Consider the following 57,671-nt stretch of genomic DNA (forward strand, 5'->3'; position numbering starts at 1 on the left):
TTAGTGTCTACTGCTGTCGATGTGTAGGTTTCACCGATTGGCTTAAGAGAAGAACGTACAAGCTCACCAGTTTCAGGAAGCTTACGTACTGGAGATGCCAGTGAGTAAACAACCATATCGATCTGACCTAGATCTTCTTTAATTAGGTCGATAACTTTCTGCTTCGCTTCGTTAGAGAACGCATCGCCGTTAATGCTCTTAGAGTACAAGCCTTCTTCTTTCGCTAGCTTGTCGAATGCAGCAGAGTTGTAGAAACCTGCTGTACCAGGTTTTCTTTCTGTCCCTGGTTTTTCGAAAAATACGCCGATTGTTGCTGCACCACCACCGAACGCCGCAGCGATACGAGAAGAAAGGCCGTAACCGCTAGAAGAACCAACCACAAGTACACGTTTTGGTGCGTTTGCGATTGGACCCTGAGCTTTGGTGTAAGCGATTTGTTCTTTTACGTTAGCTTCACAACCAACTGGGTGTGTAGTAGTACAAATAAATCCACGAATTCTTGGTTTGATGATCATATTCAGTTCCTCAAAAAATCCCTAGTAGGATAAGAGTTTCACACCCAGTTCGCATCCTATTTCTGTCAATTTCTCTGATTTTTCTAAGTGGTTGGAGCACTTTCATTCTCAATGAACACAAAAAAAGCGCCCTAGAAACTAGAGCGCTTAAACCTTTCTATATCTAATTAAGCGACGCTGTTTAGCTTCGGCTTATCGACTTCGTCCGTTCTTACTTCAGAGAAATCGTGACTGAAGTGGTCAACCTGAATCGCTTTGTAGCGTAGAGCATCAGCCGCAAGAATCTTATCTACCTCTTGCTCTGTTAGCACGTTAGCCTCAATCGCTTGCTGTAGGCGCTCTTGAAGAAGACCTTTTCTAGCAATCTTGCCCTCTTTCACGCCAATGAACAGCTTCTTCTCGAGGTCGCGGATGTCATACATCGCCAAGAACGCGTTTTCCATCAAACCGATCTTGTCATTTGGAGCATCACCGATGTAACAAAGATGCGTCAAACGATCACGGTGTGCACCTGGTACCATCATGCTCTTCGCTAGATTTAGCGTTAAATTGTCAGACGGTTTTTCGAAGTGATTGCCTAGTGGGAACAACAACCCTTTAAGCGTTACACCAGCCCAGCGCGATGGGAAGTTCTTATAAGCTTCGTTTAACGACTTAGCCGCGTTATGGAAACAGTGTTGAACAGCGTAATGTACGTAATCTAGGTCTGATGCCTGACGACCATCGTCTTCGTACTTCTTAAGTGCTGCTGACGCCATAAACAGATACGCTAAACCATCACCCAATCGTGCTGAGATCATCTCTTTACGCTTCAGATCACCGCCCAGAGTTAGCATTGCAAAGTCTGCACTTACCGCAAGCGCTTTACTCAAACGCGTAAGGTCTTTGTAGTAGACTTTTGTCGGGCCGCTCATATGCGCTCCAACAAATTTAGAACCTGTTAGCGCTGCAGTGAACGCGCCTAGCGTGTTCTTCGTCGCATGACCAATGTGCTTAAATAGAAGCTTGTCAAAATCAGCCGCACCTTGTTTTGCATCAGGGTTTGCTGCCGCTTCCATCTCTTGTAGCACGTAAGGGTGACAACGCGTTGCACCTTGACCGAAGATCATGAGGTTACGTGTTAGGATGTTTGCACCCTCAACAGTAATCGCCACTGGAATGCCTAAATAGCTTGAGGCTAAGTAGTTCATCGGACCATCTTGAATCGCACGACCAGCATGCACATCCATCGAATCGTTGAGAATCGTACGTGCCATTTCAGTCATGTGGTACTTGGCAATCGCCGTCACGATCCCTGGTTTTTCGCCCATGTCTAGCGATGTTGTCGTCAATGTGCGCGTAGCTTCTAGTAGATACGTCAGACCACCGATTCGCCCCATTGCCTCAGCAACGCCTTCGAATTTACCAATCGACATGCCAAACTGCTTACGAACATAAGCGTATGCGCCAGTGGTTCTTGTTGTTAGGTGACCGATCGCTGTGCCGAGAGCCGGAAGTGAAATACCACGACCCGCAGATAGACACTCAACCAGCATACGCCAGCCGCGTCCTGCGTATTCCTGACCACCAATCAGCCAGTCCATAGGGATGAACACATCTTTACCGCGCGTTGGACCATTCATGAATGCAAGGTGAAGTGGATCGTGTCGTTCACCAATCTCTACGCCTTTATGGTCGGCAGGAATCAGTGCACAGGTAATACCAATATCTTCTTTGTCACCCAGAAGTTGGTCTGGATCGTGAAGTTTAAATGCTAGACCTAGAACCGTTGCTACCGGAGCGAGTGTGATATAACGCTTGTTCCAGTTAAGGCGAATACCCAGCACTTCTTTGCCTTCATGCTCACCGTAACAAACGATACCTTTATCTGGGATACCACCAGCATCAGAGCCCGCTTCTGGCCCCGTCAGTGCGAAACATGGGATGTCAGTACCATCGGCAAGTCTTGGTAACCAGTAATCTTTCTGCTCTTTCGTACCATAGTGAGAAAGAAGCTCACCTGGGCCAAGAGAGTTAGGTACCATTACCGATACTGCTGCACTAATACTGCGTGTCGCAATCTTGGTCACAATCGTAGAGTTAGCAAGTGGTGAAAACTCACGACCACCGAACTCTTTAGAGATGATTAGCGAGAAGAAACGCTCTTTGCGTAGATAGTCCCAAACCTCTTTTGGTAGGTCACGATCTTCTTTGACGATCTTGTTGTCATCAAGCATTGCAAGCAAGGTTTCTAGCTCATTATCCATGAACGACTGCTCTTCAGCGGTCAGAACGGGTTTAGGATACTGATGCAGCGTCTTGAAGTTCGGCTTACCCGAGAACAGCTCACCATCCCACCAAACACTACCCGCCTCCATCGCTTCACGCTCAGTGGCGGACAACGGCGGTAGAACCTTTTTGAACAGTTTAAACGCTGGGTCGCTGATCCATTTTCTTCGTAGAGAGCTCATGATACCTATCCTTTTGTTCAGGTGTATTTTTATTATTGGTTTCGTATTTTGTTTTGATTAAAAGCGTTACTCTGCAGCGACACCCGCTGCAAGGTAAGGAATGATTTGGTCAATAATTGCTTCGGCGCTGATCTCTTTCTCAAACGAGCTCAACGCGATTTCAGACAATGCCTGACTAGAAGCCATAGTGAATACGCAAGTACCTAGTGTTAGGTGTAAGCGCCAGAACAACGTCTCTGCATCTAACTTAGGGTTTGCTCGCATCACTGACTGAGTAAACATTGCTAATGCTTCGGTGTAACGCGTCGTGATGAACCAGCGTAAGTGACCTTGTACGTCGGTATACCCTCTTCCAACCAATGACATAAAGCGGCTTGCACCGTTTGGCTTTAGGTTATTAAGTTCTAGGAGTGGTCCTTTCAGTGACTGGAAGACATCAACCATGTTGTAGTCATCTCGGTCGTTCAACTCGTACAGCGCTTTTTCAACCGCCGGCATAAATGCTTCTAGGTAGCGGTTCAACACCGCTCGTACTAGCGTCTTCTTGTCACCGAAGTGATAGTTTACCGACGCCAAATTAACGTTTGCTTTACTAGTAATGGTGCGCAACGAGGTGTCATTGAAGCCATGCTCAGCGAACAATACCTCGGCTACATCTAGAATCTTGTCCTTCGTGGTTACTCTCGTCGTCATTTCAATCACCCGTATCAAACATATGTTTGAATATACTCCCGCAACACAGGGATAACAAGCGATTAACATCAAACTTTTTAACTACTGGTCGGACAAGATTCACAATTCATTGTTTTAAAAGAAATAAATAATTTTATGAAAAATTCTTCATTCTGATGTGAACTATTTGGTTTTAGGTGGGTCTATTAAAGTGTAATCAGCAAAGAATGAGTTTTCTCTATGCCACTGTTTTATCTATGTTGACTACATGCTGCTTTTTTCTTATTAACTCCTATTTGTATCCGCCCAAACCCCTTGTTGGTTTGGGCTTTTTTTTGCCTGTAGAACACCGCAAACGTAAAAAACCCAGCCGTAGCTGGGTTTTTTCTTAGTCACTGCAATGCCTGAGTGTTTAATATTGTATTTTTGGCTCAGGAGCTGCTTCCTTTGGAAGGGAGAAGTTCAATAGGATATAACCTAGAACTGCTGCTGTAGTTGAGCCCATCAGGATGCCTAGCCTTGCGTAAGTATCAAACTCGGCACTCACACCTGTAAAGGCAAGTGACGCAATAAAGATAGACATAGTAAAACCAATACCACACAGCACTGACACTGCAAAAATCTGTTTGAAGTCCACACCCTCAGGCAACTTAGCAACACCCATTTTCACTGCAGCCCAGCTGAATGTGAAGATACCCAGAGGCTTACCAATAAGAAGACCCGCTGCGATGCCAAGTGGCAGCATAGAGGTCAGTCCTGACATTGATACACCTTCAAGCGAGATACCTGCATTTGCGAATGCAAAGATAGGTAGAATACCAAATGCCACATATGGGTGAAGCGCGTGTTCTAGGTGTTTAAGCGGCGAATGCTCACCGGGCTTACCATTGAGTGGGATAGCAAAGCCCAGCACTACACCTGCCAGCGTCGCGTGAACACCCGATGCCAGTACACTTACCCAGAGCACAGCACCAACAGCTAGGTACACAGGGATACTAGTGACCTTCTTAGCGTTAAGTACAAACAATATGGCCGTCATTATGAAACCAAGTGTCAAAGCGATAGTTGATAGGTCGCTGCTGTAGAACAGTGCGATAATCACAATAACACCCAAGTCATCGATGATAGCAAGAGCAAGTAGGAATACTTTAAGTGCAACAGGTACACGCTTACCGAGCAGTGCCATGATACCGAGTGCGAACGCGATATCAGTAGCAGCAGGAATCGCCCAACCACTCATCGCTTCCGCGTCACCCGCGTTGAAAAGAACATAGATAAGAGCCGGAGCAACCATACCACCGACTGCTGCAATTGCTGGGAAGATAGCCGTTTCTTTGGATTTCAACGCGCCTTCAAGCAACTCTCGCTTCACTTCCAATCCGATCAAGAAAAAGAAGATTGCCATCAAACCATCGTTGATCCAGTGTGAAATAGACAGACCGAAAACGTAGGTATGAAGCACGCCTTGATACAATTCATTCAGTGGAGAGTTGGCGATAAACATCGCAATTGCCGCAGCAATAACGAGGATGATGCCCCCTGCCGATTCCATCTTAAAAAAGTTACGAATGACGTCATTCATAATGTAAAGCCCTTAATATTTATTCACATTGTTTGAATGTTAAAAATTGTATATCTAGTTAAATTCCATAAAAAATCGATTCTACAGATGTTAATTGTAGAAATATCCGAATAATACTCTTGTAAGATTCGAGATATGTATACCATTTTGGCAACATTAGTAAAAGTATAGAGCATAGATTGCGCTGATGAATGAATGGCTTAGCCCAGACTAATCAATGTCAATATCATTCTAGCAAGGGAAGCTTTAAGGAGAGAGTAACAAAGCATTACATATGTAACTGAATAACAGGCAAGAAAAAAGCGGCTTAGTAGCCGCTTAGTTGCATGAATCCTTGAGCCTTGTGAGAGCCGTTAGCCATTGCTGCCCCTTGCCACTGGGGGACAACGAAGTTGACCCAGTTATCTCGTTTACGAGCCTTCACAACAAGGTCAATGCCTTGACTCGGAATACGTAAGCTCCAACTCAAGGGAACACGAACTCCTGATTCGAATTCTGTATAACCAAGTGCTTTGAGAGCGATGTCCTCTGTAGAAATATTGGTAACATTGCCTTTTCTATCCACTATCGCAGCACTGGTATAGGGCATATTATCTTTATAGCGATAACGACTTACCATCAGCGCCTTAGCGTCATCTAGCCACAGAATAAAGTTGTCTTCGCCGACATAATTGGCACCAACTAACTCACTGCCCCACTCCTTGCTCAGCCAGGCTCGACCCTTGACTTTTAGCAATCGACCGTCAGCAAGCGACAAACTTCCCAAAGTTCGCACAAATGGCGTTTCAATGACATAAGAGGCGCGCGGAAGGAGATCGTGTTTAATCTGATAGCCCTTATCACCCAGAACCGCGTAGTTACCAACCGCAGTCAGTTGAAGGTTAATGGCAAACTCTTCTGTCGCGACTTTAAGGTTGCCCGGCAGTGGCTCACTCGATAGTGAGCGCCATGACCAATCGTCAATCCATACTCGGAATGGACGGCTAAGCCCACCAGCTTGGCCAATGCCACCGCGTGCTATGCGTTGGTCGGTAAACATACCCAAATGGCTATTGAGTACGACGTTAGAAATATAGATCTGAGGATCTTGCCAACCAGTCGCAACGCGATCATCACTCGCATAACGGAAGAAACGAAGACGTAACCAATAGATTTGACCCGCCTCATCTTCTAGCTGAGCAACGACTTGCCACCATTCATGTTGAAACTCGGGATGGAAACGAAAATCTCTCGGTAGTACCACTTCCCTATCAGGGAGTACTGGCTCAAATACTTTCTTACCTGGGGAGCCGAAGATAGCATTTATCTGGCTTGTCTTCGTCACCTTGATTCGGTTGTTCTCTGGCTTAGCAAGCCATATCACCGTGCCAGCGACAACGACAATCAACAAACAGACGAAGATAAGTTTCTGCATTCGACTCATTTATAGCGCATCCCTTAACGAATGAATCGGACTGTTTCGAATGAGCTTAAGAACAGGTAATGCACCTGCAACCACCAGCGCGGCCAAAGACCACAAACACGTCCCCAAGTACTGCCAAGGCACGATCTGTAGCTGAAGTGACCATCCAAAAGATTGCTTAATCACAATATCGACAATCAACTGAGCAAGTGCAATACCCAACGGCATGGCAATGGCCGCTGAAATCAAACCAAACACCAAAAGTTGCAAGCCGCCAATTAGGACTAGTTCTTTTCCGGAGACACCAAGACACCGCAAAAGCGAGGTATGCTTTTGACGTGTTATCTCGCCAGCGATAGTTGCAAAGAAGATACCGAACACCGCGATAACTAGGGTGATGTTCCCCAGTGTATCGGCAATAGCAAAGGTTCGATCAAACGTCGTCATTGCTTTGTTGTGAATCGACGTATTATCGTAAATACGTTCGCTACTTAGGCGGAACGTAGACTGCAATCTTTGCTCGACAAACAGAGACTGGGATTTATCGTTAAGAACTGCCCCCAATGCAACATCACCGCTACCAGCAAGATTCGCTAACCAGCGATTTTGAGACAACAGCACTTGGTCATAGGGATTACCATAGTCGTAATACACGCCGACAACATGCCAGTTTTTGCCCAGCGGTGCTCCTAGATTGACATAATCGCCCGGTCTTAAGTCACGCTTCAATGCCATCGACTCACTGATCATCACACTGCGTGAATGATGTAAATGATACCAATAGTTAGGGACAGCAATTTTCACTGTCAGCGCATCCATCTCACCATTGGAATCACCAGTACTCACGACTTGCATCAGTCCTGATTCTGTTGGTATCTCTTCTTCCCAGCGCCACCAGACTCGCTCTACCTCTGGCTGAGCTTCCAGCCAACGGCTCATGCGAACCGCACTGTTATTCGTTGGATAGACGTAGATATCCGCAGCCAATCTTTGAGTCAGCCATCGGTCGGTCGTGTCTCTAAAGCTACCCACCATAGTTTCAACGCCCATATTCGCCGCCATAGCCAGCATGAACGCCATATTGGCAACACCACGATAGCTCATACTCGCCGCTGCATCAGCAAAGAACCAACGAAGTTTCACCCAGCGCAATGAATATGAGAACAGGGTGAATATCTTCCAGGTGATAAATGGGGTGATTAGGGCTACGCTGAGCAGCATTAATACAATGATGGCATAACCGGAGTTTTGCGACTTAGGCGCTTGGTAGATCGCGATCGCAGCAACGCACAACCCACACGCGACAAATGCTTGCCAGGTGAACTCTGCGCCGGTAAAGCGCATTAAGGAAAGGCGCGCAGACAATCGAATCGGCTGCGTCTTAAGCAAGCGGATTAATGGCCAGCCACAAGAAATAATTGCACCCGACAGTGCGAGGACTAAGCTGTAGAGGCTCCACTCCCAACTCCAATCGATCGTCAAACCAATATTCGCGTCATAAAGATCGCTCAAGCTCTGTGAAACCGCAGGGATCAATTGATTAGCAAGTACTAGACCAAATACGTTTCCGCATAGCCAGCTTAAAAAGACCAGGACAGCGAGCTCTAAACACAGCGCCTGTGTCAACTGCCAGCCAGAGACACCCACTTGTCTTAGGTTACCTACCAATGGCTGTCTTTGTGCAAGCGAAAGTGACATTGCTTGATAGAAAATAAAGAGGCCCACTACAAACGACAGCATACTCATTGCTGACAAGTTGGTATGGAACGCAGCTGTCAGTGACTCTAACTCTGACTGCGAGCTACGCGACAGTGTCATCCCATTAGGAATCAACTTTCTTAGCTTCTCCAATTGAGCTGGGCTCATATCGCCACAAGCAATCACAGAGAGACCAGAGGATCGCTTGATCGCGCGAACCAAAGACATGTCAGCAACCACCTGCATCCCTTTGATGCCAGCTTTCTGATCAACCTTCACTGGTCCTAAGACAAGTCCACTATCAAGCGTAATAGAGTCGCCATCTTTCCAACCCTTGTGCTCGGCAAGATCTTGGCTAACAAGGATGGTGGTCGGTACTTTAATCAGGTCTTGCGAAGCGATGTCACCAATAGTGACTCTATGCTTTAGTTGCAGCAGCGAGATAGGATCAGCACCAACAAGGTTGAGTTCTATACCATCATTGGTTGTCACTTTTTGGATATCAAACGGGACGCACTGCTTAAAGCCTTCACGTCGAAGTTGAATATAGAAACCTTGCGGGATCTTAGTTTCCGCATGTTTAGGACGAATGCGATAAGGTACCGGATTAGCAAACAAACGTTCGCCGCTGGCATAGGCTTGTTTGGCGTGGTGATTGATGGCCGTAACGCCCACCAAGAGTGAAACCCCTAGGGTTAAACCAAGCCAGACTAGAAGAATTTGAAGAGGATGGCGACGGTAGTGCCCAAGTAGTGCCTTAACTACGGGCCATAACATGCAATTGCCCCCCTTGAAGGCGAATCGATCCATCCATATGAGACGCCACCTTCTCACTGTGTGTGACGACCAACAGGGTACACTCTAGATGACGAGTCAGTGAGGTAAGAAGGCGCATGACCGCTTCAGCGTTGCGCTCATCGAGGCTTCCAGTTGGCTCATCCGCTAAGAGTATTTTAGGCTCCATATACAACGCACGAGCAATCGCAGCACGCTGCTGCTGTCCACCCGAAATCTCTTCAGGGTAACGACCAAGCAAAGCCATCAAGTCGAGCGCAGACAAAATTTGACGCCATAGACCACGGTCTTCAGGCAAGCCTTTGATCTGACGACAAAAGCGAATGTTATCGGCGATGTTCAAAGTAGGCAACAGGTTAAACTGCTGGAAAATATGGCCAATATTGTTGCGGCGATAAGCCGTACGTTGGCTTTCCTTGGCTTCGTGCATGGCAAAATCTGGGTACCAAATTTCACCGGAATCAACCTTATCAATGCCCGCAATCAAGTTCAGCAAAGTACTTTTGCCAGAGCCACTTTCGCCCATTAATGCCAACTGTTCACCTTGCGACAGGGTTAACTCTGCACTTTGCAGTACGGGATGAAACTCACCACCGTCAATGTAGCCTTTGCTAAGGTCAGACAACTTAAGCATTAATACTCTTTAAACAAACGAAAATTTGGACACTGAATCTACACTAAAAACGCCTCACAAGGAAGGGTAATCACGGAGATAACCTGACTATTCTGCCCCTTCACTGCCAAGGCGAAACAAGGCACCAGTTTGTTACTGTTAGACCTGTCGATTATTCGTGTTTCATTTCATTAAATAGCGATGAAATTTACACCAAGATTTTCTAAAAAGTCTGAAAATTGTGATAAGTTTTAGAGAGATAGTTTATTTGAGGGATACAAATGAAGCGCGTTTTAGTCTTAGGAGCATCCGGTTACGTCGGATCTCAATTAATCCCTATTCTATTAGACCAAGGATACCAAGTCACCGCAGCCGCACGGCAGATTGATTACCTAAAAGCGCGGGTACTGCCCCACTCTCAACTGACATTCGAATATTTGGATCTTGCCGATCGAAATGCCACCCTTTCGTTGGTGCCTCAGTTCGATATCGTCTTTTTTCTTGTCCACGGCATGGCACATGGACATGATTTTCTCGACTACGAGCTCTCTCTAGCTCAAAACTTTCGGGACGCCCTAGAGCTAAGCAACGTCCAACACGTGATTTATCTGAGTGCGATACAGCCGCAAACAGGAAACTCTGAGCACTTAGCGGCACGCAAAGCCACAGGCAAGCTACTTAGAACCAGTAAAGTCCCCATCACCGAGCTTCGTGCTGGTGTTATCATTGGTCCGGGCTCAGCCGCCTACGAAATAATGCGCGACTTTGTTTATAACCTTCCTGTTTTGATTGCGCCTAAATGGGTGGAATCGAAAGCCAATCCAATCGCGCTTGAGAATCTGAACCATTACCTCATTGAACTCGCTAAAGAGACGTCCCCGACTACTGAAATCTACGAAGTTGGCGGCCCAGATACTCTCTCCTACCGAGAGCAGTTTGCGACTATCTGCAAACAAATTGGCAAGCCACTGCGATTATGGGCTACCCCTCTTCTTACACCCAAGATTGCTTCCTATTGGCTCGGCGTCGTTACATCGGTACCATCGAGTATTGGCCGTGCACTCCTTGCAGGATTGGAGCACGATTTCATTGCAGACTCTTCAGCAATTCGACAACGTTTCCCACAGACGTTGATTTCCTACGAGCAAGCGGTCAAAACCAGTATCGAACAAGACGGTAAGTTTATTCGAAGCAATGTATGGGGATTTGAACCAGCGGCACTCAGTCGTTGGCAAGCGGGTTACGGATACTACCCTAAGAAAACAGGCGCGAGCTTCACCACGTCCAAAACCGCCGAGCAACTTTGGGATGTGGTGAAAACCATTGGCGACCCTAAAGACAGTTACTTCTTCGCAAACATTCTGTGGCGTACTCGAGAATGGCTAGATATCTTCTTCGGTGGAGGAAGACCTGTTAGGCGCTCCCCAGATGGACCTGAGCTAAAAGTGGGTGATTTTATTGACTCTTGGAAGGTCATTCGTTGCGAGCAGCCTTATTTCCTATCTCTGTTGTTTGGGATGAAAGGTCCAGGATTGGGTCGACTAGAGTTCACCATCACCGATCACGGAGATAAGAGAGAAATCAACATTAGCGCTTGGTGGCACCCTAAAGGCTTTTTGGGTCTTTTGTATTGGTTTGCCATGATGCCCGCTCACCTGTTTATCTTTAAAGGCATGGTGCGCGCGATTGTCCGCAAGGCGAAATAGAAGCTCACAATTACGCGTTATCAAAACGAAAAAAGCGTAGCCATTTAGCTACGCTTTTCTTGTTAAATCAGTCTACTATGCCTTGAAAGAGAGTGGGATCTCGGCAAGCTGCGTACCTTGATTCAATGGATATACTAGGTACTCGCCGTGGTACTTCACCTTAGACTTATAATCAGTGACTTTATGAAGCATAAAGCCCGCTTCATACGCCTTAGTAATAAACTCTGCGTGGTTACCGCGGATAAACCAACTCATCGGTTTTATGAGGTTCTCGCCTTCAAAACAATCATCACATTGGTTAGCGCATACCGCAAACGAGTTGGCGCCGTCAGTAAAGAACTGCACTTTGCTGCCATCCGTCAGCACTTCTGAAGTACATACCCCCCAACCTGCCGCTTCCATATCATCAATGAACTGCTCAATCATTTTGTCTGTAATTGGAACGATGTCGCCACCAAAAAAGCCAGCATAGTATGCAGAGATGCGCTTAAATGTCGGCTCTAGCATGGAATCATTGCCTTTAGAGCGTCCTGTTTTTTGCCATTGAACTAAGTTGGCACTGGTCGCTTTACCAAAACGTTGAGTCTTAATGGCACGAGTCACCCACCTTACAAGGAAGTGATTGTTCGTTACAGGCGAGTTAATCAGCTTACCTGAAGCGTGCTCTGCCGCTAACTCTTCTAAAGCTGAGTTCACGACCATTTGAATTTCTGAATAATATGCAGACATTATGCTTTCTTTCCCAACGTCCAATACAAGGCGGCGGATAATACCGAACAAATTGCCATTAATGCAATCATTGGCCACTCGGTGCCACCAGGTAAAAAGGCAACAATCGCCCCAACAACAGAGCCGGTACCAAATCGTAACGTACCAGCGAGTGACGATGCCGTGCCCGCCATTGTCGGGTAACCACTTAATAATAACCCCATGGCGTTACTGCCGATCGTCGACAGGGTTCCAACAAACAGCATCACAAATGGCACAATGCCCCAGATACCAAGTCCGAACACACCGCTCACCAGAAGTCCCATCCCAGCAACTAGCTGAACACCGATACCAAAACGCAGCATTCCATGCAGCCCGACTTTCTTAACCAAACGACCATTGATACTCGTCATGATAATCATAGTCACAATATTAAGGCCGAACAGATAGCCAAACTGGTCAGGTGATACGCCATAGATATCAATATAGACAAATGATCCAGCAGTTAGGAATGCGAACATCCCTGCAAATGAAAACGCGCCCGAGAAAATAAGTCCCATAGCGACCGGATTTTGACACAGGCGTAAATAGTTCTTGATGGTCGTTCGAAAACGCAGCGGTTGTCTGTTTTCTGGTGCCAGCGTTTCCGGAATTTTCCACAGCACAGCGGCGATCACCACCACCGAAAAGCCTGTCAGTACCCAAAAAATCGAGCGCCAGCCAAACCAAACAGCCAGGTGACCTCCAATCATAGGCGCGACCAAAGGTGCCAGCGTGATCACAAGCGTAACGAACGACATAGTGCGCGCGAAATCTTCTTTATCGAACATATCACGCACGACGGCCTGAATGATCACTGCCGCCGCAGCACCTGCAAAACCTTGTGCAGTTCGAACCAGAGTCAAAGACTCAATGCTGGTCGTCGTCGCACATACGGCAGACGCAACGCCAAAGAAAAACACGCCAAATAACAGGATTGGTCTTCGACCAAAACTATCAGCAAGCGGACCATGCAAAAGCTGTCCAATAGCAAACCCAGCGGTATACACAGTTAACGTGATCTGCACAGCGCCAGCAGTGACACCCATATCCTGTGCGATCGTTGGCATCGCAGGTAGGTACATGTCAATCGCCAGCGGCGTCAACGCGCCAATAGCGCCAAGCACTAAAAACAGTAACAAACCAAGTTGAGGTGTATTGGGCTGCGATGTGGTTTGAGAACTCATATCGCTCCTAACAAAACGTCGATGAGCCGCATTCCTTGCTTTTATGCTCATGTTTTACTCAACTTCCCGTTGAGTGAGAATGGTTGTGAAAAGGGCCGCGAGAATAGGAAGGTCGTCAGCGTAATACCGAACCGGTGTTAGTGCTGATTAAATTGAAGGCTCGCGACCATTGCATTCACAGGGTGAATCTAAACTTTGTAAATCAAACTATTAGTATTACTTTTTCCAGACTGAGTCAATTTCTTCTTGAGTGAGATAGCGATACTCGCCAGGCTCTAGCATATCATCCAAAACGATGTCACCAACGCTCTCTCGGTGCAAACCTTCAACCTTATTGCCAAGTGCCGCAAACATGCGCTTAACTTGGTGGTATTTGCCTTCATGAATCGTCAGCAGAACTTCTTTATCGTCGATAACCTCAAGCTGCGCCGGAAGAGTCGGTGCTTTTTCATTTCTGAGCTCAATCCCCTCTTCAAACGCTTTCTGATAATTAGGCTGAACAGGGTCTGCCAACCAGACTCGATAAGTCTTCGCACACTTGTGTTTTGGTGAGGTGATTCTGTGAGACCACTGACCGTCGTCAGTGATTAAAACCAAACCTGTTGTATCCACATCTAGTCGACCAGCAAAGTGAAGGTTTTCCATCTTCACTTCATCGAGCAACATAAAAGCGGTGTGGTTAAATCCATCTTCATGAGAACAAACAAAGCCATCTGGCTTAAATAACATAATGTAGCGAGGGCCTTGCATACGAACCTCACGATCCTGCCACTCAACACTGCTCTCTTCCGTAACCTTGAATGCACCACTCTTTTGAATCACACCATCTACGGTCACATCACCAGATTTGATGATTTTTGTGGCTTCTTTACGTGTTGCGCCTAACGCGTCACACAAAAACTTATCTAAACGCATGAATACCTCGTTTTCATTTCGTGGGGTATTATAGAGGGGTTTTTCAAAATGTAGAGTAAAACTGAGCCGTATGTACACGCTTCGACCTTATCAAGCCGACTCCGTTAAAGCCGTTATCCATTATTTCCGTAAAAATGACACGCCTGCTGTTATCGTGCTGCCAACTGGAGCCGGTAAAAGCTTGGTCATTGCCGAACTCGCGCGTCTCGCGCGTGGCAGAGTATTAGTGCTTGCTCATGTGAAAGAACTCGTTGAGCAAAACCACGCCAAATACGAAGGATACGGTCTCAAAGGCTCCATTTTCTCAGCAGGTCTCGGGCGCAAAGAAACCTCTGAACAGGTTGTCTTTGCTTCCGTACAGTCTGTGGTCCGAAACCTAGATGCATTTGCAAATCAATTTTCACTATTAGTGATTGATGAGTGTCACCGCGTACCGGAAACCAAAACCTCCAGTTACCAAAAAGTGATAAGCCACTTATGCGAGATTAACCCTGGCATTAAAATCCTAGGACTTACTGCAACGCCCTACCGACTTGGAGTGGGCTGGATCTATCAATATCACACTAAAGGCTTGGTTCGAAGCGACGAACCCCGCTTCTTTAAAGACTGTATTTTCGAGCTTCCTATTCAATACTTGCTCGACGAAGGTTTTCTAACACCCGCCAAACTGATCGATGCCCCAGTGCTGAGTTATGACTTCTCGCAGTTAAAACCCACCAGCATGGGTAAATACAAAGAGTCGGAGATGGACTTGGTTATCGAACAGTCCAAACGCGCGACCCCACAAATCGTGGAGCAAATCATCCGCTACAGTGAAGATAAACAAGGCGTGATGATTTTCGCGGCAACTGTGCGTCACGCGCAAGAAATCCTTTCTTTATTACCCGAGGATTCTAGTCAAATCGTCATCGGTGACACGCCGACACCTGAACGCGATGACATCATCAATCGATTTAAACAACGAGAGATAAAGTTTTTAGTCAACGTATCGGTACTGACCACAGGCTTTGATGCGCCGCATGTTGATTTGATCGCAATTCTTCGACCAACCGAGTCGGTCAGCCTGTATCAGCAGATTGTCGGTCGTGGTCTTCGTCTTTCTGATGGTAAAACCGAGTGTTTGGTACTTGATTATGCGGGCAACACGTATGATCTCTACCAACCCGAAGTCGGTAATCCAAAGCCAGACTCAGACTCCGAAATCATCACCATTCCCTGCCCTGCTTGCGGCTTCAACAACGACTTCTGGGGCAAACTCGATGCCAATGGCTTTTTGATTGAGCACTTTGGTCGCAAATGCCAAGGCTACTTTACCGATGAAGAGACCGGCGAGCGAGAGCACTGCGACTACCGATTTAGAGCCAAGTACTGTAATGAATGCGGGGCTGACAACGACATTGCAGCGAGAATTTGTCACGAGTGCGATGCAACTTTGGTCGATCCAGATAAAAAGCTAAAAGAGGCCCTCAATCTCAAAGATGCTCTGGTGTTCGAATGTGTTGATATGAACCTTCAAGTCCACAAAGACGACAAAGGAAAAAGTAGCCTTAGAGTCAACTATACTGGCGATAACGATGCGCAAGTCAGCGAGTTTTGGTCTTTGACTACGAAAAAGCAAAAACAAACCTTTCTATCTAAGTTCGTTCGTCCTCATTTAGCCGACAAACATAGAGAGTTTGATGCCACATCGCCGACCAAGGTGGTCAACAACCAGCACAGATTCAGATTACCAGCGTTTGTCATCGCCCGTAAAAGCGGACGTTTTTGGAAAATGCGCGATAAAGTATTTGATGATGAGTTAAACTAAAAAACCGTTCAGGTTTGATTCATATTTCACGTTTTATATTAATACCATGTTCGATAATGCTGAGATCTTGCTATGCCTAACCAAGTGAATAAAGCCCTTGCCACACTTGCTATTTTTACCTCAATAGCGACACCGCTGGTTGCTCATGCAAACTTTTTTTCTGACAACCCAAGCGGCCATGAACTCGTTCAAGATGTTGAAACGGGCGATACGCGTATTGAGTTTGAAGAAGATCAGGACGAGGTCTATGAAGCGGTTCAGCAAGGTCTTATAAAACCTTTTTCCGAGCTGTTTGCGACGGTAGAAAACGACCTTAACGGTCGAGTCATCAAGGTCGAGCTAGAAGAAGACGATGATGAGTGGATCTACGAGCTAAAGCTTTTACATGACCAGGACATCATTAAAGTCGAATACAACGCGGCAACACTGGAGATGATGGAGATCAAAGGCCATAATCTACAACGAGTTATCAAGAAATAACGTTACCAATAAAAAGAGAAAAATAATGAAAATTCTTGTTGTTGAAGATGACCCTAGGTTGGGCGAACAAATTCTAGAAACTCTTGAAAGTGCCGGCTGGGTGCCTGAACTGGCTCAAGACGGTATTGATGCCCTCTATCGTGCGACTTCTGAAGAGTGGGATGCCATCGTTCTCGATTTGGGTCTGCCAAAGATCGACGGTCTTACGGTACTAAAAGGCATTCGAGATGAAGGCATCAATACACCTGTCGTTATTCTTAGTGCACGCGACACCCTAACACAGCGTGTCGAAGGGCTTAATGCTGGTGCTGATGATTATCTAACCAAACCATTTGAAATGATTGAACTCATTGCCCGTATTCGCGCACAGCTGCGCCGCGCATCCGGTAATGCTTCACCCCTTATGCAGATTGGCGATCTCAGCTTGGACACGCGCACATCTAAAGTGATGTGGCAAGGTAGTGCGGTGAGCCTCACCGCTCTTGAATACAAGGTTGTCGCTTACTTTATGCATAATGCAGACAAAGTCATCTCGCGCACAGAGCTTGTCGAGCATATCTACAAACAAGACTTTGACCGCGACTCCAACACCATAGAGGTGTTTATCGGGCGCATCCGTAAAAAGATTGCCCCAAACGTTATCAAGACCGTTCGAGGCCTTGGGTATCAGTTGAATGCCTAACCTTTCTAAAGAAAAGCTGCGCCAAGGCGTTAAAAAGCTCAGCCTCAAGACTCGCCTACTCCTTGCTGCAACCCTCTGGTTATCAGCGATGACCATAGCGGCGGGTGTATCCATACCAGGACTAGTGCGAGATTACTTAATCAGTGATCTCGAAATCCAACTTGGGCACGCGATGGATGAAATCGCCGCCAACCTAGAGGTTAACGATGAAGGTCAACTAGTTCTAGCGACTCGCTTATCCGATCCTCGCTTCAATCAGCCATACAGTGGGCTTTACTGGCAAATCAACACAAAGAGCGACTCTTTGCGTTCTCGCTCTTTGTGGGATAAAACGCTCCAAACCAAAGGTAAAGACAAACGCCCCCACTACTTTGGTGCAAACAATGAAAAGCTCATCGCCATCAAGCGTACTTTGTTCTTACCTGATGTAAGTGACGGCGTCACGATTGTTATTGGACAAGATGAAGACCCTATCGACGATACCCTTGAATCTCTAACTGGAGAGCTATGGCTCATTCTCGGCATCATGGTGCTGGGCATACTCGCACTCATCGTTGGTCAGGTAAGCTGGTCATTACGACCGTTGGGCAAAATGCAGCGCGAGTTAAAACGGTTACGAACCGCAGAGCAGCATTCATTAGATGAGCAGTATCCAAAAGAAATTGCGCCTTTAGTAAAAGATCTTAATGCCCTACTATTCCATTACCAAGAGCTATTGGAGCGAGCCAGACACCACGCCGGTAACTTATCTCATGCCCTAAAGACGCCATTGTCTGTACTTAAAAACGAGCTTGAGAGCTTGTCTGAGGAAGACAGGGCTAAGCTACAACCTCAAATAACACAAATCCAAGCTCAGATTGACTATCACTTGGGACGTGCACGCATGGCAGGTGCAATGAACATCCTTGCGGTAAAATCGTCACCTAGCGAGCGTGTCGACGCCATTTCTCTCGCGTTTGATAAAGTCTACGCGGAGCGTGAAATTGCTCTAATCAGTGAGCTTGATACCGATCTTGGGGTCGCCGTAGAAAAAGCCGACCTAGACGAAATGCTCGGTAACCTACTCGAGAACGCTTACAAATGGAGTGATAGTCTAATACGCGTTCACTCTAACGATATTGATGAATCTGAGGTAGAACTCATTATCGAAGATGACGGACCGGGCATTCCATTAGAGCAATGCCGTGAGGTAACCAAGCGCGGTGTTCGCCTAGATGAAAGCACCCCAGGTACCGGCCTTGGTCTCAACATTGTCTCTGAAATGGCGCACAGTTATCGTGGCCAATTGGAGCTTGGAGAGAGTAAAATGGGCGGATTGCGCGCAGTTCTTAAGCTAAAGCGCGCAAAGGGCGAAAAATAGTAGAGTTATAAGCAATTTGCTATTGCCGAGCCTCACTATGAATGTTAGTATCCGCGCTCGTTTTGAGAGTATCTTTACGATCACTCAAAACGATTAAAGTTTTGACTAGGTCGCTATGTCAAAACGTATTTGTTAATTTTACTATTTTGAGAGTAAAAACTATGAAATTCGAAGCAGTAGTACGTACTGAACTAGGTAAGGGTGCGAGCCGCCGCCTACGTCACGCTGGTCAATTCCCAGCAATCGTTTACGGTGGTGAAGCAGCACCTGTATCAGTTGCTCTAAACCACGATGACATCGTAAACCAAATGGACAAGCCAGAATTCTACGAAGGCATCACTCTAGTGATCGCTGGCGAAGAAGTTAAGGTTAAGCCACAAGACGTTCAACGTCACGCGTTCAAGCCAAAAGTTGAGCACATGGACTTCATCCGCATCTAATTCCCCTACCAAGGAATTAATCGGATTTAATCCAAACCTTATGCATAGAAAGATTCTCGGCCTTACCAACCAAGAATTTTAAAAAATTCGAAACCCCGATGCTACCAACATCGGGGTTTCACCGTTTTAAAAGGGAGCAAAACTCTCTTAACCTCTGGTAAATAAAGACTTTTTACCCTTCCCTCTTCTTCGAACTCCCCTTCACGATCAGTAAAATTACAAAATAATTACAATATACAGTAGTTGAAAACCCCCGTTTCAGCCCCTACCATCAGGCTAGAAAAGTGAATAACCATTCAAAACATTGCCTAGCTGGAAAGCCATTTAGCCAACATACCAACACTCAATAAAGTGCCATTTTTCTTTAAGGGACGTCATTTGGGCTGCTTAATCCGCTTTCCGCTACTTTTTAGTCGCCACAATCTAGCATTCCGGTTACAGTATTAGTGACTATTAATGAGTAGAAGTCACCGCTTGAGTATCTCTTGTAACGTCTCTTTTAATTCAATCGAGTTTGTTGCCTCTTTAACATGGTCTAAAGTCGCTTTGTATCCAATCTTAGACTTAACCCGTACAACGAGTGGCACTAAGGCAGACTCATTACGAGATTGTGTCTCTGAGTTGACTTCTATCCCGAGAATACACTTCTCAGTTAGTACTGAAATACCTTTCTCTAAGTGATCTATCGCATCCAATAGATTGATAATCAGTAGCATTCCCCACGGGTTATAATCTAACTCTCCATGAATATGTGCTTGTTTAGATGAGTAACAATGCCCTTGTGCTTGCATAGCAGACTGAATGGCAAACTCGGGAATCGTAGGGTTTACTTTCCCTGGCATAGCACTTGAACCAGCCTGTACTGCTGGAAGCGTAATTTCCGATAAACCGCCCTCTGGACCGGAAGACATCAGACGCAGGTCTTTCGCTATCTTGAGAATAAAGCCCGCTAAGTTCTCCACCTGGCTCACACAATTAGTTTGAGCATCGAATGATTGGCTGGATTGAAACAAGTTATCGTTCTTGCGAAGCTCTATACCGGTAACGCCTGAAAGTACTGAGATACAACGCTCGGCATAAGCCGCTGAACAGTCACCACTTCGACCAATGATATTACCGCTTAAATTAACAGCCTGAAGGTCATTGCGACACGCTTTAAGGTGCATTTGATAGGTGTGTAGTGATGCTAAGTAACCGCTCCAGAATTGTTTAAACTCAATCGTGACAGCATCCTGCATACAGGTTCTGGCGAGTTTAGAACTGTCGCTGTGATTCGCTATTAAATACTCAAGCGCGTATATCAAGCGCTCGATGGTTATATCTAAGCGGTCAAGGGCTTCAATCGCAGCCAAGTGACTTGCGGTTTGCAAGCAGTCGCTCGTTGAATGATTCATGTTAATGGTATCATTCGGATGAGCGGGAGAATAAGTGCCGTAGGGCTGGGCATAATAACTGTGATTGACAATGTTCGCGACGACTTCATTGACATTCATATTAACGGAAATCCCACCACCACCGTGAAATGCGTGAACGGGGAATAGCTCCCTTTGGTAGTTTTCTAATATGGACTGACAGGTGTTTTCAACGTTCAATGAAAGTACTGGATCCATTTCTCCTATTTCCCTGTTTACACGAGCAGAAGCTAATTTGATACGTAAAACAGCGTTGATAAGTGAAGCGTAGTCGCCAAGTGTTTTTTGATTGTCTACGGGGTACAGATATAGAGCTCGCTGTGTTTGAGCACCATAAGGGAGTAACGCCGGAATTTTCACTTCACCAATATTATCGACTTCGATTCTGTATTGCATGATTTTCCTTAATTGGGCGGATAGGACCGCCCAACATATTTGATTAGCTTTCGCCGTAGTAGACCCAAATACTCTTAGTCTTTGTGTAAGAAGATAGCGAATGAATGGCCATTTCTTTACCCCAGCCACTTTGTTTAAAGCCTCCAAATGGGCTGGCAAGTCCATAGCAACCATATTTGTTTACAAACACCATACCAGCATCAATCTGATCAACCATTCGATGTGCGCGAGTCACATTGGATGTGTATATACCTGCCGCAAGTCCATATTCCGTGTTGTTAGCTATTCTAACGGCGTCTTCTTCACTTTTGAATTTGATACAAGAGAGCACTGGCCCAAAGATCTCTTCACGAGCTATACGGGCATCTTCAGGTACTTCTGAGAAAATCGTTGGTCGCACAAAGTAACCGTTATCATTCCCATTTGATGTATCTCGCGTACCACCAGCAACCAGTTTCGCTTCGGTTTTACCTATCTCAATGTAAGACATGATTTTATTGAACTGCGCTTCATTACATTGAGGCCCTTGTTCACTTTCAGGATCTAACGGATCACCACACTTAACAGCCTCTGCTTTCGCAATCAGTTTCTCGAGAACATAGTCATAAATTCCTTCTTGAATTAAGAATCGTGTTGGTTCGGAGCACTTTTCACCTTTGTGAGAGAACATAACAGTAAAGGCACGATCAATAGCTGCATCCAAGTTTTCAGTATCCTCAAAGAAGATACAAGGAGACTTACCGCCAAGCTCAAGCGTGACTGATTTCATGTTTGATTGGCCGCTATTCTCAATAATTTTGCGTCCAATTGGTGTACTGCCCGTAAAGGAAACTTTTTGCACATTATTGCTGACTGTTAGTTGATTTGAAGCCGCTCCATCAGCAATTACTAAGTTTAAAACACCGTCTGGAATATCAACGTTTTCAACAATTTTTTCTATCAAATATAAGGAGGTCAAAGGTGTAAACTCGGATGGTTTAAGAATAACCGTATTCCCCATAGCTAAGGCCGGAGCAATTTTCAACGCGGCCTGATAAAGAGGAAAGTTCCAAGGTGCGATAAGCGCACATACGCCAACCGGCTCTTTATTCGTGAAGTTAAGGTACTCAGGGTCGACAGGTGACGTTTCGCCATAAAACTTGTCAGTCCAACCTGCATAGTACTCAAAGATATCAGCACAAGTTGGGATATCATCTGCCAACGACTCTGTTAAAAGTTTCCCGTTTGGTAGCGTCTCTAGCACCGCTAAGACTTCAGTATGATCACGAATAACTTGAGCAATATCGCGAAGAACTTTAGCTCGTTCAGTCCTACTCACTTTACTCCACACACCAGATTGGTGAGCTTGTGAGGCAACAGCCGCCGCTTCTTCAACTAACTGCTCATCAGCTAAAGGGATGTTACACAACACATCTCTATTGCTAGGGTTGGTAACCATCCAATTATTCTCTAAGTTGCCGAGAACCCATTGGCCACCAATAAATTGCTTTTTATCTTTGCTTAGCCACTCTTTAGCTGTAGTGATCGCTAAATTGTATTGAGTATCCATATTTTCTCCAAACTGCGCATTTGTCATTGTGGTCAGTCCTTAAAAATTTACAGATGTCACAATTTTACAACAACTGAATAAAAGTAATTAACATATGAAATTTAATCATTAGAATTCAGAAAAATCTATAAAAGCGCGCTATTGCGGAAGTTAATGTGAAACGCAGTGACTGAGTTTGAGTTCTAGGTCGCTGTATTTGTGACTAGGAGCAAGATAATGAGACAGCTACCCTCGCTTAATGCAGTTCGAGTATTTGAAGTTGCAGGCACCCACTTGAGTTTCACCGCTGCGGCAAACATCTTAAATGTTACACAGGGGGCGGTTAGCAAACAGATAAAGCAACTTGAGGAGTATTTAGGTGTACCGCTTTTCAAACGCACATCTGCTCGAGGGCTTCTTGAGTTAACTCCGATTGGCGAGCAAGTTCTCGACACAATTTCTCGTTCTCTATCTGAGGTTGAGAAAGGATTAGAGGTCATACGAAACCCCAATCTCCAACAGCGATTAGTTGTCCTAGCCCCTCCAACATTTACCAGTCGTTGGTTGAGTGCTCACCTCGTTAACTTTGCAAAAGTATTTCCTCAGTATGACTTACAGATCTATAGCAAACGAGAACAAAGTACCCTATACGATATTGAAATCCTCTTTGATGAAGTCAGTGAGTTCTATGCAAAAGACAACTTGTTGTTTAAAGAAAAATACGTAGCAGTCTGCAATCAAGATCTTGTTACCGAGAGCATGAATATTGAGGCGCATACACATAAGATGCTCCATATTCGCCACCACGGCCATAACCTCCCAGCATGGAAAGACTGGCTTGAATCAGCAAATATCCAATTGGCAGAGGGACACCGAAAAGGGATTTCGATGAGTACTCAAGAACAGGTGATAAATACAGCTATCGCTGGGGGCGGGTTCGCGGTTGTAGATCTCAATATGGTCTATCACTCACTTAAAAAACAAGAGCTCATTCAGTTCCACCCTCTACAATGCCGCAGTCGCTATGGGTACTTCATTCATGTCCCGACTCCCAAAGTCGGTACGAGTAAAGTTGAAGCATTTGTGTCCTGGTTGAAAGAAGAGTGTCTTAGCGTGTCTTAGCTTCAATTTTTCAAATAACCCCTATTGAAGGCAAAAATATAACCAATTGTTTTTTAAGGTTTTAAATTCACCTTGCATGCGGTAATGAACTAAACTCATACAAGCCTAACTTATATTCACTCGTGTTTTGTTGGCTTTTGAATCTAAATACTCAGGTCAACAAACAAAAATTAAACATTTCGTTTACATAATGCGAGAGGTGAATATGGAATACGTACAACTAGGTAACTCTGGCCTCAAGGTGTCTCGTTTGTGCCTTGGAACGATGAACATGGGTTCTAAAGAATGGAAGCCTTGGATCTTTAATGAGAAAGAGAGCGAACCAATCATTCGTCATGCTATCGACCATGGTGTTAACTTTATCGACCTAGCAGACTTTTACTCATATGGGGCAGGTGAAGAAGTCGTTTGTAATGTTCTCAATCGCATTGGACAACGTGACAAACTGATTGTAACAACTAAAGTTGGCTACCAAATGAATGATGACATCAACGCACAAGGCCATTCTCGCCAGCATATAATGAACTCCATTGACGCATCGCTAAAGCGTATGAAGATGGACTATGTAGATATTTATATGCTTCATTTCTTTGATGTAAACACCCCTATAGAAGAAACAATGTGCGCGCTGAATGATATCGTTCGATCAGGCAAAGCTCGCTATATTGGTGTTTCAACCATGTATACATGGCAGCTCGCTAAGATCATCCAGGTATGTGATCAAAACGGTTGGGTAAAACCTATCAACATGCAACTACAATATAATTGTGCCTACCGAGAAGAAGAGAGAGAGATGATTCCATATTGCCAAGACCAAGGCATCGGAGTGTCGGTATTTAGTCCTCTTGCTCGGGGTATTCTCACTAATGATCTGCAGTCTAACCGAAACAAAACCGATTTCTTTACTGCCGAAATGTATAACGACAAGGCTTCATTAGATATTTCTACTTCTGTTGCCCGCGTAGCCCAGAGGCACAACGTAGCCCCCGCTCAGGTAGCACAAGCTTGGGTACTATCTAAACAATACGTTTCCTCGATGTTAGTTGGTGCTGATACACCTGAACAATTCAATAGCGCTCTAGCTGCGTTGGAAATGAATCTAGATCAAGATGATATATTTGAGTTAGAACGCAATTATACGCCTTGCGACATAATCAACGATTACACCGCAGGAAATCGTATACCTCGAGAGGCTCGCCTTCCCAAAGGTATTTACGCTGAATAAATGGCATATAATTCAAACTGTATTCAAATGGCACTTAACGTGCCATTTTTTGTATTTTTAATTTGAAAACCCCATCTATAACTGTCAGCTTCCTGAATGACGCCAGTCATACTTAACACTTTTTGACCCCTTCCGGATATAGTCAACAGTTAGCTCAACTATCTCCATCTACTTCTATTGCTAACCCAAGGGTTTTACAAGCCACTGGTTTTACAAAATCAACCTAACTTACTGATACCTAGAATGATATTGGCTTTTACGCACGTCAGGCAGTTAAACTTAGCTCACAGAACTAAAAGTAAACCTTTCAAAATGCAACACTCAATTAACAACGCGTTATTGATGGCTATCACTATTGGCATATAGACATTCAAGCTCAACTTAATCTAACCGATTGTTTAATCAAAGGATTCATTACCCAGCGAATTTTGTTCTTAGGTATGAGACTTTATTTCCATCAATCACCAATAACATTGTTGTAACATTAAACCCAGTTAATACGGTGGTTTATTAAGGGAAATAAAATGACAAACCAATTTGTACTTGGCTCCAATCGAAAAATAGATCCGTCACGTCGACGTGCCGCACAATTAAAACCAGATGGAAGCGTGAACGACAATGATAGAGTCGAGATAGGGCCTACTGCTCTTGCATTCCAAGAGTGGGCAGACCTAGGTCTCACTCCACCAAATCTGCATAAAATGCGAGAGTATCGATTAAAACGCATTGTAGACCAATTGCAAGCCCGTGACTTGGCAGGGGTGTTGTTATTTGATCCTTTGAATATTCGATATGCAACAGATTCGACCAACATGCAGCTTTGGATTGCACACAACCACGCTCGTGCTTGTTTTGTATCTGCAGAGGGCTACATGATTCTTTGGGATTTCCATAACTGTGACCATTTATCTGCACACCTACCGCTTGTGAAAGAAGTACGTAATGGAGCGTCATTCTTCTACTTCGAAACTGGAAATCGAACCAATGAACACGCCCATCATTTTGCAAAAGAGATTGCTGACATCGTTAAGCGTCACGGTGGTGGGAGCAATCGTATCGCTGTAGACAAGATCGAGATTGTTGGTTTGCGTGAGCTCGATAAGCAAGGCCTCGATATCTTTGATGGCCAAGAAGTGATGGAACTAGCTAGAGCAGTCAAAAACACTGATGAGATCAACGCAATGCGCTGTTCGATTGCTTCGACAGAGATTGCAATGAAAAAAATGCAAGAGGCAACTGTTCCTGGCGTCACTGAAAACGATATTTGGTCGGTGTTACATGCAGAAAACATTAAGCGCGGTGGTGAATGGATAGAGTGTCGAATCCTGTCTTCAGGACCTCGTACAAACCCATGGTTCCAAGAGTGCGGTCCTCGCGTAGTTAAAGAAGGTGAGTTGTTAGCTTTTGATACCGACCTCATTGGTCCTTATGGATTCTGTGCAGACCTATCACGCACGTGGCTAATCGGTGATGTAGAAGCTACCGAAGAACAGAGACATTTATACCGCGTAGCCTATGAACATATCCAACACAATATGGAAATACTAAAACCAGGTATGACATTCGAAGAAGTAACACGCTCTGGCCTTTTACTTCCTGAAAAATACCGACCACAACGCTATGGAGTAATGATGCACGGTGTCGGTTTATGCGATGAGTACCCTTCAATACGATATCCAGAAGATCTAGAAGGTCATGGGTATGACGGTGTATTGGAGCCAGGCATGGCACTTTGTGTTGAGGCATATGTTGGCGCTGTTGGCGGCAAAGAAGGGGTCAAATTGGAAGACCAAGTTATTATCACAGAGGATGGGTTTGAAAACCTAACGAACTACCCATTTGAAAAAGAGTTATTAAAGTAGGAGCAGCACATGACATCCGTACCTAAAAACACTCATAAATTACTTGTAAGCGCAGGAGCTGGGATAATTTTAACTCTGTGCTTTGTCTATGTATTACTTGCTCCAGAAGCAAGCACTGACATGTTCTCAAATCTGAAAAACTACATCGCGCATAAGTTTGCCTGGTTTTATATGGGCAGTGTCGCATTGTTTATCTCTATCTTAATTTTTAGTGCATGTAGCCGTGTTGGAGATTTAAGGCTCGGTAAAGATAATGAGAGACCTGAATTTTCAGGGTTTGCATGGGGTTCGATGCTCTTTAGCACAGGGATGGGCATTGGGCTTGTTTTTTTCGGCGTCGCTGAGCCTGTTATGCACTACATGACCCCTCCGATCGTGGAGGCTCAAACCGATGTCGCAGTTAGAGAGGCAATGAATATCACCTTCTTTCACTGGGGAATCAATGCATGGGCTATTTACACCATTGTAGCGCTTGTCATTTCTTACGCAGCCTATCGCAAAGGCCGTCCACTAGAAATGCGAAGTGCATTTTACCCAATCTTTGGCGAGCGAATCAACGGACCATTGGGCGTAGCCATTGATGTCTTTGCTGTGCTCGCCACAGTGGTTGGTATCGTTACCCCTTTAGGATTTGGTGTTCAGCAAATAAACACTGGCTTAAATTACGTACTTGGCGTTGAGATCAGCACAGGCAATCAAATTGTCCTGATTACAATCATTGGTGTAATGACATGTATTTCGTTAGTACTTGGCCTAAAGAAAGGGATTAAAGCGCTATCACTCATCAATATTTGTGTCGCCATTGGACTAATGACATACGTCTTCTTAGCCTCTAATACCACCTTCATCCTCAACTCAACCGTTGAAAATATTGGCAACTATTTAGCGAGCTTTGTACCACTGTCGTTTGATACTTATGCCTTTACCAACCCTGATTGGTTTTATGGTTGGACTCTCTTTTACTGGGCGTGGTGGATTGCCTTTGCTGCGCCAACTGGATTGTTCATCGCTCGAATTTCACGTGGTAGAACAATACGAGAGTTCGTAGTTGGAGTACTAGTTATTCCTGTAGGTTTTTCTTTCGCATGGCTGACAATATTTGGTAATAGTGCGTTGGATCTTATTCATAACCAAGGTATTGAGGAGCTAAGCACTGCTGTAATGACAAACTCTTCATCAGCACTGTTTAAGTTTTTTGAGTTGGTCTCTGATTGGAGTCTGCCTAGTTACCTAGCACTATTCAGCATTTTCGTATTCTTTATCACGACCTCTGATTCGGGCACGCTTGTTATCAATACTCTGACATCAAAGGACGAAGACAATGCTCCGATTTCACAACGCATTGGCTGGGTAATTGCTATTTCTGGCATCACTAGCTTGTTGTTAATGAGTGGAGGTATGACAGCTATTCAATCACTACTCGTTATTATGGGATGTCCTTTTGCCATTATGGTAACGATGATGAGTTATGGGTTTATGAAATCTGTGTATCTTGAAGTATATGCTCCGGCAACCAAAACGAGAGGAGCGGAATTGGATGAAGTGATTAGAAAAGCAGAGCAAACGGAGATTGAATATAGGAAAGCTCAAGTCATCCATGGTGGTAAGTAATCATATTGAGTTAGATTACTTAAAATCAATAATATAGACGATTCACTGACTATACAGCTCTCCTCACTTTCAAGTTCCTCCTTAGAGCTACTTTTGAGTAGGAGAGCACTCAAAAGTCCACACTTCCCTTATATATCTGCATAGAAGGTTAGACACCGGTTTAAGTGACTTTCCATAGTTATACTAATTCGTGATTTGCTAATGCATGGTTCTCCGAAAGTCGTTTCTGTCCAAGGACTTGCTGACGTCGTTCTAGGCAAACACGCCGTTGCCTCAAACCTTCTCAGAGCCTGCAAACGGAACACCTAAGCAGTACACCAATAGACCAAGTTAATCTAATCCGTACTTTGATCTCTTACACGGAATTTTTCCGTAATTCGACCCCACAACTATATGCCGATTCACATAACAGTATGATACCAGTTGAGTTTTATAGTGCATGGCAGCAACATAGACGGATTGCAAAGACGGAAAAAGCCGTCCATGCAGCGTTAACTGCTTTTGCCACAACATGTATAAAGGAAAGTATGAATAAAGCTTTACGAATAGTAACGGGAGCTCCAGGGTCTGGAAAATCAACGGTTATAGAGCATTTGCTTGAATACTCCAGTTCGTCTAATTTGGTTTTTCTTGATATTGATTTGATTGCTGATTCAGCGAGTGCATTAGCAAAAAGCAGTATTTATACTGATCCTGATACGTGGAAGCCATACGGAAAAATCTGGTTTGATCTATTAAAAGCTCTTGCACAAAATGGCAAAGTCCCTGTTTGGTTTTGTCCAAACACGCCTCAAGACTTTCAATCGCAAGATATTTCCTTCTTCTCTGAAATTGATTGGTTACTCTTAGATTGTGACGACCCGACTAGGCTGAAGCGTCTTTCAGTAAGAAACTGGAACGAAAGTAAAATAAAAGAATCCTTAGAAGATGCACAAGAACTAAGAGAGCTCAATCTATTCACAATTGATACAAGCCACTTGAAACCCGAATTGGTAGCAAATGAAATCATCAAGTGGTTAGAATGCAGTTAACAAACACTTTAAGAGCGATTCGCCAACGTGTGCCGAACTCGCTTCGCTCAAACATGGCACAAGTCTGCTCACACCTTAAGTGGGCGTTACTTTTCCATACGTGGACTAATCCGTTACATTCTAATTTAGTAATACAACTGACTCAGTTTTGTCAAAATACGAGTTACACCATCAAACTCAATAGAATGGTCTGCGATGGAGTTGAGCTTTAATATACAAAATTTAATGAGGACGTATTAAACGATACGCCCATTAAAATCTGGACGTGACTAAATGTAGCACCTAAAACCATCATCACCGCTATGATTTAAAGCTCTATCAAAAACCAGTGGTGTACTAAGCTTATCCCTATGATCTTAAGTATATGAATTAGATCGATTTTCCTCAAAATCACAGCCACTACCCGACCATTTTCAGCCTTCACACTATATATATCAATTGGTTATACCTTAGATTATTTTCTTCCTACCAACATCGGGGTTTCACCGTTTTAGAAGGGAGAAAAACTCCCTTAATTCCTTATCAACGCGCACGTTTTTCCCTGACACTTCTTTGTTGTGCCATTGTGATGAGCACCTTACTCGATTTGATGAAGACTCTCTCACTTTAAGTGCCGACCGCCATCAAGATGCAGCGTTCTCCCCGTCATATAGTGACTTGCGAGTACAAACTTGATCCCATCTATCACTTCCTCAAAACCGGCCTCTGCAGGGATTAGAGCTTTTCGCAGAGCTTTAGCTTTATACTCTTCATCGTCATGCTCATTGAATTTGAGCATGGCCGGAGAAATAGTATTAACTTTGACCTTGGGCGCCAGCATTGCAGAAAACGACAGGGTCAAGTTGTTGAGTGCGGATTTACTGGCGGCGTAAGCGATGTGTTTTTTACTGCCTTTCTCTGCAACGTAATCACTGATGTGGATTATGTCTGACGTTGTATCGCCGGACATGAGTTGGTCTTTAAGCGTTAGATTAATCAAGTACGGCACGGTTGCGTGTACTGTCATCATTTGATTGATAATGTGTGCTGCATCCTCTGCAGGGTTCTCCTTGCTCTCCGGCTTCCAATCGGATGCGTTATGTATAATGGCTCGGAGTACTTTGTACTCTTGACCTACATAGTTAAGGAAGGCCTCCAAGCTATTTTCTTGATAGAAATCTACCTGCTGGAGATCGGCGCCATTGTCACGCAGGCAATGCAGTTGCGGATAGTCACTTCGGTAGGTGCCTACCACTCGGTATCCATCGGCCAGAAGTTGCTGCGCGAGTGCAAAACCCAGTCGCTTCCCAACACCAGTGACTAGAACTGTTTCACTCATCGCAAGAACTCCGCTCTGGTTTGGGGGTTGGTTTTGAAGGTGCCACCGAGAGCGGTTGTTGTCGTTTCAGAGTTGGCATCCATGACGCCTCTGGATTTGACGCAGTAGTGCGTCGCTTTGATAGTGACAGCGACATTCTCTGTTTCTACTAGCGTCTGTATGGCGACTAGGATTTGCTGAGTGAGTCGCTCTTGGACTTGAGGGCGCTGTGCAAAGAATCGAACGATTCGGTTTATTTTAGACAACCCCAGTATTTTTGATTTGGGGATGTAAGCGACCTGCGCTAGTCCGTCAATGGTAATGAAATGATGTTCGCATGTTGACGTTAGATCAATATCCGACACATTAACCATCTCATCTACTGACATCTTGTTGTCTATGACACTAATTTTTGGAAAGTTGTCGTAGTCCAGACCCGAGAAAATCTCGTGCACGTACATCTTTGCAATGCGATGCGGCGTTTCTGCAAGACTGTCGTCGGTTAGGTCAAGTCCGAGGGTACTGACGACTTCAGTTAGGAGCCCTTTGATCCTGTTGTATTTCTGATCACTGCTCATTTCACTCGACGTCATTGGAGTTTCAAGTCCTTTGGCGATGAGAGCTTCTCTCACTCTATTTGCTTCGATACTAGGCATTAGAACTCTCCTCGGACGGTGTCGTTATCTGCTTCATAACTCAAGGTAAGCGAGACGGAATCTGCAAAACGCAACGCATGAGGTTTGTCTATCGTAACTTTCGCGTATCGCACCCACGAGTGGTCAATACAGATCCCGAGCACGTCGCTGGTGAGTTTTTCTAGTAGTAAAAATTTCCCGGATTCCACATGCTGAATGATTTTCTTGCATATGTTTTTGTAGTTGAGCGCGTTATCCACGTCATCAGCAAGGCATAGTTTGTTAGCAGGATAATGGATTTCTGCGTTTATAACGACGTCTTGCTGCTTCGTTCTCTCATCCTCATTAAAACCGATGAAGGTTCGTAGTCTGAGGTTCGTGATGGTAATGATTGCGTTGTTATTCATTGTAATTTCCACTCATCAGAAGATGATGTCGGTTACGTGCCGACTTTAGGAAAAGATCAAACAGGGCGTCAGCAACAAGGTGGTCAGATTACTATTCGAGAAATTACATGATTAGGAGAGACTGAGCTCAAAAGGTATAGCTTGTGTTTTCTGGCTCAACTGATCGAAGTTATCCCAGATCTGCTGAAATGAGATGGAAAGAGCAGGATGAAGTTCCTCCGCCGCAACATCAACCAGAGGTCGCAATACAAACGCGTACTCGGTAATTTCACCTCTTGGCAATTCAACTCCGTCGATTATGCCTACTTGCTCATCGTAGAGAAGAATATCGATGTCCAATGTACGTGAAGCGTATTCTTTAGTTACACGCTGGCGTCCATTCTCTCGTTCAATCTGTTGCAAGACCCTCGCTAATTCTGCGATAGCAACATCGCATTCGAACCGAACGACTAGATTCAAGAAATTATCCCCTTCGAACCCAACAGGCTCGCAATCGTAGAATTTAGATATGAGTAGGTTTGCAAAGCGGCTATTCAATGCCTTGAGGGATTGCGTAATGTGATATTCGCGGTTGATATTACTTCCGATACTGACATAAACAGTCGCCATATTATTTTCCCGTTTTTTTCCCGTTGGATACGTGCCAGGATTTACGTCGATCAGTGTCGTAGAAGCTGCGTGCTATTTTTTCCCCCTCGTCTTCTAACTTTATCTGTTTAAAAACCTGTTTGAGTACATAGTCAAAGCAGGCCAAAAACGAAGACGCTTCGGGCAATTGGGATTAGCAATGGAAATCATTGATGCCTTAGGGCACTTTAGATACTAAGGCTTTTCAGGTTAAGTGTGCTTGAGTTCTGATGACTAGAGAGGTTGAAAATAGCGGTGTAGATCTGATTTGGATGGAGAGACAATTGAAAAGAAGCCTCAATATTGAGGCTTCTTCGTTTTACTTGAGTAACCTATCAAGCAGCATAACTAAACATCAGAGTATAATCGTCACCATTCTTCGCTACATACTCTTTATCTTCATTACTCGCAGCTGGATGACGCTTTTCATCGCCCTTCACCAAGCTAACCCAGTGGCGTAAGCCCATTTCTTGTGTCGCGCCGAAAGTAGTACAGGTTTCGATTTGAATATCGTCAATTTCCACATACTCAAGACAACCTGTGCCTTTTTTTCGACGTGCTATGGTGATCTCTACGTGAGTACCGCTTTCGTCACGGAACAGAATGTTGTCTGGGCTGCATTCGTCACCAGTGTAAGCGACAAAGTGTTTGTTGTTACGAAGACCGCTGTGTTGTCCATTTTTGAAATAAGCTTGCACGTGGCGGTAGTTGATTTCGTAGCTTACCACGTCTTCATGTGAGCCACTTTCTAGTGGAAACAGTGTGTCTAGTAGTTGCTTGGACATCTTCTGTTTTTGTGTCATCTCACCAGCGTCGACCATTTCTACGGCAAACACGGCTTGTGCGATAAAGTTTTGTGGGTTTTGTTGCTCTGTCTTATCGAATGTTTGCATGTTCATAGCCTATTCCTTCAGCTGCTTTGAGTACTGCATTAACCAAGCCCTGTTACTTCTTTATGACCGTTTGGTTACCGCTTGATTTTTAGAATAGCGCTTTTTTACAAACAATTTCACAACAAAATTTTTACACTGTCAATTTTACAAAAATCATCAATTTTACAGGGTGAAGAAACGAAGCGGAAATGACAAAGAATGTAGATAGGACGGAGTGTTCCAAGCAAACTGGATGAAAATTGGAACACTTCCTCTGTGTATAATGGCTATGAGTTCGTTAGATTATTTCACTGATAGACGGTTAATAGCTGCTGGAATTTGACGTCTATTAACAAATACGTGGCAGCATACATAATGGCAAATGCCGTCAGACTAATGCCAATTGTCCACTTTGGGGGAATGACTCGCTTTAGCGGGCTTTTGACGTATTTTGCTTTTAGATTTATCAATGAAATGTTTTCTTGTTCACTGAGACGAGCATCTCGAATGAGTCGATAGACCGTACTGCCCACCTCAGCGAGTTTCTCCCCTCCCCGTTCTTCTCGACCAAACTTACCTTGAAAACCCAACTGAAGTAGTAAATAGAGAAATTCGATCACCTCTCGATACTTCCTCGGGTCGGCTTTGAGTCGTTCGAGTATGATAAAGAACTTATCCCCTCCAGAGGTTTCATTGTGAAACTCGGACAGTAAACTGTTTTGGCTCCAGTTACTATTAGCCCCCCACTCTTGCCTACAAACCGCTTCATCTAACGCTGCACACAAGCAATAGCGTATAACCAGAATAGACGCTCTATCTAACTCCAGTTCATTAAGTTTTCTTTCACCTTTTCGTATCTCACGAGCGACTTGTTCACGAAACGGCATAGGATCATCTAACCAAGGAATTGAAGACATGCATGACAAGCTGGCGATCAGCCAAGAGAACTGATCCACGAGCCTGTTTACGCCGATACCTGCAATCGTGAGATCTTGCACCGCAATGTTTCTGGAAAGATCTGGAGCTGGCATAACCTCCATCGGTTTGCCAGGCTCCGGCTGAAAAAGTACGACGGTTACGTCAGTGTCAGCATAACTCATAGGCGAACTGCCCATAGTTGTAGTGATAAGTTGGCAAAATCACCTGCAACATGAAGTGCGATCGCCGCTGCGTTCTTCAGGGCAGCCCACTCTTCACCCGAGCTGTCTAGCTCGAAGTAGGTGTAGCCAGCATGATAAGGAAGCGCACGCGGTACCACTGGCATTGGTTTAATTTCGATACCAGGAAGCTGCAAGTTAATGAGGTCGCGAATATTGTCGATAGAGCCAATTTTGGTTTGTGATACAAACTGAGTATGTAACACATCAAGAGGCACATCAGCTTTTACCGCCAAAATAAACGTCGTGCTCTCAACAATGCCGCGATCAGGGATTGCTGCGGTTCTGATACCATAGTTTTGGTCATTCAATGGTAGCGGTATCGCTCGCTGATCTGACATCACACTCAGTGTTAATTTGGCATTATTGATGATTCCAGAAAGGCAACTCGTTAAGTCACCATGGTTGTATTTCACGTACTCTAGTGGACGACGAGAGGCCGAGCATAACGTCGATAGCTCCCCCTCTGCTTGAAGCAAAGTCCTGTACAACTCTTCTGGGTGATAACCTTCCACACTGTCAATGTGCCAAAACAGTGGCTCATAACGATTAAGTGCTTGTAGTAACATAAAATCAGAAACGGTGGACACGCCTTGCTGATCCACAACACCTAGTCTCTCAACAATCGTTTCTGCTCTGTGTTTCAACATCGACGCAAATTCGGTAACGAACTTCTTAAGGACAGTAGATGCTTGAATATCAATACAGGTTGGGACAAAACTCTCATCTAGAATGACACTGCCGTCAGGTTTTACTTCAGAGATTTTTAGAATAGGTACCGAAGTATAAGAGCTCCGGTCTTCATGATCATACATCAAGCAAAAATTCAGTTTACCGACAGCGATGTTTGTTAGGTCTTCTGAGTCATAGCAAGCATCGGAAGCTTCCTGGGACTCAATACTAAAACGAGCACCGTCGCCTCTTTCACCAAAGAGCTCCGATCGCTCAGACGGAAGAGGACAGCATAAGTAGACGATTTTGTCTGCGATAGACGGATCCACTTCTTTAACGTCAGGTAACTCCGCCAGCAATGGAAGATCAAACGGTGTTCGGTCTTGCAGAATACCCTCTGCTTTAGTGATACCAATCTTACCCAAGGCGAGTAGCTGACTATTTACTTCTAAACGACGAACTCCCCAATGATAGTTGGCCGTATAAGAGCTCAGCATACTAGACAATTTGTTTTGAGCTCTATCAAGTTGTTGAAAATGCTGCGGCTTCATGAACATGCCATCTTGCCAGACAACCGGATTGTATAAAGACATTCATTTATCCCTTAAAAATAAGTCTGTTCAATGCCACGTGTAGTATTCGAAGAGAGCTCACTCCCTTTAAGTTTCAGTTTTAAGTAGTACTCACTCTTTTCTTCAATAACCTCAACTTTACGCCATGCTGAGCCATCGATATCACGAAAGGCGACGGAGAAACCAACCGCTCTTGTTGCTGGATCGAGTTCGAGCATTTGATGGATATTGTCGCCTGGTTGAACTTGATACTCATATCGCTTGATGTACTCATCGCCAAGGGCTGCCTTATCATTCTCAAACAATGCAAAGAAATCTAAGCTCCGAAATAGAACAGGTGAGCTTAACTCGTGAACTCGAAGGATTACCGGCGAAGGCTGACCGCCCTTTCGTAAGTTCAAGACCGGGTCAGCTTCAATAACTAACTCAATAGATGAGGTTTCGGGAGTAATTCCAGAAGACTCTTTGAACTGGTCCCACATTGAACACCCCGACATCATGAGAACAATCAGAGAAAGTAAAAAGTTACGCATGTTTCCCCTTATTGACCTTGTTATAGTTCTCTCTCAACAGCTCTTTAAGCGAACCTTCATGAATCTGACGGCTATTCTCTTGGTAGAAGTCTTGATAGCTTGACCACAACTTAGACTTTGTTGAGAACACAGCATTACTGGAATACTGTTTAGCAAATGACGCTGGATCATTGGCCTTGGTTTGTTCCATCAATAATTCACTCACCGCTTTGTTAAACAAAATACGATGATCACTCAACTCATCAAGCATCTGTTCGACGAGCTCATTAGGTGACAATAGTTCTTGTTGAGTCAGCGTTAACATCAATTCGGTCAGATTTACATCCGCAGTATCAGCGACCGTATCATCTTTAAGCGCTTCCACTTCTTTTAAGCTATTTTGAAGATGCTCCATACAGAGTCTCAATCCCGCACCAAGGTTTTTAAACGTCGACGCGTCACGCTTCATCAGGTCAGTGTCACTGACTCCTAAGCCCTGATAAAACGCAGTACAGAGATCTTGTTGTTCGCTAGTAAGTGGCTCTGGTGAGGTCGAGTTAGGCACAAAGCTTGCCGGTGTCTCGCGGTTCGAATCTGTCGCGTCTGTCTGACTTTGCGCCGTGGGAACAAACTGTTGGGTTACTTCCTCCCATTTAAGGCCATTCGTAGATGGACTCGTTCTTGAACCATAACTCTGTTCTATCGACGATTGGGGTTGTTTCACTTCGTTCTCCTTGAACGATGGATTTACCTGTTCCTCATCAAGTCGCGCATTTGGGTATTGTTCTTTGTTTTGGCCAGGCTCTTCATCACCTTGACTGGTTAAAGGTGGTTTTGAAGTTGTGTTGTCAGCCAGCCAGTCTTCTGGAATTAAGTTCGGTAAATCGACTTGAGAGTGAATACTGATACTGTCATCGGCGATCTGACGAGTGCTAACAACCTCAGGAGCTGTTCGGTCGTTTTGAAGGTTGTCATCTCGAATAAGAAAGTCATCATCGACTCGTGTAGAAAACTCAATATGGGCTACGGGATCATCACTGTCTACATCGTCATGTTTCGTTTCCATAAACAGATCTTCTATCGCACCAAGCTTATGGTCTTCTTCAACAGCGATATCATCAAGATTGGCAAGGGGGTCATTAGAGGTTCGTTCCGGTGCAATATCAACTGCGATATCTTGCGCGATCATCGTATTCTCTAGTGTTATACCAATTTCATATTGACCCAATGAAATAACGTCCCCATCGCAAATAGAAATAGGCTGACTTTTCAGTATTTTATTTCCATTGACCAAGGTACCGTTAGTACTTACATCACTAATATAAAAGGTGTCTCCATAAACTGAGATCAAGCAATGGGTACCAGAAATGAAACGATTGTGATCATTAAGGGAAAGTGTACAGCTAGGTGCACGACCTATAGAGCCACCGTTTTCAGGCATTTCGAAATGTTTAGAGCCCGTGTATTCTTCTGGGCATTTAGATATGAATAGATTCAGCTGATTTAGCTGCATTGGTAAGCCTCAAAATAAAAGTGAGATCGTAAGTTCTGCACCACCAATCCCATTGTTATATATAGGTGCTATATAGGATAACTGAGGAATAACCTGTAAATGAGCATCAGGATTGCTACCTAATTTAATTACCGCACCAAAGGTAGCCACTGCTCCAACTTCAAATTGCTCAATATCTTGCAGTTGCGAGCCATATTTAAAGCCTTCATCATCGACCTTCCAACGGTTTGTGTATTGCGAATAGCCCAAAGACAATCCAGCTCCGATATATGGGGTGAAAACACTCCACGAACTCAAAGCAAACTGTGGTACCACCCTAAACTCAAAATTTGTCGCCTCTTGATACACCCCATTATTTGGTGCCGTAAATTGGTCTTGCAGATAGTTTAATCCCAGCCACCATCGCCACCGGTTATTAGTTTCGTCTATCGGGCGAGTATGCACGAAACCATATCTCAGAGACTGTTTATCGCCACTTGAACCTTCATCATACTTGACACTCTCTACTGCAAGTACATTAACCGACGCACCATAACGCTCACCTTTTGCCATAACAAAAGGTGTAGCTAGGCACAAAGCTGAAACCAGTCCTAATTGAAATGGTCTATACATTTTTCCCTCTAGGTATATCCCTTGTGATAATGACTCGCGAAGATAGCAATTATCGTTATGTTTTCAAGGTTCAAACCCACACCAAACACAAATAAGGCATTATAACTAGCAAATAGAACAGATCGCCTAGAATAAACAACTAAACGAAAGAAAGATTACTAATATGATACAAATCAACAGACAAAACTATCAATAACAACAAATAGCAAACGTTTACAACAGCTTATTTAATTACATTAGTAAAAACAACTATATCAAACAACAAACACTCCCCTGAAAACGAGATACCACTTATCAATATAAACCTAATCACATATGCAGTTACCGAATATTATATCCTTAAATTACAATAAGTTAGACTCAAAGAAAGAGACAAACCAGTTAAATAAACTACGAAACACTATACCTGATCAAGCCTAAAGAATGGTGATCTGTGATCCTGGTTCCATTAAGGCAATATTAAGAACAAATTTAACTTTTTAATATTTAATTTCTACTTTTTAACTATAGAATCGTACAAAATTTATAATTCACCTCATTTTAATAATCATAATTATACATTTTCACCTATCAGTTGGATGTCAAATATATGCTTCATTGTGACTTTACGAGAAGGCCAATCTCTAAAGAAAACCCCTGTGGTGTTAACCCAGTTCGTTTGGACGAATTTGACGAAATAAAGCGTCAAATAAACAATTTGAATAAAGTAACAGGCAAAGTGTCATGGAAGAAAGTACTCGAACTCTCCAAAACCATACTCACTTCACACAGTAAAGACTTCCGCTGTAGCTGTTATTACACTGTTGCAGCAACTCATTTAAATGGGTTATCTGGGCTGTACGATGGGCTAAATTCAGTACTCGATCTTTGTGTTGTCTACTGGTATTCGGCGTATCCTGAGCACAGCAAATCATCCGCACGTATTAGCACGATCGAGTGGATGATCGAAAACGCGGAAAAAAGATTAAACAAACACAAACCACAACCCGAAGAGCGACAAGTTATTGAAGCAATTCACCAACTATGTTTGAAAATAGAAGAAGAACTTCGACTTCACTACGGCATCAAAGCACCGTCGTTTGGACGAATCCGTCGCCTGCTGTCGCAATGGTTAGATTCTCTCAAAGAGCTTGAGTTGAAAGAGATTGCGAGAAAAGAGTCTGTGGCTAACAAACCTGTGCTGAAGACGGTCGAACAAGCTTCTTCTACGATAAAAGTGGATGTCACACCAACTTTCACGGCCAATCAACCGGTTGCGAAAAAAGCGAGCCACTCCACGAATTCGAGTAGCTTGATCATACTGGCTATCGTGCTTGTCATCGCCGTTGCTGTCGCTGCGCATTTTTCGTTCCGTCAGTATCAATTCGAGTCCATGAAAACACGTATTGAGAACGCCTCGATTGACGAACTCGCTCGTGTAATCACTTCTAAAAAATACATCAGCATTAATAAAGATGCGTCGTTAAGAGCAACTAGCGTAGACCGCGTAGATACTCTAATGAGCGACTGGACATCAGATGCCGTTAAAGTTTCGCAAGCTGAAACGCTAGGAAGATTAACAGCAGAACTCATTGAGCTTTATCCCGACTCTTCTTCTGCGCTCATGCTCAGAGAGCGTTTTTTGCAGCAGAGCTCCAATCTTGAGTCGGAGTTTAACGCCCTATTTCGCAAATTTTCGAGTGCTCGCACTGTATTCGCCAATGTCGTGATAGACAACCCAAATAGACAGTCCAGCATGGCATATGAGTACAGCAACTCACTGTTCCCACTTTTAGGACGCATTGATTACGCTGAGAAAAATAACAATAGCGAAGAATTAGATCAATCAATCCGTTTACTTAACATATATCTCTATAAAATAAATCAGCTCAAGCTGATAGAAAAATAACACCACTAAGGCTTAAGAAGTAACAACAACTATGTTTAAACACAAACTAATAAGAAGCCCGATATTTATATCGGTATCAATAGCTATAGTTATCGCAATTATATATACATCCGTCTGTTTATTTTGGTTAGGCCTGCAAGATCACACCCTGCTATGGCTAGGTGTTGGTGTCATCGCAGCGCTACTAGGTCTGTTTCTTCTCAGCCTCTGGTTCAAGAAGAAAAACAACGTAAAGGCTCAACAACTAGAAACGGAAGAAGAAGCCCTTTCTATGGTCATTAGACCCCTGCTCTCAGAAGCAGGCAAAAAACCCATCTATCTCATTGTCGGTCCGAAAGGTTCAGGAAGAAGCCAGTTTTTGTATAGCTCAAGCGCGATCAAGCCTATGGATCGCACTCGCACAGCTAAGAACGACTTCTTTGAGTGGTACGAATCAGATAGCGCGGTTTTTATTAAACCCGACCAAAGACTCACTTTCCAAGAGATATCAAGTAGTGACGGGGCTTTATGGGATCGATTTGTCAATGAACTCATCAGACACACACCACGCAAACCTCTCGCCGGTTCTCTTCTGTTCATTGATTTCGAGTTCCTGATCGTATCAGAACAAGAGCAGAAGGAATATGCACTGAGTGCATTGTTGCAACGCCTACACTCTATTAGTGAGAAAACGTCGGCAGCACTCCCTGTTTACCTGTTTATGTCCAAGTTGGATAAACTCGATGGCTTCAAAGAATACGTACAGTTTAGCTCGTTAAAAACTCGAGTGGAGTTTTTAACGATACCGCTGAAAGAAGCGAAAGGTGCCATATCAGATTACTACCGAGATAGTTTTCAGAATCTAGTTAAAGTTCTAGAAAGTAACGCTCTCGACTCATCAGCCAACTCAGCGGATGTTGATGAGAAGCAAGCTATTCTCGCTTTTCCGAAACAATTTGAGTTGTGTCAGCAAGAAATCGGATACGTAGTCGAGCGACTATGTGAGTCCAACAGCGGCTTCTACTCACTCGATGTGCGCGAGATTTTCTTCTGCTCTAGCATCCAAGGTGGGCGAAAGTACAATCTCTTGGCAAAGAGTTGTAGTAACTATTTCAACCTGCCGATTATCGCTTCTGAGCATACTCAGCTTTCGGAAACACCTTATTTTTCTCGGCTTTTGGTCGACTCTCAGATTCTTCCTGAGCGCGATTTTGCCGGTGAGAATAAAACCTACCTTCGTGGGATCCAGAGACGAAGTCGCTTGGCTTTTGCATTTTCACTCGCCCTTGTCGTCGGAGGTGGTTACTACTTCTCTACCATGCTAGAAAAAAACTTAAATGTTATTGGTCAGCTTATGGGGGTCAACCAAGGTGACAGTGCCGTCCTAGATCCAAGTTTTGATGTCATGTTAAAGGGAGCAACTCACAGCGTAGAACCTTCTTACTCCGCATGGCTTAGCGGTACACAAGCGCTCGATGAGGAACTACTACCTCTCAATATCAGTCGCCTCGATCAGAGCACTAAGATTGCTTATGAAGCCTTACTTAAACAAGTAGAAGAAAACATCATTCCGGTCGTTGAGCAAGGTTACCGCATGCAGCTTACGCAGCATCAAAATGCGTTCAACAAGTCTTTGCCGCTACTAAAGGGCTACTTGATGCTTCAAGATCCTTCCAAGCGCGATATACAATTTCTTCGTCATCAAACGGGTCAAGTTTTAAATGCACTTAGCTCACAACCACATGTTGTCGAAGAATCCATGAGATATCTTGATGCTTACTTTAGAACTCAGTTTGCCCCAGTAGCAATCAACATGGATGTCGTACGTGCAACAAGGCGAGCACTCCTCGCCAACTCCAACGTTGACTTGGTTTATGCTGGCATTTTAAGCCAAGCACAGGCAATCGATTTAGGTTCATTAGACCTAGAGCGTGCGGTTGGCTTTGAGTTCAGCAATGTTTTTAGTGCTCCAAATGAAGAAGAGCGCTTGATCATCGACAAAGTGTATACGTCAACAGGCTTTAGTACCTTTTATCGTCCTCAAGTAGACCTGATGTCGCAACAAGTTATCAGTGATAACTGGGTGCTTGGATTGTCTAATCACGTAATACCAACAAAGAAAGAGCAAGATGCATTCAAAGAGCAAGTCCGTAAAAAGTACACAGATGATTACATCAACTACTGGCGTAATGCACTCAGTGAACTGAAAGTTCAAAGCTATAACAATGTAGGTGAGCTCACCAATGCGATTGACTTGATTTCTGGTCCCTCATCCCCGCTAACAACGGTGTTGAAACAGGTTTATACCAATACGCAGTTTTCGCCGGTAGGAGAGAAAGAAGTCACGATTCCAAACGTTAATCCTAAACTACTGGAGGCGGCCTCAGAGGCTACACAACTCGTTGAAGAGGTGGTTCAACCCGATTACTTGTTGATGAAACGGGTTGAAAATGCCTTTAAGTTACTCAATCAGCTACAGATAAACGAAACGCCAAACTCTCCAACCCCATGGGATGAAACCATTGCGGCACTAAGCAATCTTCGTACTTACATGAAGGAAATTGCTGATGCCCCAAACCCACAGCAGGCAGCTCTGTCAGCAGCACAAAATCGTATGAGTAGTACTGAAGCTGATCCCCTTATCAAGCTCAAACAGATTGCTCAAAAATCACCAGAGCCTGTGCGAAGTTGGTTGCTTGGTGTCGTTAATCAAAGTTGGTCGGTCATGATTGGTGAGTCAGCCCAAGGGATTCAAACTCAATGGTATAGCGAGGTTTTCTCTAAGTTCAAAGAACTTGGCTTAGGCAAATACCCGTTTGACTTAACTGCGACCGAAGAGATCTCAATCGAAGACTTTGAGTACCTGTTTGCTTCTGGTGGATTAATTGACACCTTTATTCAAAAGAACTTTGCACCTTTCTACGATACCAACCTTTGGATTCCGAAAGAGGTCGATGGTGAGGTCATGCCATTGTCGCCAGCACTGCTTGTTCAGTTGCGAAACTACAATGTTATTCGCGACACTTTGATAAACAAAAGTACTAACCAGGTGAGCATTCCATTTAGTGCCAAGGTGCTTGACCTTGATTCGAGTGCCATCAGAGCAAGTCTAAAGATTGCGGATACTAATATTGATTATTACCACGGGCCAAGTCGTATTCGAGAACTACAATGGCCTCCTCAGAACGGCGACTTCAATATCAGTATTACCATTCAAGACTTAACAGATGAAGGCAAACAGCATGTGTTAGCTAAGAGTGGTCAGTGGGCGATTTACCGCTTGCTTGGCGATTCTGCGCTAACCAACACTCATGACGGTAGTTTCGTGAGTGACATTAAAGTGTCTGGTAGGGATTTGAGCCTTCGAGTCACCCCACTAACACAGAAAAACCCATTTACTCTGGCAGAGCTTTACAACTTCACGCTTCCAGAGTCCATTAAAAAAACACAATAACAACACATAATAAAAAAGGCAGAACACATGATTTCAAATATCAATCTACAAGGCTTAGACAAACTAGACCGCAAAATCCTTTCAAGTCTTCTTTCAAACGGACGTGAGTCCATCGCAAATCTCTCTCGTAACATCGGTTTGTCACGTACCGCTGTTGCCGAAAGGATCAGTCGTCTAGAAAAAACCGGAATCATTAAAGGATACACCGCTCAAATTCGAGTGGAAAATGAGGGGCGTACTGCAGCGAGCTATTTACTTATCTCGTGTGAGAAAGGCAAGAAAAATGACGTCACCAATGCACTAAGGGAGATCCCAGAAGTAAGGTTGACGAGTGTGGTTGGTGGGACATTCGATATTATTGCGCTTATTGAGGCGCCTGACCTTCACTCTATTCATCACTTATGTAATGAGATTGAGTCTTTTCAAGGTATCAGCGCTTTGAATACGACAGTAGTACTCCACCAGCCGATTAATCGATAGTCTTCTATTATCGAAAGCAAGGGCCAGTTGTAGACTGGCCCTTTTCAGTTGTTTATCTAACAATTACAAACGATAAACAAATACCTGAAAGCCTCACCATAGTGACACTGTCACTATGGTGAGGCTCATGCTCTTCCGCTCTTTTTCTATTTTGGTATCCACGCAGTTCAAGGTTTTACCATTTCAGGAAGCAGAGCCGCTCTCCCATAGCGAAATGCTGGCGCGATCAATTGCTGATCTCTAAAAGATTGAGCATCACTCACCAAGTAAAATCGATATCGTCTAGGAAGTGTATTTACACCGCTCTCTTCGAGCCTTGCCGAGCCAAACAAAGATTGAGTCCCTACATGATGGCACTCTAACTCAAATCTGGAGGACAGTTGTCTTACCAGCGAATCTAAATGCTCTGTTGAGCGACAGAATATTGCGCTACCTTTCCCCCCTTGATATCTGAACACTCGATTCTGATGTTTGTCTACGTACCGCCCAAACTCACCTTTATGGTATAAAACGACAACTTTGCGCTTCGTGTTGTAACGAGCAAACAGCCAGGATTTTCTTGGTATAACACACTTGTCCGACTCTAACCGAGACTGATTTTTTAGAGAGAGCAAGCAAAGAAGCAGGTTCGCAATGGCAATCGAGATAATTAAAGGTGCTACGGTACAGGCTATAAATACAGCGCCACAGGTGAACACGCCTACAACCCAAAGAAGAATATGAAGCCAAGAGCGTGCAATAATCGGATCACGCTTTATCACCAAACCTGTATGAAACAGGTTATATTCGTATCGTTTTGCCAAAATGAGCGTTGTGTAACTCAGCAGTGATGTCAGCAAAAGATTAATAGACAGTAACCACAATGCCTCAATTGGCATCTCTATTTCAGTGGCTAGCCACAGGTGCATAGGAACAAGCACTATAAGTGGGATAAGCGCCATAACGGGACTTATAAATGGCTTCGCAAGCTCCGAGTCGCATCTCTTCCATTTATCTATCATTCCAGTGGTGCGTAGTTCCAGCTCTCTGTCATGTTGGCATTGTTCAAATTCTTCTGGGGTGATGTAAAAAGGTAAATAGGACACTTGCCCCTCCTTAAAAGCTTTCAAGTGTTTAAATTCGTTGGCTAGATGCTGCCAATAAAGCTGATTTTGGCGTCTTTTGGCTTGGGACCACCAAGCCACAGCGTTTGACCAAGCTGGTTCCCTTCCCCTTGTCCCAAACAGTTCTTGGGTAATGTATGAAGGCTCACCGTGAGTTTTAGATCCCAAGACATAGGGTCGCGAAGAATAAACCTCATGAGACCAAGTAAAATAGGATGCTGTTCACCCCCAACGGAAAACTGGCGATAGGTATGGAAATCAATGTCATCAATACACAAATTAAACTTACCATTGAGGTCTGCAATACTCTCTCCTAGATGCAGATCTCTACCCAGCATACAGTTGGAGCGATTCAATCGGTTTCGCTGACACTCATCAATGGCAACGCGGCGATAGACCCACTCCTGGACACTTACTCTAGGTAGGGAAAAGTAATGAGAAACGATTCCGGAGATGAGCTTGGGAGAACGAGTGCGAGTAGAGAGCTGATTAACGTACGAGAGAATTTTTGCTCTATCTAGCGCAGCTACATCGCAGTCGTGCATCACATCAGTGAGACCAGCTAGGTGAAGCATACGTCCAGAAAAGGCGTCACTGGCACCGCTTTGATACTGAATGTGGTATCGATATTTCTTCCACACCCGATATAGCATGCTCGTGTAGCGATTGTGGAAGAAGTCAAAGAAGTCCTTTACAGGGTTATCTTCTGGATCTCTGCCTGCCAATTTCTCAGTATACGATGAGGGTAGCGGAGAACTTGAACCATGAAGCCCCAAGAAGTTCGTCTCAATGCGTGTGTATGATTGCCCTGCTCGTTCCATGTGTTCAACAAACGAAATATCACTTTTTGGAAAGCTAAGATCAGGTGAAACACTGAACTCAATGCGTTCTTGCCGAAAATACTTGTTCTCGCCTACAGCAACAAAATCACTCCCTTCGTTCCATTGATAGTGCTTCTCCAACAAAAGTACCGCTTGAAAAAAACTAAACTCGTGAGTTTGAGTGGATAGTGCATTAATCATAGTATCGTCTGCTGGCCTAGTTGACTTTTCCAGCGATATACCTCGCCATTGGCTTGATCGAATACTTCCAATTCGGTGAACGAGTTAACGCTTGAATAGAGTCGGATGAACTCATTGAGAACGTTAGTCATTAAAAACATATCCCCCTCATTCACAAAATAGGTCGAGTTTGCAACGAGTCTAAATTGGTTACCACGCACTGAAACCCCTCGAAACACACGGTCAATGGGTCGAATCTCAGAAGAGACAATACCGTCTAATCGATGAATCGACGCTCTGTGAGCCTGCCTGTCTACTCTCGAATGAAAGTCATACGTTGATAGCAAAACTTTCAACACATCAATGTTGGCAAGTGATAAGTAGTTAAGTGACATATTGGCAATCAACTGCCATTGAAGCTCTCCATTCACCTGAGGGCTGACAGATTGCGTCGGCTTTGTAATATTCTTAAAAGTCGCATAGGTCGGTGATTTGTGCGTGTTGTAAGTGATGTCTCCTACGGAGAGTCTCTCCGCAAGGTCAGCGTTGCTGCAACGCAATTGCATCAGGACGGTTTCTGAGCCCAGATCCGCGATGTTCCCGTTGTGGGTGTGGAACGAGATATAACGCTCAAGACCACGACCGCTGATTCGTTCGCTGACCTTAGTTTTATAAAACTCTCGTTTATCTCGCTGATTGACCTGGTGTTCAAACGACTCAAACTCGCAAAGTGGTTTTCGTCTGCGCTCATCTTTACACCAGCTCTCGACGCGCTCGACAGAGTAGACCTCATAGTGCTCTTGGCTGCTACTTTGTGGACGAACCTTATACTCATTTCGACTGTGTTCTAGTCGAATTGGGTCACCATCTTTCTCAAATAAATTGACTGCAGGCGTGCAGTGCAGCTTAAGGTGCTTATCTTTTAGTACCACCTCAGGCGGCAGTGCTCGAGTGAAATGGAAAATGACGTTGACGCTGTTACGCTGTGGGATACCGCGAAGCCAATCTAGCCCATGAACGTCGAAAAACATGAACTTTTCTGGCAGCGAGAAGTATTCTTGAAGTAGCCTGTATCCCGAAAACGAGTTCTCGCCATATGGGAGCAAAGCTTCGTCTTCATCGTAGCCAACAGGCTTGATGAACTCTGGGCTTAGCTTGTGTTTATAGCCCCCGCCTACATCCAACTCAACGTAGTCCAAGTAGCGGAAGAGCCATAGAAATACGGTACGAGTAATATGCAGTTCACCATGAAGGTGCAAGCGCAGCGTATCGAGGCCGATGCGTGAAATATCAACACCATACTCCGCCGATAGCGATACATTGATTGCCGAACTTGTGCGCGTATTACTCTGTTCAATTCCACCAATAGAGATTGGATAAAGATCAACATCGTAGCAGGTCTGGAAAAGACATTGCGTTCCTTCAACTTGCTCGCTTGCCATCTCTGCGCCGCGCTTTACAACCGTTTTTTCGGATAATCCACCAACATGAGGCGTGAGCTCCGTAATGCACATAGAGGGGACTGAACGCATATAGTGTGGCCACAACAGGGTCATTAACGACTGAGTCAGCTCGGGCAGTTCGTCATCAATTTTTTCCCTGATTCTGCCAGTCAAAAATGCAAAACCTTCCAACAACCTTTCTACATCAGGGTCAAACGTTCCTTCTGATAGAAATTGGGTAAGCTTTGGGTGGTATTGGGCAAACTCACTACCGGCTTCACGCAGATAAGTGAGCTCATCTTGAAAATACTTACTACTACTCAATTGGCACCTACTAAACGTTAAATTGGCCATCTGTTCCCATGAACACATCTATCGACATGGGGACTTTCCCACCGTTATGAGATACCTCACCGCAAATGGCGAAGCTTAATTGGAGTGGGTTGTGATGATCTTCTTTGTAGTGAACCTCGACGTTGAGCATTCTTGGTTCAAATTGCTCAATCGTTGAAGAGATGTTCTTTTGAATATGACGCACCAAGTTCGTATTGTTTGCGAGAACGTCATTAAAATCCGGCAGACCATAATCATTATCAATCATGGCGTTACCAGAGTGTGTGTTGAGTAAATCAGCTAAATGAAGGTGGATAGACTCAATCAAATGTTTGTGCGACACCACCTTTTCATAGCTGTTCTTCGGCTCTCCTAGCTCAATTCGCTCTAGTAACCGATATCCTTTTTCCATAGGTAAATCCAAGAAAAAAGCAGCCAATTTGCACTGGCTGCTTGGTCTTATCGATATTGAGTTATTGGTCTAGTTTGCCAACCAGAGATAAGTCAAAGCTTGCACCCATGTATTTGAAGTGAGGGCGTACAGACATTGCGACTTTATACCAACCTGGATCGCCTTCAACATCTGACACTTCTACTTTGGCTGCTCGAAGTGGACGGCGACCTCGAACTTCCGCAGGTGGGTTCTCTTGGTCAGAAACATACTGTCGGATCCACTTGTTAAGCTCAATCTCTAGGTCAGAGCGCTCTTTCCATGAGCCGATTTGCTCACGTTGCAGCACTTTAATGTAGTGTGCTAAACGGTTGATAATGAACATATAAGGCAGCTGAGTACCCAACTTATAGTTCATTTCTGCTTGCTTACCTTCTGGTGTATTGGCAAACACTTTTGGTTTTTGAACCGAGTTTGCAGAGAAGAAAGCTGCATTATCAGAACCTTTGCGCATGGTTAGTGCGATAAAGCCTTCCTCTGCAAGTTCGTACTCACGGCGATCTGAAACCAAGATTTCTGTCGGTATCTTGGTTTCGATTTGACCCATTGATTCAAAGTTGTAAACAGGTAAATCAAATACAGCACCGCCACTTTGTGGACCGATGATGTTCGGGCACCAACGATACTTAGCAAATGATTCGCTAATTTTCGATGCCATCGCATAGGCCGAATTACCCCATAGGTAATTGCTGTGGCTATCTGTCACCTGCTCATCGTAGTCGAACGCCTTAATTGGATTGTCTTCAACCGAATATGGAGTACGAAGCATAAAGCGAGACGTACATAGACCTACATAACGTGCATCTTCATGCTCTCTGAAACCACGCCATTTGGTGTACTGAGGACCTTCAAACACTGATTTAAGATCTTTAAGGTTCGGAAGCTCTTCATATGAGTCCACACCAAAGAACTTAGCCGAGGCTGAAGTAATAAACGGTGCATGTGACATTGCACCTACGTTACCCATGTATTCCATCAGCTTGATGTCTGGAGATGATGCTGACAGTTGGAAGTCACAGATCACGGCCCCAACTGGTTTACCACCAAATTGACCGTACTCGCGAGTATAGATCTGTTTATAAAGCCCTGATTTTACAACCTCAGGTGCGTCTTCGAAATCATCAAGAACCTCGTCTTTCTTCGCTGAGATCAGTTCGATTTGAATGTTTTCACGGAAGTCCGTGTGATCCACCAAATACTTAAGACCACGCCATGTAGACTCAATCGCTTGAACTTCCTCGTTATGAAGAATGGCATCAACCTGTTTAGAAAGCTTTTGGTCAATTTCAGAGATCATTAGGTCAACTAAAGATTGATCAACCTTCTCAGTCGTGGAGCTACTAAGTAGTTCACCAATGAACGCCTCTACGCCACGTTTAGCAACATCAAAGCCTTCATCGCTAGGCTTTAAGCGTGTTTCGTTTAGAATGCTATCAAGAAGTGACCCTGACTCTGCGAGAGCCGCTTCTTGTTCTGGAGCTTGTGCTTCTGCCGACATGTCGTTCCTTACTCTTCTTTCGCTTCTTGGTCTTCACCAATGCTTAGTTCATCCAGTAGTTTCTTTCTCGCGTCTTCGTCTTGGAGTACCGCGGCAATCTTTTTACGGAAAGCGGGTACATTGCCAAGTGGCCCCTTCAGAGCAACAAGAGCTTCGCGTAGCTCGAGCAGACTATTTAGCTCTGGGACACTTTTGGCGATCGACTCAGGAGAAAAGTCTTTCATATCCTTGAACGTTAGATCGACACCAATCTGAGCACCTTCTTCATCTGTAAGACGGTTTTCGACGCTGACCTTTACATTCGGAGCGTAGCCATCCAATACTTCGTTAAAATTGTCTTTATCGATGTTGATTGGTGTACGTTCCTCGATCGGTGTTTCATCTGCACGTGCAGTGAAGTCACCCACCACCATCATGCTCAGCGGCAACTCTACGTCTTCTTGCGCATCGCCTGTCGCTGGAACATAACGGATATTAATTCGCTCTTTAGGAGCCACCGAGCCATCACGTGACATATTTAGTTCCTTATTTAACTCTTGTAACTAGTCGTACATTGCTTGCCACTCTTCATATTCAACTGGCAATAGTTCCTTGTTCTCATAAAGCGCTTGCAGCGTTTTGCGAATCAAGGTTTCAAGTTGCATAGATAAGTGGGGTTCCCAGCTGGCAAGATTGAATACCTTTTGTATTTCCCAACCTCGCTTCAGGTATGGCAAACACAGTGGAAACAGACCGACAGACTGGTAAGCTGCTATTAATTGCAAATGCAGAACAAACTGCCCTCTTCCTGAGCTATCCAGCTCCAGTTTTCGAGCAAGTTCCGCGGCGTGTTCCCCCAGATTATCTAGGGTAATATCCTCCGTTTGCAGTGAGTCCTCTTGAGTAACGAATACGGTTCGCACTGTACTGTCGTCATTAGAAGGCAAACCATCTTTGGCTGAGAGCCATTGACGAGTTTCTTCGTCTGCAAATGGAATAGAATTCTTAAATTCGAGTGTTTCAAGTCCATCAAACGCATGAATAAATTGTCTGACCTCATGCTTTACGGCATGCGCTGCATCAGCAAAACCTAAATTATTCAACATGGAGTAAACGTAGAAATGCCCGGTAAGCCAGAATGGCGCGTCCGTCAGCGTTCTCTCTAGCTTCTTTAGCGTTTCGATGTCACTTTCTTGCTTAGCCTTATCCTTATAATTCGCCTGTTGATCAGCAGAGACAGCCAAGCTGAGTGGCGTGATTTGGTTCTGATGATCAGGTAAGCCATCAATATCATCCCAGGTAAGATGACGGTATATTCGGTAAGCAAGCGCGCTACTCGCATCAGCATTGATAAGCACCTCAGCGACGTTTTTTAACGTACGTTTGGATGCTGCCGGAGAGGTGAAGTCCGTATCGACTTCAACTGCAGGCACATTACACTTACTTGGTTGCGAGTTTGCCTGCAGGGGCTGCTTTTCAATTAGTCGCTGTTTTTTTTCGGTTTGAGGTTCAGTTGGTTCTTGTAGCTGAATCTCTGCAGACGCCACGCTATCGTCAGCTTTTGGATCTGGCTCTTGCAGTTGACTATCTGCTGTGGCTTGTTGCATCAAGGTATTCAGCTGCGTTCTTATTTCAAAAAAGTCGCTTTCCGAGTCTTCAAAGGTCTTGTCAAACAGAGACTGAACTTTGCCTACCTCATCGACGCAAGCCGAGATCAACTCCCAGGATTGAGGTGTTTCCGACAGCTTGGTGCTAACAAGACTAAACTGATGGTTTATCCACTCGACTGCACCATCTCTGCCACGCTTACGTCTCGGGTATAGTTCAGCGCCGAACTGTTCAAGTGTCGCGACAAGTAACTCGAGCCCGCTTTTAAACCCGTCTAAACCGGACTCTTCTGTAAGCGCTCGAATGAGATAACACAGTGCCTTAATATCCTTGCTATGCTTCTCTAGAACCTCCATGGCATGCGTTTTAACGACACTCCAATCAACCGTTTCGCCAAATAGAGAACCAAACTTCTTTACTTCAGCTTCCATCATTTCGTAGCAGAACTCATAACGAGCGTCTTCTCCGCAAGGACAGCCGTCCGAGATAGGTGACAAAAGCTTATCTAAATCGACAATTGACATGTTAACCTCGACTCTCCGTTATGTAGTCTTTGAGCGCTCGCTCGACTGCAATAGCACCGCGAGCCGGCATCGACTTTTGGTGACTTTTATCGATTGAATCAGTAGCCATATTTCCTAAAAGGTCAGTAATTTCACTGAACTTTCCAGGCGCGTTCTGCTCCAACTCCGCCAAAGAGTCATGCAACTTCTTTTTGCCGAAAATAGATTTTTCAGTCACCGTGCTAAACAAAATAAATTCACTTCGCGCTACCTTTAGGTCACGAATTTTTTGAGCGAGCTCAGGAGTTTGTCCAAAGAACTGGGTTGCTGCTTCGGCTTTGGCAATTGCCTTGCTGTAATAATGAGCCTTGGTGTTTTCGGCGATAGACTCGTCAATTTGTTCCATCACGCGCTTTGGCAATACCTGGCTATAGAAGTACGCTTTTGACTGGTTGAGTAACCAAACTTCTTTAAGCTCTTGGTCCGCTTGTTGTGATTCTCCACTCAGAATAAGTTGAGCTAAGTGCTGCGCCTTCGAACCTGTGACCGTAGATAACTTGTAAGAGTCAGCGGCGGCTCTATTGAGTGCGGCCATCGCTGAAGTCAGTGTTTTGTCTGCATAAGGAAATAGTGCCCCATCCGAGATTAGCTTCTGCCTTAATTCAATGAGCTCATTTCTGACCTCTAAAACTGAGGTTGGTAATTCATCCGCTAAGCCTTGATAAGCGGCAACATTGGATTGATTGTCTTGATAGAGATCCGCAAGTTTCAATTGCTGAACTTCATAAGCTTCTCGATAAGGGGCGGTGCTGACTACATCTTTTTCCATATCGTTAAGCGCAAACTCAATATCCCATGGAGGTAGACTGAGAAAGGATGCGGTTTGCGCAGGTTTTATAGAGCTAACCATATCCGCCGGTGCAACGTCTGTTGCAACGATTGATTGCCATTTTGGTTGGCTTTGCTGATAGATATAAAAGCCAGAGGTCACGGCAACACAGATGGCTAGAGTCAGTTCTAATACCTTAAACCGCTTTACACCGGCTCTTTCTTGTGGCCGACAATGAGTAAGAACCAAATCAGCGTTACGTAAATTGCTAAAAATTGGCGCACTAGATTGTGAATCGATAGCGCTAGTATTAATTCTCGCGAGTTGTTGGGCAAAGGAAATAGCCGTAAAGCCATGACCTCTTGGTTTATTCACAACCTCTTTGATGAGCTTCCAAACATGACTAGGAATTAAAGACGGTCTCTTCCTGCTCTTTAATTGCTTATGCCAAGAATCACCAAATATCGAACCTAGGAATAGATGTCCGGTTAATAGTGCTAATGAATAGACGTCATCCTGAGGTTCCGCGATACCGCTTTCAATAAAATTAGGAGAGGCGTAGTTCAAGCTAGCTTCTGCGTACGGTTCTGCTTCACCAATATATCTTGATGCGCCGAAATCTATCAGTTTGACGTAGTCACCTTCACTGACAAGTACATTAGCTGGCTTAATGTCTAGGTGGCAAACGCCTCGCGTATGCATAAACTCTAATGCACCTGCAAGTTGATATACCAACCACGCTATATGGTCATGGCGAAAACCCTTGTTTGAGTGACGCTGCATCTTGTCTGCGACCGTCTCACCCACAACCCATTCATACATTAAATATGGGCGTTCAAACTCTGTACCAATTTTAATAAAGTTAGCGACGCTAGGATGCTGAGAGAGTTCTAATCTACTTGCTTCGTCAATCAACATATTGTTGGCGAAATCGGGCGCATCCTCGTTGATGACCTTACAACAGAGCTGCTTCTCAGGTTCATCTTTTTTTGCGAGGTGATAAATAGTTGCTCGGCCGTTCTTGGAGGCCAAAGTATCTAGCACGTCAAACTGCGAGAATAAAACGTACTCTAGCTTAAGCTTATTTCTGCTTGACGTTTGCTGCGCTGTCATTTTTCGCTTTTCAATAGCTTTAACAACTAGCTGATCAATAAATCCTTGGTTTGACCCTTGATTATCAGACACTTCTAACTCTTTCACCATACCAATATAACTAGGCGCTGATAATATTGTTTTGTGTGACTTCAGTTCAAGGCTAGTAATGAAAACGAACACTAACGCTATTAGTTTAGTGATTATTACTAACTAACGGGTTGCTTTACATTTCGCTTTAACTAACAAAATTTCACTCCACAATTTCATCTCTATATTCGCGTGTGACTTGGGTCGTATTTTTATTTTGATTAAAGTTGGGGAACTTATTTAGTAATAGCGTAATAATTCGTCATGCGAGCTTAGTCAATTACAAAACTATTAATAATAAATTTGGGTACTTTAAAGTGTTGCTGGTTGAAGCTGCAATAATCCAACTGCACCGTCAACATCAAACATGAGAAGCGATATCGGGTTATTACAACTATGCGTTTTCGTCGCATAGCTGATTAAAGCAAGTGAAGAGCAACTACCTAATGTTCCCCACAAATCATTGATTCTTTTTGGTTGCTGAGGATTGGTGAAACGTTCCGCTTTAGCGCCCAAAGCAAACCCATAATCCTCAGTATGATTGCGAATATTCGTCATATCGGTGTAGACCTCACCAAAGGACTCAATCTGTTTGCTCGCTTTTTGAACTAAACCATACATCGCTCGCGCGCTTGCTGTTTGAGTATCGATATCCAAATAGCCCAGCTTGGCTAATGGGCTAAGTTTGAGAGTAGCAACCGTACTACTTCGACACAGAGTGACACCCGCGGCACCCTCACTAGGAATCACGCCCCATGGATTATCCGAGCTCATCACTTTACTCAAATGCACTAAGTCATCGCGTATCTCATAAAGCGAATCAGTCGCAACGCACATTATCGCATCATAGCCGTCCAGCATTTCGGTCATCCTGCCTACTAGTTGGGGGCCTGACATTGTGACTATCTCTGACACCAAAATGAGTGGGCCATAATCGCTGTCATCTAGCCATGCCTGAACTTGAGAGATATCGAGATAACTCGGTATGCTCAAAAGCAAAGGGACCGGTTTGAGCATCCTTGGTAGCTGTGCAAGCAATGAATCGAGCACAATACTGAGCATTTCACAATGACGCTGCAAGGGTGAGGAACCATTGATATACTCGATATGAGCATAGGGGTAACGATCGAGCCCACCAGCTATCTCCTGCTGACTAAACTTTGCTACATTTGCCGATGCAACCGCAGTGGATATTTCAACGTTCATTCCAGCAGGTGTCACCGCCTCTACGCCTAACACATATCGCCCCTTTGAATTAAGCATCTGTGCGCTCCACTTCGGCTACATCTATACGTGTTTTAGTCAGTGTGTGCTCCTCACCTTGGCATGGAAACGAAGCGTTGTAGCTAAGCGACAGAGTCTTTGTTTCAGTATCAATAAACAAGGTATAAATACTCATGGTTTCCTTCCGCATGTGCTTGCCAAAATGGGCAACGGCGGTGTATGTGGATGATGGGATACGAAACGCGAGTGTTTCATCATGACAAAAACCACTCAATACAATGCGCTCTCCCCCTAATAAATACCCATTGCACTGCTGATCTTTTGGCGCACTTTGGTTAAACGCCACATCAAAATCAAAAGGCAACATTGGCTTTCTGGTCTCTACCCAATTTTCATCAAATGTGCCCGCATAGCGCCTTCTTTCATCAAAAAACGGAGGAATAGGTCCAAACCCTGCGACTCGAATCTTATTTGTCGCTGGCGTCCAATCTTCTTTTGGATAGAAAACAGAGGGGACCACTTGAGATATAAGTACTGCGTTCGACTTTGCAACACCGCCACCGATTCGATTTCGCTCATCTCCCCCCACGGCGTTACTGTAGTCAATCTCTCGTTCTATAAACTCAATGGGACGACTTACCGTCACCCCTCCTCCATGCTCTATCCAGACTCTCTCGCCCATAATTTTGAGAGTCTTGTCGATATGACCATCAAGCAACACTCGGCACTCATGTTGCGTAGTTGGCTTCTTGGCATAGCTGCGAGCTTTACCAAACACTAAAACGTCGGTATTGGCTTTAAAGTAAGCGAATTCATGATCGGTTTTCATCGCAGAGAGCCCGGGCTCACCTATGTATAGCGGGTCATCGAAAACCTCACTTTCTTCAAGCTCAAACCACGCCCCCTCTATCCAACGCCATGACCGTTTACCAATAACGACCCAAACCTCGTTACCATCTGCGTCTCGTTGGAAGCGTCCTTTAAGTGATAGGCCTTGATCCGATTCAATATCCCACAACTGCATTTTGACTCCTCATATTAAATCGTTCGATGGCAGACGGGGTAGAAGCAAGCTTGTTGAAGTTCCACTCTTGTTGATGAGCAGACATCATTGGAGCCCATGGAATGAAAGCCCGTGAATGCACACAAAGGTGTCGCCACAACCATACTCGCAGTAACGCGGACACATCTGGGTTACGCATCGCACTGATTGTTGATTCAAAGCTAAGTGCTTTGCCCACTCGAAGAGGATATGGAGTGATGTGCCTCTCGTCTTCAACCCACTCTTCGAGAATATCGACCACTTCTTCCCATTCTTTGTCGACGCCAACTTCTGAAGGAAGTATCGGTAACTTAGGGCCATATACCGCGTGTAAGGCTTGAATCCAGCGTTCACCTTCTATTTCATCAATAGAGAGCAACTGTTCCACTATGCTTGGAACAAGGTTGGTATTGCCGCCCAATACAAAGTCGATATGTGCATATTTAGATGACAGATTCCAAGGTTCAAACTCCGGCAGCTCAAGCAGCTTTCCGAACGTAACGACTTCATCTGAAGAAATATCACTAATTTCTATGCCGAACTGCTTCCTAAACCAAGTGCCGCGATCGTGTTTTGTCATAATACACTCGAATAAAAACGCGTCAGTAACTTGAGTATTAAGCCACTCAGTCGCTTCCTCTACCTGCTGCATCGCGAGTATTGGGTTAAGCAAATCCGGAGAGAGCCTCTCCTTCCTGAGCCAATGCTTACACAGTGCAACACCTAACGTCTGCCGGTGATTAAGCGACACTAGATATTGCGCTTTTAACGGACAATCACCATCAATCATTTTTGCCAACAGCACATCCAAACCTTGGACTCGACTCTGAATGGTTAGCATCAAAGCCATCTCAACAGAGACTTTATCTAACAAGGACAAAGCACTTAATAAATTGCTTGTCTCATTAGAAAACTCGACTTGCAACATAAGCCAAATGTATACCTCTGGTTGCTCACTGCTTAGACGGTGGATGAGCCCCGGATGGAGGTTGTAAAAAGCGATGTAGACACGTTTTAGTTCACCCATTTGTCTCTCAATTAGCGCTAAATATTCATTATCGCTACTTGGAAAGCCACGCAAAAAGATGCTCTGGCGTTGACGTAACAAAAACAGCAGCGACTCAGAGCTCAGCATCAGTTTCTCTTCACTAAACGCCATCCAATTCGCCGAGAGCTCAGTAAGTTGTTTGACTTGTTGCTGAACCTTATCTTGTGCCGCCAAAATCAGCGCTATGTCGATTGCTGTGTTGAGATCTTCGACCCCCACTCTTCGTTGCATGAACTACCTTAACTCTTTAACTCGTAATAATTGAACACAGAGATAGCACTAGTTAATGGCTATTGTGCCGCCCTGTATTTTTTGAGCTTTTTCAGCCTGAGACGTCACATATTTCCCTTTGGTCGTCACTCGCCCGTCTCTACCGCTGAGACGCGTTTGTGTCTCACCACTTTTGATAACTAATTCTTCTTCAGCTTCTATCACTAGCCGTTTAGCTCGCAATGTCAGCGAGTCATTGTCGTCGAGCAACGAGAAAAAGATATCGGTGACAATGGGTAAACT

48 protein-coding genes (2 of these 48 running past the window's edge) are annotated in these 57,671 nt (G+C 44.5%); 14 read left to right on the top strand and 34 right to left on the bottom strand.

Annotated elements, in window-relative coordinates:
- The 7 genes from fabV to LY387_RS09560 form a co-directional block, all read right to left on the bottom strand.
- A protein-coding gene (fabV, locus tag LY387_RS09530; protein WP_234493901.1) for an enoyl-ACP reductase FabV crosses the window boundary here: on the bottom strand, window positions 1-515 show its 5' end (the start). 688 nt of this gene lie to the left of the window's left edge; only the first 515 of its 1,203 coding nucleotides appear in the window; the start codon lies at window positions 513-515; its stop codon lies off the left edge, out of view.
- A 167-nt stretch (window positions 516-682) separates the two neighbouring features.
- The gene (locus tag LY387_RS09535) at window positions 683-2,965 is read right to left on the bottom strand and encodes an acyl-CoA dehydrogenase (protein ID WP_234493902.1); all 2,283 of its coding nucleotides are present in this window, start codon (window positions 2,963-2,965) and stop codon (window positions 683-685) included.
- A 66-nt stretch (window positions 2,966-3,031) separates the two neighbouring features.
- Window positions 3,032-3,658, bottom strand: coding sequence for a TetR/AcrR family transcriptional regulator (locus LY387_RS09540; RefSeq protein ID WP_234493903.1), 627 nt, complete (start codon window positions 3,656-3,658; stop codon window positions 3,032-3,034).
- Between the two features lie 391 nt (window positions 3,659-4,049).
- Complete coding sequence (gene nhaA / locus LY387_RS09545) at window positions 4,050-5,219, bottom strand: Na+/H+ antiporter NhaA (protein WP_234493904.1); 1,170 nt, start codon at window positions 5,217-5,219, stop codon at window positions 4,050-4,052.
- Window positions 5,220-5,526: 307 nt separating this feature from the next.
- Entirely contained in the window at window positions 5,527-6,633 is a 1,107-nt protein-coding gene (locus LY387_RS09550) for a lipocalin-like domain-containing protein (RefSeq protein ID WP_234493905.1), read from the bottom strand.
- Window positions 6,634-6,642: 9 nt separating this feature from the next.
- Complete coding sequence (locus LY387_RS09555; protein ID WP_234493906.1) at window positions 6,643-9,096, bottom strand: ABC transporter permease; 2,454 nt, start codon at window positions 9,094-9,096, stop codon at window positions 6,643-6,645.
- Window positions 9,077-9,748 (bottom strand): ABC transporter ATP-binding protein, encoded by a 672-nt coding sequence (locus LY387_RS09560; protein ID WP_042475417.1) that lies wholly within the window; start codon window positions 9,746-9,748, stop codon window positions 9,077-9,079. Before LY387_RS09560 ends, LY387_RS09555 begins: the two co-directional genes overlap by 20 nt.
- Before the next feature lie 260 nt (window positions 9,749-10,008).
- Between LY387_RS09560 and LY387_RS09565 the strand changes: the two genes are divergently transcribed.
- Entirely contained in the window at window positions 10,009-11,433 is a 1,425-nt protein-coding gene (locus LY387_RS09565) for a DUF2867 domain-containing protein (RefSeq protein ID WP_234493907.1), read from the top strand.
- 75 nt (window positions 11,434-11,508) lie between these two features.
- On the opposite strand, the gene LY387_RS09570 is transcribed toward LY387_RS09565, so the two are convergent.
- The 3 genes from LY387_RS09570 to rsuA all read right to left on the bottom strand — a co-directional run bounded on the left by LY387_RS09570 (window position 11,509) and on the right by rsuA (window position 14,282).
- Window positions 11,509-12,162, bottom strand: coding sequence for a DUF2913 family protein (locus tag LY387_RS09570; protein ID WP_234493908.1), 654 nt, complete (start codon window positions 12,160-12,162; stop codon window positions 11,509-11,511).
- Window positions 12,162-13,367, bottom strand: a complete 1,206-nt coding sequence (locus LY387_RS09575; protein WP_234493909.1) for a Bcr/CflA family multidrug efflux MFS transporter — start codon at window positions 13,365-13,367, stop codon at window positions 12,162-12,164. Before LY387_RS09575 ends, LY387_RS09570 begins: the two co-directional genes overlap by 1 nt.
- 216 nt (window positions 13,368-13,583) lie before the next feature.
- Window positions 13,584-14,282 (bottom strand): 16S rRNA pseudouridine(516) synthase RsuA, encoded by a 699-nt coding sequence (gene rsuA, locus LY387_RS09580; protein ID WP_042475411.1) that lies wholly within the window; start codon window positions 14,280-14,282, stop codon window positions 13,584-13,586.
- A 70-nt stretch (window positions 14,283-14,352) separates the two neighbouring features.
- On the opposite strand from rsuA, the gene LY387_RS09585 reads away from it, so the two are divergent.
- The 5 genes from LY387_RS09585 to rplY all read left to right on the top strand — a co-directional run bounded on the left by LY387_RS09585 (window position 14,353) and on the right by rplY (window position 19,051).
- Window positions 14,353-16,089: a DEAD/DEAH box helicase gene (locus tag LY387_RS09585; RefSeq protein ID WP_234493910.1), complete on the top strand. Its 1,737-nt coding sequence runs from the start codon at window positions 14,353-14,355 to the stop codon at window positions 16,087-16,089.
- A 72-nt stretch (window positions 16,090-16,161) separates the two neighbouring features.
- On the top strand, window positions 16,162-16,569 hold the full coding sequence (locus LY387_RS09590) for a PepSY domain-containing protein (protein WP_234493911.1): 408 nt from the start codon (window positions 16,162-16,164) through the stop codon (window positions 16,567-16,569).
- A gap of 25 nt (window positions 16,570-16,594) precedes the next feature.
- Window positions 16,595-17,251 (top strand): response regulator transcription factor, encoded by a 657-nt coding sequence (locus LY387_RS09595; protein WP_234493912.1) that lies wholly within the window; start codon window positions 16,595-16,597, stop codon window positions 17,249-17,251.
- Window positions 17,244-18,611 carry an ATP-binding protein gene (locus tag LY387_RS09600; protein ID WP_234493913.1) on the top strand — a complete coding sequence of 456 codons (1,368 nt, stop codon included), beginning with the start codon at window positions 17,244-17,246 and terminating at the stop codon, window positions 18,609-18,611. Before LY387_RS09595 ends, LY387_RS09600 begins: the two co-directional genes overlap by 8 nt.
- Window positions 18,612-18,772: 161 nt before the next feature.
- Complete coding sequence (rplY, locus tag LY387_RS09605; protein ID WP_042475403.1) at window positions 18,773-19,051, top strand: 50S ribosomal protein L25; 279 nt, start codon at window positions 18,773-18,775, stop codon at window positions 19,049-19,051.
- 467 nt (window positions 19,052-19,518) lie between these two features.
- On the opposite strand, the gene LY387_RS09610 is transcribed toward rplY, so the two are convergent.
- Window positions 19,519-20,859, bottom strand: coding sequence for a lyase family protein (locus LY387_RS09610; RefSeq protein WP_234493914.1), 1,341 nt, complete (start codon window positions 20,857-20,859; stop codon window positions 19,519-19,521).
- A gap of 43 nt (window positions 20,860-20,902) precedes the next feature.
- On the bottom strand, window positions 20,903-22,408 hold the full coding sequence (locus tag LY387_RS09615) for an aldehyde dehydrogenase family protein (RefSeq protein ID WP_234493915.1): 1,506 nt from the start codon (window positions 22,406-22,408) through the stop codon (window positions 20,903-20,905).
- A gap of 216 nt (window positions 22,409-22,624) precedes the next feature.
- On the opposite strand from LY387_RS09615, the gene LY387_RS09620 reads away from it, so the two are divergent.
- The 5 genes from LY387_RS09620 (at window position 22,625) to LY387_RS09640 (ending at window position 29,238) form a co-directional block, all read left to right on the top strand.
- On the top strand, window positions 22,625-23,509 hold the full coding sequence (locus tag LY387_RS09620) for a LysR family transcriptional regulator (protein WP_234493916.1): 885 nt from the start codon (window positions 22,625-22,627) through the stop codon (window positions 23,507-23,509).
- Between the two features lie 205 nt (window positions 23,510-23,714).
- On the top strand, window positions 23,715-24,734 hold the full coding sequence (locus LY387_RS09625) for an aldo/keto reductase (RefSeq protein WP_124941053.1): 1,020 nt from the start codon (window positions 23,715-23,717) through the stop codon (window positions 24,732-24,734).
- Between the two features lie 524 nt (window positions 24,735-25,258).
- Complete coding sequence (gene dddP / locus LY387_RS09630; protein WP_124941054.1) at window positions 25,259-26,596, top strand: dimethylsulfonioproprionate lyase DddP; 1,338 nt, start codon at window positions 25,259-25,261, stop codon at window positions 26,594-26,596.
- A gap of 9 nt (window positions 26,597-26,605) precedes the next feature.
- Window positions 26,606-28,207, top strand: a complete 1,602-nt coding sequence (locus tag LY387_RS09635; protein ID WP_234493917.1) for a BCCT family transporter — start codon at window positions 26,606-26,608, stop codon at window positions 28,205-28,207.
- Window positions 28,208-28,734: 527 nt separating this feature from the next.
- Window positions 28,735-29,238 carry an AAA family ATPase gene (locus LY387_RS09640; protein ID WP_234493918.1) on the top strand — a complete coding sequence of 168 codons (504 nt, stop codon included), beginning with the start codon at window positions 28,735-28,737 and terminating at the stop codon, window positions 29,236-29,238.
- Window positions 29,239-29,839: 601 nt separating this feature from the next.
- Here LY387_RS09640 and folM read toward each other — a convergent pair.
- From folM to LY387_RS09690, 10 genes are all read right to left on the bottom strand, one after another.
- Window positions 29,840-30,556 carry a dihydromonapterin reductase gene (gene folM, locus LY387_RS09645; RefSeq protein WP_234493919.1) on the bottom strand — a complete coding sequence of 239 codons (717 nt, stop codon included), beginning with the start codon at window positions 30,554-30,556 and terminating at the stop codon, window positions 29,840-29,842.
- A complete protein-coding gene (gene folE, locus LY387_RS09650) occupies window positions 30,553-31,191 on the bottom strand; it encodes a GTP cyclohydrolase I FolE (RefSeq protein ID WP_234493920.1) in 639 nt (212 codons plus the stop codon). Before folE ends, folM begins: the two co-directional genes overlap by 4 nt.
- A complete protein-coding gene (folX, locus tag LY387_RS09655; RefSeq protein ID WP_234493921.1) occupies window positions 31,191-31,577 on the bottom strand; it encodes a dihydroneopterin triphosphate 2'-epimerase in 387 nt (128 codons plus the stop codon). The genes folE and folX overlap by 1 nt, the downstream gene beginning before the upstream one ends.
- A gap of 111 nt (window positions 31,578-31,688) precedes the next feature.
- On the bottom strand, window positions 31,689-32,186 hold the full coding sequence (folK, locus tag LY387_RS09660) for a 2-amino-4-hydroxy-6-hydroxymethyldihydropteridine diphosphokinase (RefSeq protein WP_234493922.1): 498 nt from the start codon (window positions 32,184-32,186) through the stop codon (window positions 31,689-31,691).
- A gap of 353 nt (window positions 32,187-32,539) precedes the next feature.
- Window positions 32,540-33,103, bottom strand: a complete 564-nt coding sequence (locus tag LY387_RS09665) for a hypothetical protein (RefSeq protein ID WP_234493923.1) — start codon at window positions 33,101-33,103, stop codon at window positions 32,540-32,542.
- A 281-nt stretch (window positions 33,104-33,384) separates the two neighbouring features.
- A complete protein-coding gene (gene icmH, locus LY387_RS09670) occupies window positions 33,385-34,176 on the bottom strand; it encodes a type IVB secretion system protein IcmH/DotU (protein WP_234493924.1) in 792 nt (263 codons plus the stop codon).
- Window positions 34,173-35,498: a type VI secretion system baseplate subunit TssK gene (gene tssK / locus LY387_RS09675; RefSeq protein WP_234493925.1), complete on the bottom strand. Its 1,326-nt coding sequence runs from the start codon at window positions 35,496-35,498 to the stop codon at window positions 34,173-34,175. The genes icmH and tssK overlap by 4 nt, the downstream gene beginning before the upstream one ends.
- 11 nt (window positions 35,499-35,509) lie before the next feature.
- Window positions 35,510-36,010, bottom strand: coding sequence for a type VI secretion system lipoprotein TssJ (gene tssJ / locus LY387_RS09680; protein ID WP_081936054.1), 501 nt, complete (start codon window positions 36,008-36,010; stop codon window positions 35,510-35,512).
- On the bottom strand, window positions 36,003-37,502 hold the full coding sequence (locus LY387_RS09685; protein WP_234493926.1) for a type VI secretion system-associated FHA domain protein: 1,500 nt from the start codon (window positions 37,500-37,502) through the stop codon (window positions 36,003-36,005). Before LY387_RS09685 ends, tssJ begins: the two co-directional genes overlap by 8 nt.
- A gap of 9 nt (window positions 37,503-37,511) precedes the next feature.
- On the bottom strand, window positions 37,512-38,114 hold the full coding sequence (locus LY387_RS09690) for a hypothetical protein (protein ID WP_234493927.1): 603 nt from the start codon (window positions 38,112-38,114) through the stop codon (window positions 37,512-37,514).
- A gap of 589 nt (window positions 38,115-38,703) precedes the next feature.
- Between LY387_RS09690 and LY387_RS09695 the strand changes: the two genes are divergently transcribed.
- Genes LY387_RS09695 through LY387_RS09705 form a run of 3 tightly spaced genes read left to right on the top strand, consistent with a single transcriptional unit; the run spans window position 38,704 to window position 43,915 of the window.
- Window positions 38,704-40,002 carry a type VI secretion system ImpA family N-terminal domain-containing protein gene (locus LY387_RS09695; RefSeq protein ID WP_234493928.1) on the top strand — a complete coding sequence of 433 codons (1,299 nt, stop codon included), beginning with the start codon at window positions 38,704-38,706 and terminating at the stop codon, window positions 40,000-40,002.
- Between the two features lie 31 nt (window positions 40,003-40,033).
- Window positions 40,034-43,435 carry a type VI secretion system membrane subunit TssM gene (tssM, locus tag LY387_RS09700; protein ID WP_234493929.1) on the top strand — a complete coding sequence of 1,134 codons (3,402 nt, stop codon included), beginning with the start codon at window positions 40,034-40,036 and terminating at the stop codon, window positions 43,433-43,435.
- 27 nt (window positions 43,436-43,462) lie between these two features.
- Window positions 43,463-43,915 carry an Lrp/AsnC family transcriptional regulator gene (locus tag LY387_RS09705; protein ID WP_234493930.1) on the top strand — a complete coding sequence of 151 codons (453 nt, stop codon included), beginning with the start codon at window positions 43,463-43,465 and terminating at the stop codon, window positions 43,913-43,915.
- Window positions 43,916-44,082: 167 nt separating this feature from the next.
- Here LY387_RS09705 and LY387_RS09710 read toward each other — a convergent pair whose 3' ends face one another.
- From LY387_RS09710 to LY387_RS09765, 12 genes are all read right to left on the bottom strand, one after another.
- Window positions 44,083-45,000 carry a hypothetical protein gene (locus LY387_RS09710; RefSeq protein ID WP_234493931.1) on the bottom strand — a complete coding sequence of 306 codons (918 nt, stop codon included), beginning with the start codon at window positions 44,998-45,000 and terminating at the stop codon, window positions 44,083-44,085.
- 41 nt (window positions 45,001-45,041) lie between these two features.
- The gene (tssG, locus tag LY387_RS09715) at window positions 45,042-46,040 is read right to left on the bottom strand and encodes a type VI secretion system baseplate subunit TssG (RefSeq protein WP_234493932.1); all 999 of its coding nucleotides are present in this window, start codon (window positions 46,038-46,040) and stop codon (window positions 45,042-45,044) included.
- Window positions 46,037-47,785 (bottom strand): type VI secretion system baseplate subunit TssF, encoded by a 1,749-nt coding sequence (tssF, locus tag LY387_RS09720; protein WP_234493933.1) that lies wholly within the window; start codon window positions 47,783-47,785, stop codon window positions 46,037-46,039. The genes tssG and tssF overlap by 4 nt, the downstream gene beginning before the upstream one ends.
- 10 nt (window positions 47,786-47,795) lie before the next feature.
- Entirely contained in the window at window positions 47,796-48,206 is a 411-nt protein-coding gene (gene tssE / locus LY387_RS09725; RefSeq protein WP_042475334.1) for a type VI secretion system baseplate subunit TssE, read from the bottom strand.
- A gap of 61 nt (window positions 48,207-48,267) precedes the next feature.
- Window positions 48,268-49,743, bottom strand: coding sequence for a type VI secretion system contractile sheath large subunit (gene tssC / locus LY387_RS09730; protein WP_042475331.1), 1,476 nt, complete (start codon window positions 49,741-49,743; stop codon window positions 48,268-48,270).
- Window positions 49,744-49,751: 8 nt separating this feature from the next.
- Window positions 49,752-50,258 carry a type VI secretion system contractile sheath small subunit gene (gene tssB / locus LY387_RS09735; RefSeq protein WP_234493934.1) on the bottom strand — a complete coding sequence of 169 codons (507 nt, stop codon included), beginning with the start codon at window positions 50,256-50,258 and terminating at the stop codon, window positions 49,752-49,754.
- Between the two features lie 27 nt (window positions 50,259-50,285).
- A complete protein-coding gene (tssA, locus tag LY387_RS09740; RefSeq protein WP_234493935.1) occupies window positions 50,286-51,854 on the bottom strand; it encodes a type VI secretion system protein TssA in 1,569 nt (522 codons plus the stop codon).
- Window position 51,855: 1 nt separating this feature from the next.
- Window positions 51,856-53,847, bottom strand: coding sequence for a serine/threonine protein kinase (locus tag LY387_RS09745; protein ID WP_234493936.1), 1,992 nt, complete (start codon window positions 53,845-53,847; stop codon window positions 51,856-51,858).
- A 309-nt stretch (window positions 53,848-54,156) separates the two neighbouring features.
- Window positions 54,157-55,107, bottom strand: a complete 951-nt coding sequence (locus LY387_RS09750; RefSeq protein WP_234493937.1) for a hypothetical protein — start codon at window positions 55,105-55,107, stop codon at window positions 54,157-54,159.
- A complete protein-coding gene (locus LY387_RS09755; RefSeq protein WP_234493938.1) occupies window positions 55,100-56,092 on the bottom strand; it encodes a DUF2169 family type VI secretion system accessory protein in 993 nt (330 codons plus the stop codon). The genes LY387_RS09750 and LY387_RS09755 overlap by 8 nt, the downstream gene beginning before the upstream one ends.
- Window positions 56,073-57,389 (bottom strand): hypothetical protein, encoded by a 1,317-nt coding sequence (locus LY387_RS09760; protein WP_234493939.1) that lies wholly within the window; start codon window positions 57,387-57,389, stop codon window positions 56,073-56,075. The genes LY387_RS09755 and LY387_RS09760 overlap by 20 nt, the downstream gene beginning before the upstream one ends.
- A 48-nt stretch (window positions 57,390-57,437) precedes the next feature.
- A protein-coding gene (locus LY387_RS09765; protein WP_234493940.1) for a hypothetical protein crosses the window boundary here: on the bottom strand, window positions 57,438-57,671 show its 3' end. The gene runs 249 nt beyond the window's last position; 234 of the gene's 483 nt are visible here — the last part of the coding sequence; its start codon lies beyond the right edge, outside the window — the gene reads right to left on this strand; its stop codon occupies window positions 57,438-57,440.

Origin of the sequence: Vibrio maritimus, from assembly GCF_021441885.1 — a bacterium.
Lineage (GTDB): Bacteria > Pseudomonadota > Gammaproteobacteria > Enterobacterales > Vibrionaceae > Vibrio > Vibrio maritimus_B.

Coding starts and splice junctions, on each gene's coding strand:
- LY387_RS09535 (WP_234493902.1), bottom strand. CDS start 2,965: ATGAGCTCTCTACGAAGAAAATGGATCAGCGACCCAGCGTTTAAACTG.
- LY387_RS09540 (WP_234493903.1), bottom strand. CDS start 3,658: ATGACGACGAGAGTAACCACGAAGGACAAGATTCTAGATGTAGCCGAG.
- nhaA (WP_234493904.1), bottom strand. CDS start 5,219: ATGAATGACGTCATTCGTAACTTTTTTAAGATGGAATCGGCAGGGGGC.
- LY387_RS09550 (WP_234493905.1), bottom strand. CDS start 6,633: ATGCAGAAACTTATCTTCGTCTGTTTGTTGATTGTCGTTGTCGCTGGC.
- LY387_RS09555 (WP_234493906.1), bottom strand. CDS start 9,096: ATGTTATGGCCCGTAGTTAAGGCACTACTTGGGCACTACCGTCGCCAT.
- LY387_RS09560 (WP_042475417.1), bottom strand. CDS start 9,748: ATGCTTAAGTTGTCTGACCTTAGCAAAGGCTACATTGACGGTGGTGAG.
- LY387_RS09565 (WP_234493907.1), top strand. CDS start 10,009: ATGAAGCGCGTTTTAGTCTTAGGAGCATCCGGTTACGTCGGATCTCAA.
- LY387_RS09570 (WP_234493908.1), bottom strand. CDS start 12,162: ATGTCTGCATATTATTCAGAAATTCAAATGGTCGTGAACTCAGCTTTA.
- LY387_RS09575 (WP_234493909.1), bottom strand. CDS start 13,367: ATGAGTTCTCAAACCACATCGCAGCCCAATACACCTCAACTTGGTTTG.
- rsuA (WP_042475411.1), bottom strand. CDS start 14,282: ATGCGTTTAGATAAGTTTTTGTGTGACGCGTTAGGCGCAACACGTAAA.
- LY387_RS09585 (WP_234493910.1), top strand. CDS start 14,353: ATGTACACGCTTCGACCTTATCAAGCCGACTCCGTTAAAGCCGTTATC.
- LY387_RS09590 (WP_234493911.1), top strand. CDS start 16,162: ATGCCTAACCAAGTGAATAAAGCCCTTGCCACACTTGCTATTTTTACC.
- LY387_RS09595 (WP_234493912.1), top strand. CDS start 16,595: ATGAAAATTCTTGTTGTTGAAGATGACCCTAGGTTGGGCGAACAAATT.
- LY387_RS09600 (WP_234493913.1), top strand. CDS start 17,244: ATGCCTAACCTTTCTAAAGAAAAGCTGCGCCAAGGCGTTAAAAAGCTC.
- rplY (WP_042475403.1), top strand. CDS start 18,773: ATGAAATTCGAAGCAGTAGTACGTACTGAACTAGGTAAGGGTGCGAGC.
- LY387_RS09610 (WP_234493914.1), bottom strand. CDS start 20,859: ATGCAATACAGAATCGAAGTCGATAATATTGGTGAAGTGAAAATTCCG.
- LY387_RS09615 (WP_234493915.1), bottom strand. CDS start 22,408: ATGGATACTCAATACAATTTAGCGATCACTACAGCTAAAGAGTGGCTA.
- LY387_RS09620 (WP_234493916.1), top strand. CDS start 22,625: ATGAGACAGCTACCCTCGCTTAATGCAGTTCGAGTATTTGAAGTTGCA.
- LY387_RS09625 (WP_124941053.1), top strand. CDS start 23,715: ATGGAATACGTACAACTAGGTAACTCTGGCCTCAAGGTGTCTCGTTTG.
- dddP (WP_124941054.1), top strand. CDS start 25,259: ATGACAAACCAATTTGTACTTGGCTCCAATCGAAAAATAGATCCGTCA.
- LY387_RS09635 (WP_234493917.1), top strand. CDS start 26,606: ATGACATCCGTACCTAAAAACACTCATAAATTACTTGTAAGCGCAGGA.
- LY387_RS09640 (WP_234493918.1), top strand. CDS start 28,735: ATGAATAAAGCTTTACGAATAGTAACGGGAGCTCCAGGGTCTGGAAAA.
- folM (WP_234493919.1), bottom strand. CDS start 30,556: ATGAGTGAAACAGTTCTAGTCACTGGTGTTGGGAAGCGACTGGGTTTT.
- folE (WP_234493920.1), bottom strand. CDS start 31,191: ATGCCTAGTATCGAAGCAAATAGAGTGAGAGAAGCTCTCATCGCCAAA.
- folX (WP_234493921.1), bottom strand. CDS start 31,577: ATGAATAACAACGCAATCATTACCATCACGAACCTCAGACTACGAACC.
- folK (WP_234493922.1), bottom strand. CDS start 32,186: ATGGCGACTGTTTATGTCAGTATCGGAAGTAATATCAACCGCGAATAT.
- LY387_RS09665 (WP_234493923.1), bottom strand. CDS start 33,103: ATGAACATGCAAACATTCGATAAGACAGAGCAACAAAACCCACAAAAC.
- icmH (WP_234493924.1), bottom strand. CDS start 34,176: ATGAGTTATGCTGACACTGACGTAACCGTCGTACTTTTTCAGCCGGAG.
- tssK (WP_234493925.1), bottom strand. CDS start 35,498: ATGTCTTTATACAATCCGGTTGTCTGGCAAGATGGCATGTTCATGAAG.
- tssJ (WP_081936054.1), bottom strand. CDS start 36,010: ATGCGTAACTTTTTACTTTCTCTGATTGTTCTCATGATGTCGGGGTGT.
- LY387_RS09685 (WP_234493926.1), bottom strand. CDS start 37,502: ATGCAGCTAAATCAGCTGAATCTATTCATATCTAAATGCCCAGAAGAA.
- LY387_RS09690 (WP_234493927.1), bottom strand. CDS start 38,114: ATGTATAGACCATTTCAATTAGGACTGGTTTCAGCTTTGTGCCTAGCT.
- LY387_RS09695 (WP_234493928.1), top strand. CDS start 38,704: ATGCTTCATTGTGACTTTACGAGAAGGCCAATCTCTAAAGAAAACCCC.
- tssM (WP_234493929.1), top strand. CDS start 40,034: ATGTTTAAACACAAACTAATAAGAAGCCCGATATTTATATCGGTATCA.
- LY387_RS09705 (WP_234493930.1), top strand. CDS start 43,463: ATGATTTCAAATATCAATCTACAAGGCTTAGACAAACTAGACCGCAAA.
- tssG (WP_234493932.1), bottom strand. CDS start 46,040: ATGATTAATGCACTATCCACTCAAACTCACGAGTTTAGTTTTTTTCAA.
- tssE (WP_042475334.1), bottom strand. CDS start 48,206: ATGGAAAAAGGATATCGGTTACTAGAGCGAATTGAGCTAGGAGAGCCG.
- tssC (WP_042475331.1), bottom strand. CDS start 49,743: ATGTCGGCAGAAGCACAAGCTCCAGAACAAGAAGCGGCTCTCGCAGAG.
- tssB (WP_234493934.1), bottom strand. CDS start 50,258: ATGTCACGTGATGGCTCGGTGGCTCCTAAAGAGCGAATTAATATCCGT.
- tssA (WP_234493935.1), bottom strand. CDS start 51,854: ATGTCAATTGTCGATTTAGATAAGCTTTTGTCACCTATCTCGGACGGC.
- LY387_RS09750 (WP_234493937.1), bottom strand. CDS start 55,107: ATGCTTAATTCAAAGGGGCGATATGTGTTAGGCGTAGAGGCGGTGACA.
- LY387_RS09755 (WP_234493938.1), bottom strand. CDS start 56,092: ATGCAGTTGTGGGATATTGAATCGGATCAAGGCCTATCACTTAAAGGA.
- LY387_RS09760 (WP_234493939.1), bottom strand. CDS start 57,389: ATGCAACGAAGAGTGGGGGTCGAAGATCTCAACACAGCAATCGACATA.